Raw genomic sequence first — 57,671 nt, 5'->3', positions numbered from 1 at the left:
TAACAGTGACTCTACAAGCCATTGAGCCCATTTACCAAGGTCAATGCGTCACATATAAACTAAGGAATGAACAATGTCTAACAAACTACTACTTTCTGTTGCCGTTACCAGTGCTTTGATAAGTGGCTACGCATTCGCGCATGACACCAGTTTTCAGAACAACAGTTGCGACATGGAACTTGATGGCCATATTCAGTATTACCAGGGCGACCTCACCGTTCAGATGGACAATGGTTCAGTAATGACCATTGATGCCCAACACAATATGACTATTAACGGCGAGTCAGTTTCGCTAGACAGCGAACAGCAACGTTGGGTAGGCGAATATTACAATAACATTGATATTGCTATTCCTATGACCCTCACCATTGCCAGTGAAGGACTGCAAATTGCCAACGTAGCGGTAACTGAAGTATTTACTGAACTCCTTGGTGGCGATCAAATGGGTGATGATTTCAATGAATTGTTCAACTCACTAGAAACCAAATTAAATACCTCGTTTTATGATGACGCAGGCAATATTCGCGTAGATTCCACCAAATTTGACGAGCCTGGTTGGTTTGATGAAAGCTGGGAGCAAGAATTCGAAACGCAAATTGAATCTTTGATCAGTGAATCTATGGGCAGAATTCTTATCGCAGTTGGCACACAAATGCTGTGGGAAGGTGGAGATATGTCTGAATTTGAGCAAAAGATGGAGCGCTGGGGTGAAGATTTAGAATACCGTTTAGAAAGCCAAGCCGCCTCGCTAGAAGAGAAAGGGGATGCTTTGTGCAAAGTGCTGAAGAAAGCCGACTATGCCGAAGGTAAAATGCAGGCATCTATATCAGGGCTTGAAGATTTGAACCTACTGGACCTTGATATTCGGAATCACCAAGACCGCCATGGCCACAACGACGAAATGAAAATGTAGTCGAATAATTTAGCGAACTAAGCCCGCTACAACAAACGACTTACCTTTCTGTATCAATTACTTTGAAAACCGACTGGAAAAAACAGTCGGTTTTCGGCTTTTTATTCTTGTCGCTATCTAACTTCTTAATATTTCACCTCAATCAGGTTTCTGATTTTTCAGTTAATGGTAGGTACTAACGACAACTGCACCCTGATTAATGTACTCTTAAGCCCTAAACAAAGGGGAATTTAATCGATGACTCAGAATGTAGTAATTAGTGGCTACGGCTGGCTAGCTGGCTATGTGGGCGACGCACTGTCGGGCAAGGTCAATATTATTGGTACCACGCGAAGCCAAGAGAAACGCCTCGCGCTACAGGAACAAGGTATCACCGCAATTAAATATGCACTAGGCGATGATACATCAGTACTATGTAGCCACTTGCAAGACGCGACTTTATTATTAAATATCCCACCTGGTAGAAAAAACACCAACCTCGAGTCATTTACTGAAAATATGCTGCAACTTATTGATGCAGCACTAGGCGCAGGCGTCGCGCATATTATTTTTATTAGTACCACATCAGTTTATGGCGATGACACGAGTAACGTCATTACTGAACAAAGCGCTACAAACCCACAAACCGCGTCAGCGAAAGCTCATGTGACCATTGAAAACTACTTACTGTCCGTGCGAGACCAAGCTGATATCAGTATTGTTCGCTTAGCGGGTTTAGTAGGTCCAGATCGTCACCCAGCTCGTTCGTTAAGTGGAAGACAGTTGGATGCAGGAAATAAACGAATTAACCTTGTCCATGTGCACGACATTGTGTCTGCGTTAGCCTCGATTATTTGCGACAAGCCGCTAAACGATGTTATACACCTTTGCAGCTTATCTCACCCTAAGCGCGGTATTTATTATGTAGATGCAGCTAACGCGATGGGTATAGACGCCCCACACTTTTCTGATACAAAAGCTCAGCCTTGCGGCAAGGTTATCGACGCTACACAAAGTTGGAACAGGCTTAACATTACACCTACCTTTGGTGACCCCTATAGCATGTTTTAAGACTTATGCTGATATGTTTACTTTGCTTGCCAAAACAGTTGTCAATTTATTGCGGTGTACTCGTTTATAAGTTGCCAAGAGTCACGAACTAAGAATAAATACGCTAAAAGAAACGAAAACGGCAAGCCTCTGGCTTGCCGTTTATTATCCGAATTTACTGCTATCACACAGCAAGTAGAATAGTTTTGTGTGGTGAACCTCTTAACCGAAAAGGCTTAAACCAAAGTATTTGACAGCCACCGTGTTTACAAAAATCACAAGTAAAATTAGCGGAATAAAGGTTTTCAACGAAACATCCACATACTTTTCAAACCAGCTGCCTTTATAGCCGCTGCTGCCTTCTTCCAAAGAAGCATTAAAATTAGTACTCTTCCAGCGATAAATAACAAACAAGCAGATTAGTAGGCCGTTTAAGGGCAAAATAGTGTCGTAGAATACATCGTAAATTACGTCGAACAGCGATTTATCGGCGCCTGCGTAGTGCATAAATGACGTCAGTATATCAACTTTACCAAACGACAACGCACTTAAGATAGCCAATAAAATCATAATGCTACCCAAAGAACCAAGGGCCCATTTACGGCTAACACCTTTTTCGTCCATCAATGCCGCAACCGGTACTTCAAAAATTGAAACTAGCGATGTAATGGCCGCAAAGAAAACTAGCAAGAAGAACAAGCTAGCGACGACAGAAGCGCCCATATAACCAATGGAGTCTTGTAGCGCTAAGAAAATACTAGGCAGATAGGTGAAAATCATACCTACAGACGATTCACTTAAGTCATCAGGATTAATATCTGGGTTGAAAGAAAAGATCGCAGGAAGAATCATTAGGCCGGCCGTAAAAGCCACAGCAGTATCTGTTAGCGCTACTAGTTTTGCTGCGCTAGGTACATCTGCACGTTTATCGATATAGCTACCGTAGGTAATAAGAATACCCATACCTAACGACAGCGAGAAAAAGGCTTGGGATAGCGCACCGTTCACCACTTCCGCTGTAATTTTTGAAAACTCAGGAACAATATAAAATTCTACGCCTGCCATAGCGTTTTCGCGAGTGAGTACGAAGACAACAAGGCCTATAAGCATCACAAATAGCGCTGGCATCAGTAGCTTCGCTGCTTTTTCTATCCCCTCTTTTACACCACCTTGGAGGATAAGATAAACCACACCAACAACGACAGCCATGTAGGCAAAGATAGACTCTGAATTAATAAACACCCCGAAGGTTGCGGGGTCGGCTAATTTGTCTAAGTTCCCGCTGACGGCTTCAAACAAATAACCAAATAGCCACACGGTAATAACCATGTAGAAAACGGCAATCATAAACGGCGTGGCAATCGCGAGCCAGCCTGCAAGCTTCCATTTCTTTTCGTTGCCACTGATAGCACTGTATGCGCCCAGCGGGTCTTTTTTTGCATGACGACCCACTGACATTTCTGCCAGCATTACCGGTAAACAAATGGCAAAAACGAAGATAGCGTACATTAAAAGAAATGCCCCGCCACCGTTTTTGGCTGCACCGACTGGAAAACCTACCAAATTACCAATGCCCACTGCAGAACCTGCAGCAGCCAATATAAAACCTATGCGCGATCCGAACTGTTCTCTGGCCCCGCTCATATCCCTTCCTCTTGTTGAGTTATTGTTATAACAGTTCGCTTATCACTCATTGTGAAATACAAAAATACCTTGGTTAGAGAAAAGACTTTTTGTACTCATAATGTGTACTTGTTGTTTGCGCTTGATACTCATCGGTATCAAGCTGCGCGAACTGATATTATTTATTATCAGGATGGCGTTTGTTGTTATGACTCACGTGTGGCGTCAACGCGTTGTATTGCTGCCTCTATGGGCGTATCAATACGCTGCACCATTCCCAAAATAGCATGGTAACAGCAGTGAAATAAAAAGTCTTGATGTTGAACTTGCTGAAATGATACTAGGCCGTATCACCAAGTTACCACTTCGCCATTCCAGTCGATAAAATGACAAGCTTGGTCCCGATCAAGCGCTGAAAGGTGGTGAATAAGTTGTTTTGCAGTAAATTCCGGGGTAAATAGCTTTTTAGCGGCCACATTCTTTTGAAAAGGCTTCGACAGGCCAGTGTCAACAGTACCTGGGTGGTAACAAACAAGCATGACATCTTTTAATCTGCGCTTGTACTCTACCGAGGCGGTTTTGACAAACATATTGAGCGCGGCTTTCGATGAACGGTAGCCATACCATCCGCCAAGCCCGTTATCTGATATGCTCCCAACTCTTGCGCTTAGACAAACAAGGGTGGACCCTTCTTTACTCATAATATTGACCAAATGCTTAAGCCATATAGCGGGAATAATGCTGTTTGTCGCGAAGTAAGCGGTCAGGGCTTCCTCGCTAACATCTTCTAAGCGTTTTTCGGGGTGAATTCCTTCGCATTCGTTATGCAAAAAACCGGTTGTTATTACTACCGTATTTAACACAACGTCTTGCTCAGCGAGTTGTTTTACAAAACCACTGATATGCTTATCATCCTGTTCAGAAATTTGATGATACGAAACATTTTCTAAGTTGTTTTCTTCGTTTGTAGCTGCACGACTTACTGCAAACACCCTTGCGCCTGCACTGCGATATTGTTCTATAAGCGCAGACGCTATGCCACCAGATGCGCCCACTACAAGTACGTTATTTTCCATTCGGCTCTCCCGGTACACAGCGGTCGCACTGGCGTTTTTTTCCCGTTAAAAGGTAAGAGATGGTGTATCTATGTTTCGCGAATACATTGTAAAACGCATCGGCGGCATAACGAATGACTGGCCAGCGAAGCGGAGCATAAATCCAGCCCATACCTACTGCCTTCCACGCTTCATGGGTAACATCAAGTCCGGTAATTAGGGTACCGTCCTCGCGAAGCCCGTGAATTCTGGCATTAAGCGCATGCCAATCCATGTCAGGATAACGACTTGCAAAATCAGGGGCCTGAATGTCGACCAAGGTGAGTTTGTTATGTTGGTCTCTTTTGCGTAGATGACGCATTTCGGCTATGCACAAAGGGCAATAACCGTCGTAAAAAATAATCACTTCTACCTACCTCTGCTAAATAAGACGCTTATCGCTTAAAAGACGATTTCGCCCATGCAAACATGGAAAAACAAAAAATACATCGCGTTTGCCGTGCACTATCAGCACACTTGTAGCGGCCAGTTTAAAACCGTTTTAAGCCGTCGCACGTTATTCTTATTTAATATTCGTTTATACGATAAAAAAACACGCTTGGATGACTTGTGTTGTGACCTACTGACACCCACACTACAAGCAAAGATTAAGAGAGGTTTTATTATGGCAAATTTACAAGTGGCCACTTTAGCAGGCGGATGCTTTTGGTGTATCGAATCTGCGTTTAACACTGTTGAAGGCGTAGAAAAAGCTATTTCTGGTTATGCTGGAGGTGAAAAAGCCGATCCAACCTATGAAGAGGTATGTACGGGAAGCACTGGTCATGCAGAAGTGGTACAAGTAACGTTTGATGCAGACAACATCAGCTACCGTGAAATTCTAGAGATTTTCTTCGCGCTACACGATCCTACTCAGCTAAACAGACAAGGTAATGATGTGGGTACACAGTATCGCAGTGCAATCTTCTATCACGACGATGCTCAAAAAGCGGAAGCTGAAAAAATTATTGCACAAATCACAGAAGAAGAAATTTGGCCCGACCCGGTAGTCACTGAAATAGTAGCCGTGAATAACTACTATGACGCCGAAGACTACCATCAGGATTATTTCAAAAACAATCCGCAGAACCAGTATTGCTCTATGGTCGTTGCACCTAAGCTTGCAAAATTCAAAAAGACTTTTGCTTCTCGCCTTCGCAGCGATGCATAGGTAAAGTCACCTTTTTTAGCGGCGTTTACAGGCTGGCTAAAAACGAAAGGGTTGCTTGGTAGCAACCCTTTTTCGGTTTAAAGGACATCGCGAGTAGATAGACGCTAATCAAACCAAACGTCATTGATTTCTATCGGAAACAGTAACGGCGCTAAATCTTCATAACGCTTCTTATGCGCTTCACATACCGCATTTTTCATGTAATTCTTTTCCCACGGATCGTTGATAATCCATAGCCTACTATCAATGGTGACTAACCCTTCCATTGACGAATTATCCATTGTGTACTGTTCGCAATTTTGATCACTGGCAACATCAAAGATAATGGGAATGCGCTTTGTTGGCTTGCTACCAGTGGTATCAATTACCCACAATTCATTGTCGTTTCTTGCGGCGCCAAATAAATATGATGCGCCTGTTGAGTGCGTATATAAAGCCAAGCCATTTATGGGGTGATTACCCGAGGTAAACGAAGGGAGCTGAAGGTCTGGTTCGCTAACAGTTGCAAAATCGCTCGATGAGAAAAAGTCTTTATCGACAGACAAAGTGAAGATTCTTGGCTGCCCCGCTTTATCTTTTTCCAATGCCAAATACAAAGTGCCGTCTTTCGCCATGGTCAGGCCTTCAATACCATCGTTAGGAAAGTTACCTACTTCGAACTCTTTCGGAAACTGGAGCGGACGCACATCTGACATTTCAACAGCGCCATTGTCCTTTCGCGTTAGTTTGACCAATAGGGTTGGGTAGTCTGTAGAGCCTGTATCTTCGTATTTGGTTTCACAACGAGGGCCTAAGGCACCAGTACGGGTTGCATCTTCTGTGACGGTGTAAATGACATTAGAATTTCTAGGGTCTACCGCTAACGCTTCTAAATCTGGTTGTTCGCTTAAGTAACTATAGAAGCAGCTTCGGCGCACAGCTCTTGAGAATGAAAAGCGCTCACTAGAGGCAACGAGCGTTGCGGTTTCTGGTGAAATGCTATGTAACTTCAACTGCTGAGTAACATCCGCACTTGCATCAGCAATGGTAACTAGCTGTCCGTCTAGCACCACTAGCCCGGATGTTTGGGGGTCAAACATAACTTTTCCAGATTCATCAAGGATCCACTTCCCTACTGTTGTTTCTGTCAAATCTGTAGGTTCTGGACTGATAATGACATCTTTTGGTTCGCTGCATGCGGTGACCAGCATTACGGTTAAAACGGTGGCGGATAAGTATTTAAGCATAATATGAAGTCCTCTCTCGACTCACTAAAGCGAGAGCAAAAGCTAAAACTGAAAAAATTGTAAGGGAGTATATCGAGCATACCGTTTATGCACAAAAAAGAGTAAGGTTATATCTCATAAATCGAGTATTGAAGGAGAGAGTCATTCCTACGCAGCACTTGCCCCAAGTCATAGCAGGGCCAATAGTTAGAAAAGTGACGCCTACTGAAAGCCATATATGGGTAGTGACTAGTAGCGCAGAAAAACCATCGCTGAAACTATCGTCTTGTGACCAAACGATAGCAGGTGAGTGTCAGAGTGAAACTATACGCGTAGGTTCTTATGCTTTCATCCACCTCATCTCTTTTTATTCGGCTGACACTTTTAAAGACAGAGTGCGAATTAGCTATCAACTGTTATTTGACGATTCGTCTGCCCAAGCCAATTGGGAAAAAGAACAGCGGGCAATACTTTACGATGGTCAATCTTCGCCAAGTTTTCACTTCACAGAAACACCCGAAACTATTTTGCATGGCTCTTGCCGCAAACCCCACTATCACGATGATGATGCGCTGGCGCAGGTTGACGTTTTACATAAGAATGCGTTCGAAAGGGGTGAGGACTTTCCCGATCTTTTACTGATGACGGGGGATCAAATTTATGCGGATGATGTCGCAGGTCCCATGCTTAAAGCTATTCACAGTGTGATAGAGCGTTTAGGCCTTTACCACGAAGCGCTTGAAGGCGCAGTGGTGAGCAACACGAGTGAACTTGCAACCCATGAATTTGGGTTTTATGAACGTGAACAGCTTCTGCCGCAAATAGCGACCAATACAGTATTGTCTTCCATTTTCTTTGGCGCCAAGAAAAAGCCTGTGTTTACGTCGGTAAATGCACAAAACCATTTAATTGGCAGTGCAGAGATCATCGCTATGTATTTGCTGGTGTGGTCCGATACGCTGTGGTCTGATGTCGCTATCGATAAAGACGGTATTTCAGACAAGTACTCGAACATTTTCGATAAAGAAAATGACGCGCTTACTGGGTTCGTTGAACAATTACCACAGGTACGCCGAGCGCTAGCGCATATTCCAACCTATATGATCTTTGACGATCACGATGTGACCGACGATTGGAACTTAACTCGTGGTTGGGAACAAGAAGTTTATGGCAATCCTTTATCGAAACGCATGATCGGCAATGCACTCATTGGCTACTTGCTATGCCAAGGCTGGGGCAATGCTCCCAAAAAAGTTGCGCCCCTGATCGTGAAAGTACAAGAATCGATAAGTGTAGAAGGATTCACTGCACACGATGAGTTTATTAACGATCTTTTAGATTTTGATCAGTGGCATTATCGTTTAGATACCACGCCACCTATTGAGGTATTAGATACACGCACACAGCGCTGGCGCAGTGAATCAAATATGAACAAGCCCTCGGGTTTAATGGATTGGGAAGCGCTGTGTGATTTCCAGCATTCTATTATTGGCAAAGAATCTGTCATCGTTGTATCTGCCGCCCCTATTTATGGGGTTAAAGTTATCGAGGCCATTCAAAAAATATTCACGTTTTTTGGCAAGGCGCTCACTGTTGATGCAGAAAACTGGATGGCACATAAAGGTACTGCCAACGTTATGCTAAACATCTTTAGGCACTATAAAACCCCGCCTGAGTTCATTATTTTATCGGGCGATGTGCACTATTCCTTTGTGTACGATGTGCGTTTACGCTTCAGACGAAACAGCCCCCATATTACACAGTTCACCTGCAGCGGATTGAAAAACGCATTTCCGGATGGACTTATTAAGTGGCTAGATAGGTTAAACCGCCTGCTTTATCGCTCTAAGTCGCCTTTAAACCTCTTTACAAGACGTCGAAATATGTCAGTAAAAGCACGGGAGCCCAGCAAGGATTATGGCGAATTATTCAACGGTTGCGCTATCGGTGTATTAAAAATTTCACAGAAAAACACCGATGTTCAGTGCAAAGCTTTGTTGAGCAACGGTAAAGAGGTAGAATTCCCAGCTTCTAAAGACGATTAGTTCAAAAGAGGTATCTAATGAGTGATAGCGCACTGTCCATCGGATTATTTTATGGCTCCACAACCTGCTACACCGAAATGGCGGCAGAAAAGATCCAAGCGCAGCTCAATAGCCTTTTTGACGAAGAGATTGTTGACCTTCATAACATTAAAGATGTAAACCTGACGCGCACGGCCGAATACGACATCATCATATTTGGGATATCCACTTGGGATTTTGGCGAGCTTCAAGAAGATTGGGAGTCTCACTGGGAAGACGTGCACGGCTTAAATTTAGCAGGTAAAACCATTGCACTATTCGGCCTTGGCGATCAGCTAGGTTACGGCGAATGGTTTCAAGATGCATTAGGCATGCTTCACGATGCAATTATGCCTTCAGGTTGTAATATTGTGGGGTACTGGCCTAACGAAGGCTATGACTTTACCGCCTCTAAAGCGTTAACCGAAGATAAGACCCAGTTTGTTGGCCTTTCTCTTGACGATGAAAACCAGTACGACAAAACCGATGCCCGCATTGAGGCTTGGTGTGAACAGCTACTGGTCTCCATGGCATGAATATTTAATCCACTTGGATATCAGCGTTGGAAAATAAAGGTCGTCTTCATCAGCAGTTCTATCGTAACGGCCCAAGCCACCGAGACGGTGCGGACGTGTCATTTCAAGATATTCGTAAACTGTTTAATTTCGCTACGATCACGGTTGGCAGATGGGTAACCGCACAAGAACAACAGATCGCAGCCAATTTGTTTTTTGATGCGCTGTACGATCTGGTTGCGATCTTAAATATTAATGAGCAAGTGCTGTCTTTAAATGGGTCCTTGTCTCTTGCTTTTGGCAGTGGGGGGCAAAAACACAGTAGCGCCCACTACAACAGCGCAAAAAGGCAGCTGGCGCTAGCTAAAAACGCGGGAGCAGGGGCCCTCGCCCACGAGTGGTTTCACGCATTTGATCATTATATTGCGCCTCGTATGTTCGACGGCGTTGCTACCGGAAGTTTCGCTACGCAGGCGTGGCTTGATAATGCACCTATGAACGCTCACCCTTTGAATCAAAAATTGAGCGATTGTTTCTCTTTATTGTTTTTAAATGATCAAAAAAGGCCAAATGAGTACTTTGTGCGATCCGTAGAGGCTGATCGCGCACTAAAAATGTATTATTATGCTATGCCTCAGGAGATGGCTGCCCGTGCATTTGAAGCCTGCATTCAAGATCACGAGATCAAAAATGCGTTCTTAGTGCAAGGTACAAAAAAATCAACGGAAGCTAGACTTGGCATTTACCCTCATGGTAACTTGCGTACATCACTCAATCAGGCATTGATGTTGTATTTTTACCAATTAGGTGTCGCTATTTCACGCAAACAAACCTAGTTTGTTGTTTTATTACCGTGGAACTGAGTATTTTTTCAACAACAAGTGTTAATGAGCACACTGTTTTTATACAAAAGTCTGTATATTTTTGTAACAAGCAGTATACTAAATGGCTCGAACGTAACAGAAGAAAGAAGACGAGATGAAAAGAAAAAAGCATACCTCGGCTGAAGACGAGGCTCAGATTGATATGACCCCCATGTTGGACATCGTGTTCATCATGTTGATTTTCTTCATCGTAACGACCTCGTTCGTGAAAGAGAAAGGTTTAGACGTAAACCGTCCAGAAGACAATCAAGCGAAAAACGATAAGCCTTCTAAAGCGCTATCTATCCGTATTGATGCTGATGGCTCAATCATGATGGGCGGCCGTGAAGTTGATATTCGTCGCGTGGTTGCGAATACGCAAACATACCTGGCAGAGAACAACACTGATTCAGCTGCAATCCAGGCTCACGAAGACAGCGAGCACGGTACAGTGGTTGAAGTTATGAACCAAGTTAAAATTGCTGGTATCGAAAAAGTATCTGTTTTGGTTAAAAAGAGCAGCTAAAGCGCCTTTATAATTAAACACAAATCCTAAAAAGCCACCTTCGGGTGGCTTTTTCGTATGACCTCTTATACCAAAGTATCTCTTGTGCTATCGCACGAATTTTGTTCAGATCGTACTATTCGGTGTGTCTGGATAAACCATGTTGAAAATCGGTTCCAGACTCGGATGTCACTGGAGCCATTATGCACAAGAAACTCATCTACACCGCTATATTAGCAGCGGTGATGTCAGCACCTCAGGTGTCGGCAGCCAAAATTGAATTAAGCGAAGCGTTCGACTACAACGCGTTCATCTTCGATAGCTTTACAGGTAAATCTTCCGACGTTGAAGGAAGACTAGCTGTCGGCGGCAAAATGGACGTTACTGACTTCAATGTTGGCCTGCTGTTATCACCAGACATGTCTGAATCTGCGCTTGCTGTAGGCGGCGACCTTCATTTCACTCGCGGTGATGTTCACGGTGGCTCGACTACCGTATCAGGTATGGTATTCGGTTCTGAACTTTCTTTCGATAAGGCAGTAAATGCCGAGCAGACTGTAAATTTAATCAATTCGACCGTGAAATCTGGCGGTATTACTTCGAAAGGCGATGTCAAACTAGGTAACTCAAACGTTGTATCAGGTGATGTGCACGCAAACACCGTAAAACTTGGTGGGCCTAACAGTGTTTATGACAACCTTAGCAATACTGATGAATATGGCTCTCAGGTCGAAAATGGAAATGTGTTTGCCGAATCTAACGTTGAGCTTGATAGCAGCGAGATTAACGGCGTTGTAACCCTTAACGATAGAAACAATTACACCGCTACAAACGGGTCTTCAGCGACCACTGTTCAACAAGGCAGTGTGAGCAAGGCTGACGTAAGCAACATCGACTTTGACGCTATAGCCTCCGAGGTTACTGAGCAGTCAAAGGATTTTGCATCAATGACGGTGAATGGCACAACAACATTGTCGTGCACAGATGCAGATGACCCCAAAAAAGCTACTGCGTGTAGCGATACTGACGCAACTGTATTAAACACCATCACGTTTTCAGGTACTGATGACATCAATATTTATGATATTGATACAAGTTGGTTCAGCGCAGCTGATAAACGCATCGTTTACGATTTTTCTACCACCAGCTATAACATTATCAATGTGTATGGAGATTCGGTAGAGTTGTTTAATACCGGGTTCTTTAATACAGCCTTTACGCAGGAAAACGAGTATTTTACAGAAACCGGCCAGTACAGAGATAATGACAACAATGAAGGTCAACGTCATGACGGTCTTTATACCAACAACATCTTGTTTAACTTCGTTGATGCTAAAGATCTCACCCTGCACAGTGTAGGCGTAAAAGGTAGTGTGTTGGCGCCATATGCAGAACTAAGCTTCTACAATGGCCATGTAGACGGCAACGTTATTGCTAATCGCTTAGAAACGCCGTTCGAAGAACTGATTAATGACGATGGCGAAACCTACGCCGCGCCAACAGGCCAAATAAATAACTATCAGTTTGGCGCTATCAACGTTACTGAACCTGCTTCAATTGCCCTTTTATTTGGCGCAGGGTGCTTCATGCTGGCTAGGCGCCGACAGGTTAGCAAGGTCTAAAAAGGATAATTAGGCCTTTGAACGGAAGCGGCTTTATAAAGCAAAGCCGCTTAATCGTGGTGAAGATAGCAAGAGCTCATCACTTGTTACTCCATTACCCTGCCCCTCTCGCCATCTTATCTGAATGCCCGCTTCAAACGCTTGATACTCGACCGCAAACGCTTTTCCAATGTAGCCAGCCACAATCCAGTTGCTATCGATACGATACTGGCCTTCAGCCATAAGATTACCGCTTAATCCCGTATCTGAGTTTTCTCCGAGAGAACCCCCTTCTTCTACGCTTGAGTGCTCTCTTCCAATAGGAAAGCGCAAATCATCATCTTGTTTAACACGAGACAGCGCAAGTGAACTACGCAGCTTAACCTGCCAGTTGTGTGCCTCTAAGGTTAGCAATTCAGAGTAGCCACCAATGCTGACAAACTGACTCGGGCTAAAATAGCCCCCGTTTCCTACAGTAAAGCCGCTCAAATTTTTATCAAAACTCGTATAGCTCAAGAATGGCCCTACACGCCAATAGTCAAGGTTAGGAGATACGATATCAGCTATGTCGTAGCTTACGTCACCACGAAGCGTTAGCGCGCTATTATCAGCAACCAGCTCGCCTTCCAATCGACCTAACTGCGCAGTCCCCGCAACCGAAATATTGTCATCAATGGAATGGGCAACTAACCCACGGATACCACTTTCTATTACATAGCCCCATGTCTGCTTACGGTTGGCATAAAGTGTCCCTGTCTGACTTAATAGACTGTCTTCTTTTTCTTTTCTAAAGAGAGTAGCTGCAACTGTTGTGCGAGGTAAAAACTTAGCCGCTGATATTTGCCCGGTGACTTTTGCGCCAACGGGTTGTTCAAACATGCCGTATTCTACGTTGGCGTAAAAATTAAAGTCTGGCGCTTGATAATAGGCTTCAGCGCGAACACCCGTGTCTTCAAAACCGCTTATGCCCAAGGATGTAATTTCTAGTTGCCTATCACCGAACCAATCACCAACTTGAGGAGAACCGCTGTAGAACTGTTTATAGTCAAGTGAAACTTGCCAAAGCCAGTTTTTATAACCGCTGCCAATGCCAATGTATTGAGACGCTACGTCAAAGTTGCCAAGACCCTCGCCACCACTTCGGCTGCGGGTATTTATCCCGTAAACTGCACTTAAGCCATCTTTAGTCTGTGCGGTAACCGCTTTTTGGTCATCGTTTTGATAAGCTAACCAAAATTGTTTTCTCGGCCACGCATTTCGTCGAGTCCGCGCTTGCAAAATACTCTTCACTGCATTGTATTTTAAGGCCAAGCGATTTAATGCCGCATCGTCACTTTGATTCAATGTCACTAATTCATTAGCAATAACCGTATCTGTTGGCGTTTTCGATAGCACTTGCTCGAACGCGGCCGTTGCGGTGGACGTGTCTTGTATTTCCTTTGCAGCCCAACCAATTAACGCGCGTTCCTCTACGCTTAAAAGCCGCAAACGTTCAAGGGCTTCCCCAGCTTGAATACTCTCTTTGTAACGCCTTGTATCGTATAGCCGGGCCTGTCGACTCGCCAAGCCATCAGCGCAGCGTCTAATGAAAACCTCAGTATCAATACTGCATGCCAAGTCGAAAGCGTTTTGCTTGGCAATATCACTGCTTTGTGCGCTAAGTGCCAAGTACCGGCCTTCATTGTCTTCTACCAAACTAAACAGCGCTTCAGCAAAGTTGTAATTCTTTAAATCGTATTGTTGCCACGCTGCGCCTTGTAGCACTTCTCTCGTGTAACCATTAGTGGCAGATTTAAGTAACTGTGCCAAGGTTGTTGTATCACGCAGTGATAATGCTTGCTGGAGCTTAATTCCCCTCACACTATTTAAACCTTGCTGCGCTGATTGTTTATCAATATCTCGAACAGCCAACTGCAAGGCTGCGGTAAACTGTTGGCTAGCAATATCTAACATGCCTTTGTCGATAGCAGTCCACCCCATGAGCAAGTAAAAGTCCGTACGCTTTAACTGATTGCTTAACGCAATAAGCCTTTCTACTTTTTGCTTTGGCGTTATCGCTCTAGCTTTAGGCGTTAATTGCGCAAACTTTTCTAGCGGAAGCGCTTTTGAAGCAGGCTTAGCGAACTGCTGTTGAGACAATTCGCGCGAGTCGTTAGGCGTGGTCTCAGCCACAGGTTTGTCTGACTTATCTACTCTCGGTACTGAAACAACGGGCTTAATAGTGCTTTTTAGTCGACCATTTATTCTGTTTAGCTCAGTTTCGACTTCTTTCGGTACCTTCCAGCCGGGGTAACGGGCCTTTAAGCGCGTAAATTCCACGTTGGCTTCCTGTATCTGCCGCTCGTTAATATGATACCAAAGGCCAGTTAAATCGGGTTGTTCTTGCTGTGCCGGCAGTATGCCCAGGTCTTTTTCTTTGTAAGTTGTTTTAGTTTGTCCGTACGCATACATCGACCCAAAGGACGTAAGTAATGCGCTAAGAGCTAAGCATAGAGAGGTGCTTGTAAACCTTTCTTTCACGATGCGTTATCCAAAACCGCTAGCATAGAGAGCAATGTCAGGCTTGCAGAGTAATAGTCCGTATTGCGGTCAATTAAAGGCCACTCAGCCTTTTCTGGCGCTTCTGTTTTCATAAGGCTGTTTACTGCAATGTGAACAGACTTCATTCCTTCAGACATCTCGTACTCAGCGGTCTCCTCGTTTAACAAGTTGACGGTAGCTGGTGTAGGTGTAATCGCCCACCATGCATAATATGGAGCAAGCAACTTTTCGTTTAACTGAATGTTTTCTCGAAATTGCGGTGACCACGTAAGCTGCAGTGGAATGCGGATCGCATTAAAGCCAAATTCAGGCGATATCACCTCGTCTAGGCTTACTGTACCAATATCCTTATTGCCTGAGTCAGTATTGGTGGGCGTAAAACGCACCCAATCACTTGGCAACTGATAAGAAGAGAATTGCATCTTGGACAGTAAAGCTAAGCCCGACTTATAGAGTTTGTCCCAGCGTGCGGGCGCAGATGATATTTTTGCCAAATCAGTGATAGCGGGAAAAACCCAGTAAGACAAATTTAACTGCAAACTGCTCTTCCCTACTTGTTTAGACGTAAACCCGTACTCACCTGGTAACAACACAACGCTGTTTTTGTTGGTTATCAACAACTTCTGTTCGACAGCACTTACAATTGTTTTAGCCTCATCCAAATACGAACTTACACCCCACTGTTCATGCGCACGCAGTAGCGCCCATGCGATAAGAATTTCGCCATCAGAGGCGTTATTGGGGTCATCAATACACGAAGCGGAATTATCAACACAAGGTCGATAGCGCCAGCTAAACAAGCCGTCGTCACGCATTAATGTGCGTTTAGTCCAATGCCATAGTGCGTCGAAGGTATCTTTATCATTTGCGGCAACAGCGAAGAGCATGCCGTACCCCTGCCCCTCGCTATGTGATACCTCGTCATTTCCGGTATCGATCACTCGTCCACCGTCAATAAACAAGGCCTTATACGCGATATACTGAGACTTAAATTCGCTCTCTTCTTCAGTAGCGCACGACATTAACAAAAACGTGATACCAAATAGAAATGTTGCCCTGATAACGCTTTGTATATTTACCATGATTCCTGCACTTGTTTATTTCTGCGTATAAGCAGTAAGTAAACTAGCAGGCTTACAATAAGTACCATAAACACAAAGCCAACTAGCCAATACCACGGGTTATTAGATAGCCATAACCTTAAGTGCAGCCAGGTATCATCAGCTTCACCAACCTCATATTTATCGCTAACCTGCATAATGAGTGATGGAGAAAGCCCATCTTTCCACGCAAAGAAGTCTCCCCCCATTTGTCCCCACATTGCCAAACTAACTAAATCTTCGAGTCTCGCATTTAGTAACTCAGGCGTTTGCGCTGCCAAGATAAACAAGGTATCTGTTTGACTAGATACAGGATGTGCCTGGGCCGTAAGAATAGCTTGCTCCCCCAAATCACTTTTTTGTACGGTGTGCCCGTCAACTCGCATTTCTTTATAAGACAAGTCGCCAGTCATTGTTCGAATACGGTTGTATAAGTTGTTTTGTAATCTGTACGACCAACGTTTTGTTGCTTCAATTGCCGTATTGAATTCGCTCTGCTCTATCTCATCTAAGGTATCTGGCGTACCAAGCACAATGACAGAACCCTCGGTGGAAAGATCATTACCCGATGCTACTTGCACATTTAACAAAGGTGCTTGCGCAACCTGAGCTAATTTTGCCAATAATGTTAACGCAGAATCTAAATAGTCGACTGATGGGATGGCAATCGTCGAAGGGGGAGCCGACTTGAAACGTGCGAATGGGTATGCGGTTTCAGAAAACAACGCCAAATCAGGCTGCACGGCCACACTTCCCGCCTCCGGAAGTTTTATAGCGGAAGAGTCATCGAGTTGGAAAACCAAATGAGAGCCAGGAATATCATCACACGGCACACCCGCTAGAGGCGCTCGCATAGTTACAGCGAAATCTAGATTATTTATGCCGCCCTTGAAAAAGCGCGCGGGTATTCGTAATTGATAGTCTCTGAAAGACTGACCGTTAATGTTGTTCAGTGATAAGCCATGAACAAGCTCGTCATTCACGTTCACATTCAATACAGAGCCCGGTCCAAAACCGGCGCCGTAACCAAAGTCTAAGAGTAACTCCACACTTGCGTTTTCGGGCACATAAAAGTCAGCAGGTAACCTAAATGAAACCCGTTTATTAAAACTCCCCTCGTTCCGGAATTGCGCCGTAGAAACACCAAAATCTTCAAAGGTATAATTATTACCGGGGTTTAGCACAAGATTACGCTGCAGCGTTTCTGGGTTCATTTGAGACTGCGAGAGAACTGTGACTTGTGAAATAGGATTAATAACATCATCCATCACTGCTAATGCTTTTGCTGCCTCTAATACTTCGTTTTGAGTAGTACCGCTGACAATAAGACGATAACTCGCAGGCACGATGACTTGATTATCCTTAATGAATGCTGGGGTGCGTTGAGTCTTAAGGAACGCGCCGTCAATGTCATTTATAACTTCGTCAGACAACACGGGAGACAGCGCTTCAACGGTACCAACAAGTACGTGAATAGGCTGCTTAGGGGTTGCATTTAAATACCAAGCTGCGCGCTCATATCTAGTAACATTGCGCTCATTCCAAAAGCTATTCTCTGAATCTTCTACCTGTGGTAAAACATAGCCGTCATCGAAGCTAGCTGTCTCGATAACAAGAGGTTGGTATTGGTTTCTCAATGCAAGTGCTTGGGCAACTAAAGGCAAAGTTTGATACTTAGTTCGCTCATCTGCTTGTCGCGCCGTATATAGCTGGACCTTTCTCTGCCCACCAATACCAGGGTGAAAAAAACCGCTAAGTTCTTCAAGAGTGAAGCGCTTCTCATTAAGCGAGGTAGACATCTTAAGTGTTGAATTATATGCATTAATTTCACTCCACAATTCAGGTGCACTCCCATCAACACATTGCTCTGCATAATGCTGACTTACAGCCAGTGACAATGAATTAAATCCCTTACGCCATAGTTTTTTTGGAACTACAACTTCAGAGACCAAAGAAGGCCTGTCAGGGTCAAACGCAATTTGGCCAATGGTGGCATTATTAAACCTGACAACAAGCTGTGAGCGTTTTTTAATGAGCGCTTGTGAACTAACCACTTCTAAGGTTAATAGTGCACTATCTACGTCAGTCGTTGGGCTCAAAGGTATAGGAATGTCTATGGAAGCAGCCTTTCCCTCGAGGCGAACCGTGCTATCGCCACCGAAAAAATCGGTGAGACGGTAGGTATCAGTTTGTGCCGCAAGGGTAAAAGGCATACACAAACAAAAGATGAACATAAGGTATTTTTTTATCATTTTTATTCCTTTGCCGACTTAGCAATCAGCCCCAATTTACTGGCGAATTTACCCATTAATACAAGCATATGCAATAAAGCGGGTTTGAGCCCGACTTTAAGTACATGTTTAGCCCCAAACCAATACGATATAGGCCGTGTTCTTCTTCGCTGAAACGATAGCCAGCGCAAACTATCACAAAGTGAAAGGGCAATTACTTCGTACTCTTGTTCTGAAGTTTTTGGCACGAAGCGCACACGAAGCATTTTTGTCTTACTATCATAGTGCAGCACATTTATTGGAACATGCACATTTTTATTAAGCGCATGGCTCCATGAAGTTAACATCGCGCCTTCGGGGACATAAGCGCCTTCCCCCTTTAAACGCAGCCTTGCCCCACCAAGCGACATATCTACTAAATCACCTACCCACGCCTGGCCGTCTTCAGTTTTGATAACCACGCTATTAGTGGCAGGCAAACGTGCCTGACTGCGAACCTGTTTTCGCTCTAGTAAGACACTCAGTACAGACAACAATAATATTAAGTTGAATATGTTCCAAAGCATTACCACTACGGTTAACTCTCTGGTGATCGGCTCAGTAATAAATTTATAAATACCAGAGCCTAGTGCGAAAGTGATGATCAAAATCAGCCAGTAAAAAATATTCGAAAGTGGTGATACAAAGGTTTTTTCCAGACTTTCTCCTTTTGGCGTTACCACAAAAGAGGGAGCGCGAGGTTTCAAGAAAACTTGAACTAAGGCTTTCAGCGTAAAAGCACATTGCAATATTTCATATAACTCTGAGACAAGTGGCCATCGCGTTCGACCAAAGAGCATGGTCGATATCATATATGTCGCTGCTACATGGGGCAGAGTGAACGCAAAAATTTCAAGTAAGGAGGCGTGATACACCTGAAGGCCAAAAACTAAGTACGCCAGCGGCATTAGCAAGAAAATAATACGGGCAAAAGGAAACAGCCAAAACATGATTGAACTCATGTAGCCCACCCGCTGGTACCACTTCAGACCTTCCGCTTTAAATGGCTTTTTAAGTAGTAAAATTTGTGTCATCCCCTGCGCCCAACGCATACGCTGTTGAATAAACGCATCGAAGGTTTCAGGAGCAAGTCCGCTTACCATAGGTCTATCAACATACACAGACTCATAGCCCATCTTGTGCAGGTCTAGCGCGGTTTCTGCATCTTCGGTAATGGAGTCACCAGAGATTCCGCCCACCAAATCAAGGTGCTCTCTTCGCATTAATGCGGCAGAACCACAAAAAAACGAACTCCCCCAATAATCTAACCCTTTTTGGATAGTACCGTAGAACATGTCGTTCTCTGACGGCATGCGTGTAAACGCAGAGAAGTAGTTTCTTTCGACTGGGTCAGGGTTAGCCATGAAATGAGGCGTTTGAACCAAGAACACTTTTTCATTTTTAAGCATCCAGGGTACGGTTCTATCGAGAAAATCAGAAGTAGGAACATGGTCAGCGTCAAGAATAACGATTAGGTCGCTGCTAGTGTTTTGTATAGCACTGTTAACGTTACCTGCCTTTGCAAATTCATTTTTAGCGCGCGTGTGATACGTTACACCTAAGCGGGAACAAAGTGTCTGAAGATCCTGTCTTCGCTGCTTTGCTGATGCCGCTGCGATAGGGTTATCTGCATTGATTTTCTGATCTGTTCCGCCGTCGTCGAGCAAGTGAATATGAAGCTTATCTTTTGGATAATCTAACATTTGTGCGGCACGAATTGTGACCTCGAGAATCTCTTCATCTTCGTTATAACTCGGGATCATAACGTCTACGGTCGGCAGCAAAGATTTGTCCATTCCTTCCAAAGTCAAAAGAGGACGATTGAGCGGAAAGGCATTCACAATAGCCCCAAGAACAGATGTAAATCCGGCATAAATTTCTGCGGCAAACAAAAGCCAAACCGCGATCATCGAGAGTACATCCGAATAGGTCAGAGTATAGATGCCACGCCAAAGTAGATATCTAACACTGAGGGCAATAGCAAGCACGAGCGCAAGCACTCGGAATAAGTTTTGATATTTTTGAGAATGCCTAGCTTCTTTACTACAAAGCGATATAAAGATGAGGATAGTGACGGATGCGAGGAGTTGTCCGAGCGCATCTATTGGTGCTAGCAGTAGCGCCCCAAGGACAAACGACGCTACCAACAATACAGTAATTAGGTGTGACGTGTAGTGATGCTTATTAGTTTGCCATTGAACCAAAGTTGCGATCCATTATGTGTATTTGCGTTACACTTGCATAGTTCGCCCTGTTGATTAACGTCACTTTTCCGTCTGCTATCTCTACCTCGTGATTGCTTTTGTAAAACAAACTAGAGATGTGATCTCTGCGCTTTCTATTGCTTTTTGATACCAAAAACCACGCAGGGTAAGTTGCAATGCCGAAAGCAGCGATGGCGCTCAATGCGTAAAAAACGACTGGCGACATAGACGGCGCTAAGTACAGGGAAAATAAAAACATAGCCGTGCTCAATACAGTAAATATACCAGTAATTTTGCGCAAACGTATAACTTTTATAAGTTTATTCTCTGCATCTAGCAACATATTGAGGCGCTTTTTCCACAGGTTTTCTGTTTCTAAGCTTGTTCGTGTCTCGACTAGACGGGGCTGTTCGCTTGCCGAGGCTACATCACGAAAGTGTCTTGCTCGCTCAAATACATTAACAGCAGCACCATCGTTTATGGCGCTCTGAAACGTTTGTTCAAGCAGATCAGATTGACTAAATTGTTCTTTATTATCGACTAATTTCACTGCGCATACTCCCCTCACTACTACATGATGAGTTTACTTCCACACACTTAGAGGAAAAATTGCTGAAACCATACTTACTGATTAATAATGATACGCTTATATTAGAATTAAGATATTGAACTTTAGCCCATTGGACTTTGGTCTAACCCTTTAAAAATAAGGTATGTAGAGATCTGAGGTGATGTTTACTAACTGTTTAGTTAAGCATTTTGAAGAATTTCAACCACCGAAAGCATGTCTTTTTTTGAGCAAAATGAGAGACAAATTAGACTAATTAATTGGATAAAGGTATTGGAGGTTTTAATTAGGGTGTGCGCAGCTTACTTAAAATACTGATCAAGTTGCTTACGTTGAATACTGTGCCGAAAATACTTCCTACAGAAATGGCGTACAGAAGCCCCAAAGTTTCAGCTAAGAGAAAGACTTTTCTAATAGTATGTGTGTTGCGAATAACCAGTGACCCCACTGTAAATATCAGTGACGACGCATAGGCAATGAAAATGATCCAGCTGTGCTCCAGTACAAACCATTCATAAGCCAGAAAGCCTAAATTCACCGCAACAAAGAAGAATAAAATGATATTACTTCTATGTTTAATGGCAACGAAATTACGAACGCTGGCAAGTAGAGTCCCGATGCCTGCGGCCATAGCCTCCAACATAAAAAAGTGCACACTAAGTGCGCTTAAGGCAAAGGCTGAAATAAGCAAATATTTATCGACATTGGTTTGGCGATACCCAATAAAATTTAAAACAACGGCTATCGCGCCAAAACCTTCTGCAACTATGTTCATTTATATAAGCTCGTTAAAATTTAAGGTAAAAAGGCTGACAAAGGGCTTTGTATTCATTAGTGTAATTACCCTCGCGATCTCTAATTATCAGCGCATTTTCATTCGCAACTTTTGCAGTGAAAAGCTGATGGTCTGCATACGCAGTGCAATCTGCATGTCCGCCGTCAGCATTCTTCATTACTTTGTTAAAGCGAAATGCACAAAGGTAAGGGTCTTTATCCGATGTATGCTTTACATAAAGCATCGCTTCCAACAATAAGCCATGACCAGCGGCGGTTTTGATAATGTCAGTTTCCATCGACGCAGGGTAAACGCAGTACATTTGCCCACTTTCTATCAATAATGCGCTGCTAGCGTTAAAAAGCTCGTCATGGCTTAATGTAGATGTTTGCCTTGCTACTGAACGATTGTGGCTTTGCTTATTGTATGCATTAGAAACCTTCGCTGGCGTGTCGAAATAAGGCGGATTAGAAATGATGGTGTCATACAAATAAGCCGGCTTAAAATCAGCCAGATCGCAATTGTGAATATGCAGGCGCTCTGCCCACTTTGACTTTTTGAAGTTAACTGCTGCCTGCGCCGCCGCATCTTTTTCAATTTCGATGGCATCAATTCGAAATCCAATATCGACCAACTGACTTTCGGCTTTTTGCGCCATCATTAGTGCTAAAATACCACTGCCGGTACCAACATCTAAAATACGTGGGGCGTGTTTAACGTCTGCACGAAGCTTAGCCCAACTTCCTAAAATTAGGCTGTCGGTGTTCACTTTCATGGCGCATTTATCTTGCGCTACGGTGAATTGTTTACAGCGGAACATGGGGAAGTCAACTTACCTGATACGTTAAAAGGCGCGCATTCTATACCAAGTCGGGTTGTGCTTCACGTTAAGCTGGTGACATATACTGTTAGCGAATATTGCACATACTTATTGCCAGCGCTGCAGCGACATCATGTTTCTAGCCACATCGATGGCATGAACGGGACGATATTTCTTTAACGGCCCTTTCATTATGCTTTGCCAGATAGGCGCAGTCTTCTGCGCAATATCTTCTAACGTTCGTGATTCATCACGCTCACCCAGTAGCAATGAAGGGCGCACTGCCGAGGCATGGGGTAGTTGCGGCATGCGCATAATGGCGTTCTCTAATTCTCCTTTCACCCGCAAATAAAAGTTGCTGCTTTTAGCATCAGCGCCAACCGAAGATATCCACACAAAGCTGTCAGCTCGTTGAGCACGAGTAAGCTGGGCAGCGACGTGCACAAACTCAAAATCCACACGGCGAAAGGCTTGTTTAGACCCCGCTTTTTTAAGCGTGGTCCCTAGGCAGCAGTAAACATGGTTTACGCTAAAGTAACCTTGGTAGTCTTGCAGGTTGTCAAAGTCGATAACCACAGGCTTGAGCCTATTGTGTGGGTCGTTAAACATGCTAGAGGAAAGCGGTTTTCTGACTAAGCAGGTTACTTCATTGTACCGTCTGTCCTGTAACAGCATATTTACAAGCGTTCGTCCTACTAAACCTGTCGCTCCTAGCACCATTGCGGATTTCATACGTCGCACCTTGTATCATAAATTGATATAACTACAATCAAACCTTCGACAGTCAAATATGCAGATAAAAATGAAAAAAGCCCTTTTAATTGGAGCCGCTATGCTCTCTACTGCTTTAAACGCTGAAACGCTCACTATTGAGCGCATTTTCTCCTCTCCTTCACTTGATGGCAATGCGCCACGTTCACTGAAAGTATCCCCCGACGGTCAACGTGTTACCTTCTTAAAAGGTAAGCAAACTGACTACGAACGCCTAGATTTATGGGAATACCATATTGAAAGCGGTCAAACTCGCATGCTGTTCGACTCAAACGACCTTCAAAGCGGCGAAGAAGTCCTCTCTGATGAAGAAAAAGCGCGACGGGAACGTATGCGCTTATCAGGCAGCGGTATTGTTAGCTACCAATGGTCTGACGATGGCAAAGCTTTATTGTTCCCGCTAGGCGGCGACGTCTTTTACCACAAGCTGGGCGAAAAAGGGGCGAAGCAACTTTTAGATACCGACGCTTTTGAAACTGATATTAAATTATCGCCGAAAGGTAACTACATTTCGTTTATTCGCGACCAGAACCTTTATGTAAAACATATCGAGTCAGGTAAAGAAACGGCAATTACCAAAGAAGGCGGCGGCAACATAAAATTTGGTATGGCTGAGTTTGTAGCCCAAGAAGAAATGGGCCGCATGACAGGATACTGGTGGTCTCCAGATGAAAGTAAAATTGCCTTTACCAAGGTTGATGAAAGCCCGGTAGACGTGATCACGCGCTCTGAAATCTATGCTGACGATATCAAGCTTATCGAACAGAAATACCCGAAAGCGGGTACGCCAAACGTATTGGTTGAACTTGCTATTCAAGACATCACCTCTGGCGAACGCACCTGGGTTGATTTAGGTAAAGACAAAGACATTTATTTTGCCCGCGGTAAGTGGATGCCAAATAGCACTACCTTTACCTACCAGTGGCAGACACGTGATCAGCAAACCTTAGAGCTGCGCGCGTTTGACCTTAACAGCAAAAAAGAAAACGTACTGCTTACAGAATCAAGCAACACGTGGGTAAACCTGCACAACGACCTTTACTTCCTAAAAGACAAAGGCCAATTTATTTGGGCGTCAGAGCGCGACGGTTTTAAACACCTTTACCTTTTCGACAATAAAGGCAAGCTGGTTAAGCAGTTAACCAAAGGAGACTGGGTTGTTGACAGTGTTGAAGCTATTGATACAGCGAACAACCGTTTGTACTTCTCTGGCCGCAAAGACACCCCACTAGAAAGCCATGTTTACAGCGTGCCTTTAAATGGCGGCGAGATTTCGCGTATCACTGAACTTGGGGCTTATCACAGCGCGGCATTCAGTAAAGATGCCTCTATCTTTATCGACCGTTTCTCAACGATTAACTCTCCTGCACAAGTTAGCCTAAATAGTGCCACCGGCGAGCGAATTACCTGGCTTGAAGAAAATAAAGTTGAAGAAGGCCACCCTTTGCACGCTTACATGGATAGCTGGACGGCACCTGAGTTTGGTGACATCACCACAAAAGATGGCGCGACACTTAAGTACCGCATCTACACGCCTGACAGTGCCAAGCAAAACCCTAAACAGAAGCACCCTGTTATTGTTTACCTTTATGGCGGCCCGCACGCACAAGTGGTAACAAACAGCTGGGCGGGTAACCGTGGTTTGCTATTCCAGCATTGGGTTGATCAAGGCTATGTGGTATTTACGCTAGATAACCGAGGTTCTAATTATCGCGGTAAAGGCTTTGAAGATCCTATTTATAAAAAAATGGGCTTCATCGAAGTGGACGACCAGGTTGCTGGTGTAGAGTTCTTACGCACACTTCCTTTCGTTGATGCTGAGCGTATTGGTGTTCATGGCCACAGCTATGGCGGCTACATGACGCTGATGACCATGTTCAAAGCGGGCGATTACTTTGCAGCGGGTGTGTCAGGTGCGCCGGTAACTGACTGGCGCTTATACGATACCCACTACACTGAACGCTATATGGGCAACCCAAATACAGATGATGATGCATACACGGCGTCTTCAGTATTCCCTTACGCAAAAGATCTTAAAGGCGACCTTTTGATTTACCACGGCATGGCAGATGACAACGTGTTGTTTACTCACTCGACTATGCTATACAAGCATCTTCAAGACTTGGCAATTCCATTTGAAACTATGGATTACCCGGGCAAGAAGCACAGTATCCGTGGTAAGCAAACGGGCATTCATTTATACAAAACGATTACTAATTTCTTTAACCGTAACTTGAAAGACTAATACGGTTAGAGCTTGGGACTGTTGATCTCTACTGTACATCCAAGCTCAACAAGCCCTGGAAAGTAGCAAAAAGCAAAAAGCGATGCTTATGAAGGCATCGCTTTTTTGTTTCGTCGATTTAATTAACGCTTATTTTGTACATGTTTGCTTTGCAGTGTTTTGCTGCACTTGTAGGGTGATTAGACTTTCTTCACTTGCTACTTCAAAACATCAATCAAATTTTACAAATATAGAAACTAGCTAAACATCTGAGTTGCTAAGTTTTGCTGTACCGCCTGGGCAGAGGACGCACTTAATTCAATTTCAATAGGATCGGCTTTGCCCGACAGCCAAATTTTAAGCTCGGCATCAGTATCAAAATGCCCTGCTGTCTCAACGATGAACTGCGTAATCGATTTGTAAGGAATAGAGTGATAGTTCACTTTGCGCCCGGTAAGGCCTTGCTTATCGATAAGGATTAAGCGTTTGTTTGTAAATACGCTTAAATCGCGCACTAATTTAAACGCAGAGGTAACGGTCTCGTTAGCTGCGAGTATTGGCGTAAGCTCTTCTTGTACGTCCGAAGCGCTTGTCTCGCTTGCATTACCCATGATGGTATCAAATAAACCCATAATCATTTCCTTTAGGCAGAGGCAAGTTTAACTCGCCATTGAACTCTATGCGCCAGTGGCTTGGGTTTATCTAAAGCAAAGCCCTGACCGTAGTCGACTTTAAGCTCTCGTAAGACCTCTGCGGTCGCGTTATCGACCACAAACTCAGCTACCGTTTGTTTACCCATACTGTGCGCAATATTATTAATTGCAGTAACTGTAGCATGATCAATTGGATCGTGAACAATGTTTCGCACAAAGGAGCCGTCAATCTTCACGTAATCTACGTCAAGGTGCTTAAGGTAAGTAAACGACGACATACCTGCACCAAAATCATCTAAGGCAAAGCTACAACCTAAATCGCGCAGCGTGGATATAAAGTGTTTAGCGGCACTTAAATTAGTTACTGCCGTTGTTTCTGTAATCTCAAAACAAATTTTCTCTGCAGGTACAGAGGTACTTTGCATGCGCTTGGTAATGTTGTGAAGCGCCATTTCATCGCCCAATGTAATACCCGATAAGTTAATAGCCACTTTGCCAACGTTATCAATATGCGCTGGGTTACTTTCAAGGGTTTTAAGGGTGTTATCTACCACCCACATATCCACTTTGTTCATTAATCCGTGGCGCTCAGCTAACGGGATAAATAATCCCGGGCTGATAAGGCCGCTGTCTTTGGCGTTTAGACGCAGCAGAATTTCGTAATGCTGTAATTGGGCGGCCTGTTCTTGGCTAGGCACGTTAAGTGGCATAATAGCTTGGCTATACAATTCAAAGCCATCGTTTTGCAGCGCGTGGTGTAACGCATGCAGTACCTGATTCTCGCTGTCGTCAATGGCCATTTGCGAGTCGTTATCATGGAATACAAAGTAACGGTTTCGGCCTAAATGCTTGGCTTTGTAACACGCATTGTCAGCAGCTTTAATTAACGCTTCCGCGCTTTGTGTGCTCTCGTTTATTTCGATAACGCCAATGCTTGCCCCCACAAAAAACAACTTGTCGTCATATACAAAACGGTAATTGGAAATCGCTACCAATAGCTTGTCTAGGCGGTTTGTTACCTCATCCAAACTTTGATTGCGAAATATAATGCAGAACTCGTCGCCACCTATTCGGGCGAGCAGGTCGTGTCCATTGACGTACTGTCTAAATATGGTCGAAATCTCCTTAAGCAGCTTGTCGCCGGCTGGGTGACCACAGCTGTCATTTACTAATTTAAATCGATCCATATCGATAAAGCACATCACGCTTTGTTTGTGGTAAGCGCGGGGCAAATGAATGTCAGCCACGTTTTCAAAACCAACTTGGTTTAACGCCTCTCGACTACTGTGCTGAACAGCTTCTTTGTGCGTTTCATCAAGTATCTCTCGCAATTTTTCATCAAATGCGTAGCGATTAAACAACCCGGTTAACTGGTCATGGTTGGCTTGAAAATACACTTCTTCCTGTAGCGCTAGCTCTTTCGTCACATCGCGTGCTATGCCTTCAACCGCAACCAACAACCCTTGTTCGTCAACGATGGGGGTATCTGAAAATTCAATCGCTATCGGCTCCCCTACTTTGCCTTGATAATGCACAACATAAGGCTCGGGCTTTTCGCCACGGGCAATGGTTTGGCGTATTTCAAAGGTCTCGTCAGGTACTTGGCGTACGTATTTCGACTCGTTCGCACAGAAGTCTTCGGCGCTAAACCCTAAAATTTTTTCAATACCCGCACTCACATACATAAAGTTATGCTCGACAGTTTTGGTGTAAACAAAGTGACGGTGCATGCCATCAACTAAGCGACGATACTTTTCTTCGCTACGCTTTAAATCGTGCTGGGCGCGAAAACGTTCGGTCACATCTCTTACGGTGACCGCTATATTATCACCTGCTTTTACCACCTGAACTTTTATCCATTGTGGCGCAATCTTGTCGCTGTGAATGGCAAGGTGGGCTTCATAAGGTACACCGTGTTCAGACACGTTTTTGGCATTCTTAAATTCATCACTTAAGCCTAAATAGCGCGTTTGCTCGGCTAAGCTCATGGACCGTAATACATCACAAGCACCGCGAAATAGATAGCGGCTATATGAGTTTGCTTCAACTAAAGAAAAGTCATCATCTATTGGTTGATAGATAAGTAGCGCGTCAAGAGATGCTTCGCTAGCGGTAAGATAACGTTGATGGCTAGCGGATAGATTAACCGCTCCTTTAAGCTGCTTGTGCAGTACATAGCTAACCAGCGCTGACATTAATAAGCCCGTTAGCATAATCAAAAGCCCTGCGTTGTAAGGGCTAAGCTGGGACTGCATGGTAAGAAGGAAGTCCCGCTCTAGAAATGTAAACGGTGCAAGCGGCACAATAGTGCCATCTTGTACTAATTCTCCGCTTTGAAATAAGGTTTGATTGTCGGCTTTGAGCTGAAAATTAAACTGCGGCCCCACTAACTCGCCTAACATCACGCCTAGAATAGTTTGTATATCAAAACTCGCCACTAGAAAGCCATGCTCAGGCTCCTGAGGGCTTATCGATCTACCCATAATGATAAAGTGGTGTTTAGCGGTATCTGAATACAAAAGCGTGCTTTCCAAGTCCTCAGAAAAACGCGATATGTTCAAGCCTAACGCTTCCATAGGCTTACCAACTAAGCTGTTGTCTATGCGGGTTTTAATGCCGGAAGATGGCGTTGCCACCCACGCTATCTTCCCATCAGCATCAACAAACACCAGCGATGAAAAACCACGCTGCATGCCCATCAATGACAAAGCCTGCGCGTTAAACCAGTCTACTTGGTTTGGCTCAAAGGTGGGCCAGTTTTGCATAAGGTTATGCAGCGCTTGAATGCGTTCACTCGAGAACACCTCTAAACTTATCTTTACCTGCTCTGCTACTGACTGGGCCTTAGAAATACGAGCTGCACGCTCATCGTTTTGAATAAAAGCGCCCGCAGAAACAAAAAGTAAAGTGAGAAAAAGAAACAAAACCGTTGGTAAGGCGTAAATACGATGGTTGAGTTTGCTTAACATATGCCTATCTCCGGTAACTAGCGCCGGCATACTAAAGTAGAATTATGAAATAAATATGAATTGTCTTATGTGGTATAGGCTCTGGCGTTATCTAATAGTATCTGGCACTGTAAGGCTTCCGATTTCCTTTTAGTGAGTAAAGGCCATTGTCGGCGCTACCCCATAAAAAAACCAAAATGAAAAGAGCGTTACTTAATGAGTATTTCCCCAAATTTCGAAGACATCAAACAAGCCTATAAACGTATAAAAGGCGACGTAAAGAAAACGCCAATTGTTGAATCTTCTTTGCTCAACAAATGGATGGGCAACCGCATTCTGTTTAAAGCGGAGTGCTTACAGACCATTGGGGCATTCAAAATTCGCGGCGCTATGAATTTTTTAGCCCGGTTGAAAGAGGAAGGTCGTTTACCGAAGCATGTGGTCGCCAATAGTTCTGGAAATCATGCTCAGGCAGTAGCCTATGCAGCGTCTCACTTTGGTATTAAGGCCACTATTTTTGCAAGTGAAACCATTTCGCCAATTAAAGCTGCCGCTACGCAAAGCTATGGTGCTGAATTAAAACTATTCCCTACCCGTCCAGAAGCAGATGCGGCTGTCGAGCAAGCGTCAAAAGCACCAGACACGGTCTGGATACCGCCGTTTAACCACAAAGATATTGTGGCAGGACAAGGCACGGCAACGTTAGAAGCGCTTAACGAGATAGGTGAAGTGGATGCTGTCTTTGCGCCGTGTGGTGGCGGAGGGTTATTGTCGGGCGCATTACTGGCAACTCGTGTACTACAGCCAAATGCATTGGTCATTGGCGCTGAGCCCGCCGAAGCGAATGATGCGTCTATGTCTCTACAGGCGGGTGAGATAGTGTCGTTGCAACATACTCCTAACACCTTAGCAGACGGCGCAGCCACGCCTTCTGTTGGTGATGTAACGTTTCCTATACTGCAAGAAATAGATGATTTCTACGAAGTGGATGAGCTGCAAATTGCTTATTGGACCCAATGGCTACATCATTTATTGAAGCTTCATATAGAGCCCACGTGCGCGATGACCATGGCGGCAGTAGCTGCTTGGGCTGCCAACACTCCACCTGGGCAAACCGCTCTTGTTATATTGAGTGGTGGCAACATTAGTCAGTCGAGTATGGCTAAGATTTGGGAGAGAGATTTTTTGCTGCAGCCTCCCATTCTTGACCTTGATGACGCAGACGAATTTGAAGACAACGAGCGTGTTGAGGCTTAGCATTGCATTAGTGCGCAGCTATTGAAACTCTGGCAGCTCGGTATAAAAACTAAAAAAACAAAGAATAAAATAGAAATTAAAAAGGCAAAAACTCACTATGAACTCTACATTGTCGGCACTGACATTTAAAAAGCACTCGCTTTCAAAATTGCTAACCACAACGTTTGCAACAGCGGCAACGTTAGGCGCTATGACCACCACGCTTACAGTGGATGCTGCAACGCTTGTTGAGAACGTAAAAGGCTACACCTTAAATGAAAAGGGTGAACTCAAAACTTTTAAAAATCTTCTTTTGGACGAAGGTAAGGTCGTTGCATTAGACGTAGATAAAGGTAAAACCTCTGTTGATGACACCATAGACGGCAAAGGCAAAGTTATGCTGCCTGGTCTTATCGACGCTCATGGCCACCTTCTCGGCTTAGGAGCAAACTTACTTGAAGTAGACTTGCGAGAAAGTAAAAGTGCCCAAGACGCAGCTAAAATGGTTGCCGAATACGCCTTTGCAAACGGACAACAATCTTGGATCACCGGGCGGGGATGGAACCAAGAGTTATGGTCTGACCGAGCCTTTCCAACCGCTGCGGATTTGGACAAAGTTGTTTCTGATAAACCTGTAATGCTTACTCGCGTAGACGGTCATGCGGCATGGGTTAACACAAAAGCCATGGAGTTAGCTGGCATCACAAAGGACACCCAGGCGCCTGTCGGCGGTGAAATTATCAAAGACGCCAACGGCAATCCTACAGGCGTATTTATTGATAACGCATCGCTGTTAATCGAAGAACACTTACCAACAGCCAGTAACGCGATATACGAGCAGCAATTGAATGCCGCAGGTGAGCACTTACTAGCAAATGGCATTACGTCAATGCACGATGCTGGTGTGGGCAGAGACGTTTACGACTTCTATTTAAAAGAAGCGGTAGAAGGCGATTTACCTGTACGTATTTATGCAATGGTGAGCGCGACTGACCCTGAACTTTCAACAATGTTGAGCAACGGTGCAATTCGTGATGAAGACGACTTTTTGTATATTCGTTCAGTGAAAGCCTATGGCGATGGTGCCCTAGGTAGTCGGGGTGCAGCATTACTCGAACCTTACTCAGATGCGCCCCATCAACATGGATTACTGTTAACTCAGCCAGAAGATATGACACAGCTTTTCACCACGGTTATTGGTGCGGGCTTCCAGCTTAACTATCACGCTATTGGCGATAAAGCTAATCATGTTGCGCTAAACGAGTTTGAAACTACGTTTAAAAATATTGGCGGCAGCGAGTTGCGCAACCGCATAGAGCACGCGCAAGTTATTGCTCCTGACGACCTAGCCCGTTTTGCGTCGCTGAAAGTTCTTCCTTCCATGCAGCCAACGCATGCTACCAGCGATAAAAACATGGCGGAAGATCGTATTGGCAAAGACCGAATGAAAGGCGCTTACGCATGGAAAACGCTACTTGATTCAGGAATTGCCCTACCCTTAGGTTCAGATTTTCCTGTAGAGCTTGCTAACCCGTTTTACGGTCTTCACGCTGCGGTAACGCGTCAAGACAGAAATAATCAACCAGTAAAAGGCTGGTATGCTCACGAGGCACTAACCATTGAACAAGCCTTCAAAGGCTTTACGCTAGATGCTGCCTATGCAGGGCATATGGAAGATACTTTAGGTACGTTAACCCCAGGCAAGTGGGCTGATTTCATTTTGGTAGACCAAGATATTTTCAGCATAGACGCCAAAGACATTTGGAAAACCGAAGTTCACGCCACCTATGTGGCTGGAGAAGAAGTTTTCTCTAAATGAATAGCGAAAACAAAAGCCTTTTAACCAAAGGGATTGGCGGCATTGGCGCCGCCCTTTTAGTATTAAACGGTCTTATTGGGGCAGGCATTTTTGCACTGCCCGCTAAAATGGCCGCTGAGCTTGGTGCTTTCAGCCCCTACATCTTTCTGATCTTTGGCGCACTTATGCTGGCCATCGTCTGGTGTTTTGGGCAGTTAGCTGTGCGCTATCAAGAAACTGGCGGACCAGTAATTTACGCTCAAAAAGGATTTGGCAATGCAGCCGCGTTTCAAACGGGGTTTGTGTATTACTTGGCTCGAGCCGCGGCAATTGCCGCAAATATGCACGTTCTGTTGCTATACGCCGGCTATATTTGGCCCGAACTCAATGCAAACGCAGGCAAGTCATTTGCGATTATAGGGCTGACAACAGCATTAATTGTAGTAAATATTGTTGGTCTTAAGGCCGCTATGCGTTCGCTAGATACTATTTCCGTGCTAAAACTCGTGCCTTTTGTGGCGCTTATTGCTGTGGGTTATTGGCAGATGGATTTTTCTACTGCGCTGACAAGCTCTTCGGCTACCGTTGTCCCTGCATTCGACACTATATCTGCAGGTGCTTTACTTACACTTTACGCCTTTATTGGTTTTGAAACGGTAGTGGTGACCAGCGGCGAGACCAGTTCGCCGAAAAAGACCATACCTCGGGCGTTAATGCTTACGGTTTCAGGTATTGCCATATTTTACTTTTGCGTGCAGTGGCTTTATTGGCACACAGTAGGGCCTGCAGAGCCGGATAGCGCACCGCTTATTGCTCTTGCTAATGTGATATTTGGCGAAACTGGGGCGCTTATAATGACGCTAACTGCCGTGGTGTCGGTTGCCGGTAATTTGTTGGCGAATATGATATCTACCTCTCGACTTACGTTTTCTATGGCGCGGCAGTCGCTTATTCCAGGTAGACTAGGTGATAAGCTAGGAGAGATTTACTCGACCTTTGCAACTCCAGCCGTTTCCATAACGATATTGGGGATTTTTGCCGGTACCATGGCGCTTACCGGCAGTTTTGTATGGCTGGCAATTTCAAGTGTGCTGGCGCGGCTAGTAGTATATGCAATGTGTGTAGTGGTGTTAATAAAAGCGCAGAGGGCTTATTTAAAAAGGGGTTCTTCACAGGGGGAGAGTTCACAAGGGTGCTCTTTGCAAAACGGGTCGCTACAAGATGAACATGGGCGAAACTCTGACCTTACTACAGACTCACAGGCTAATGCTATAAACCCTTTGAAACGTTTGATACCCTTTGCTGCATTAACGGTTTGTGCATGGTCTATTGCACAATCGTCAACGAACGCATGGCTATTTTTATTAGGTGAATTAGCGGTTGGCGCACTGCTTTATTTTGCGCTTTTTCATCTCGCTCTAAGCAACAAAAAATCAAAAGGTTAAACAGTGGAAATTCAAGTTATACCCGTCACGCCCTTTGCCCAAAACTGCTCGTTAATTTGGGACCCAGCTACTAACAAAGGTGCGTTTGTGGACCCTGGCGGTGATATTGAAAAGCTCATTGCTGCGGCGTCAAGTAAGAGCGTGAGTATAGAAAAAATCATACTGACTCACGGTCACCTCGATCACGTTGGCGGCACAGTCGCCGTTGCCGAGCACTACGGTGTGCCTATTATTGGACCTCACATAGGCGATAAATTCTGGTTAGATGCACTTATGCAGCAAAGCCAGATGTTTGGCTTTCCACCGGCCCAGCCTTTTGCCCCCAATGAGTGGTTAAATGACAACGACACCATTTCGGTAGGCAATTTAACGTTAGAAGTGCTGCATTGCCCCGGTCATACACCCGGACATGTGGTGTTGGTAGAGCGTTCGAGCAATCGAGTTATTGTGGGGGATGTCATATTTGCAGGCTCTATTGGCAGAACTGATTTTCCGCAGGGCAATCATCAGCAGCTTATCGACTCTATAAAGCAAAAGATTATGCCACTACCCGATGATATGACGATTTATCCTGGACATGGCCCCACTACAACGGTAGCCACAGAAAAGGCATCCAACCCTTATGTATCAGGTCAGTTCGGATAAAATCTCACGTTTCAACAGTAGTTAAAAAACAAAAAAGGCGAGGTGCGTTGAACAAGCTTTTGCTTGTTTCGCCCTCGCCTTTCGCTTATTTAAAGCTAGCTATGCATTTGCTTAACGCACTGCCTATAAAGCATTATTAATTGACGCTTACTCGTAAGCGCCGCTTGCATAGTGCAATTCATAGCTGTGGCTATAAATTTCAAGGATGTTACCAAACGGGTCTTCCATGTAAATCATGCGGTAAGGCTTTTCACCAGGATAGTAATAACGCGGCGCCTTCATTCGCTTCTTACCACCAGCGGCAACAATCTTTTCCGCTAAGCCTTCAACGTCTGGATCTTGAACACAGAAGTGGAAGATACCGGTTTTCCAATATTCAAAGTTGTTTTCTGGGTTTTCTTGGTTGTTGAATTCGAAAATTTCAACGCCTACGCGGTCACCTGTTGAAAGGTGCGCAATGCGGAATTTTCCCCACCCTGCACCGAATACGTCGGTACACATTTCACCAATGGCCGAGTCATCTTCAACAATTTCGGTTGGCTTCATGATGAGATACCAGCCAAGTACTTCGGTATAAAACTTCACAGCAGCTTCTAAGTCAGGTACTGAAATACCTATATGAGAAAACGTACGTGGATACGGTGGTTTTACTGCTTCAGACATCACTTACTCCTTTGTAGTGCAAGTTATCAAAATGGCTTAAGCGTCTACAACATTGCCTATTTCAGGGTTTAGTTAGATAGCGTTTCTTACAATAGCTACCCGAAGCCTCGAAAAATTAGCTAATCGAAAATAGCGCTTAAGTGAATATGGATACATAGTAGCTAGACAAAGGAAAAACATGAAATTATGATATCTTCTCAATGTTATAAATTAAGATTATACCAAAATGATTAACCCTATTTGGCTAGACACCTTCATTACTCTAGTGGAAACAGGCAACTTCACTCGCACCGCTGAGCAACGCTTTATGACGCAGCCAGGAGTAAGCCAGCACCTGAAAAAACTAGAAGAAGTATGTCAGTGCGAATTGGTGGTTCGTTTAGGCAAAGGTATTCAGCTTACAGAGCAAGGTCAGCGGGTTTATCATTACGCCAAAGAGCAACAGATAAAAGAACAAGATTTTATTGCCAGCTTAAAGTTTGACGCTCCATATGAAGGAAAGTGTGTAGTGGCCTGTTCAGGCGCTATCGCACAGCGTATTTACCCTGCCTTGTTGGCACTACAAAAGCAGCACAACGCGCTTAACATTCACGTCGAAGTTGCACCTCGACGCACAATTTTGTCAGGCATAGCGAACAATACGCTTGAGCTTGGCATTGTGACTAACCAGCCAGAGAGTGAAGATATACACAGCGAGTACTTAGGCGAGGAAGCGTTGGGGCTTATTCTACCGCGTAGTCTGCCTGAAACAGTTGATGCTTCTACATTAAAAGGCGTCATCAACCATTTAGGACTTATAAATCACCCTGACGCCATGCACTACTTACAGCGCTACTTTAACGATTGCGGAGAGCCTGAATTAGTCAAGATTAATCCAAATAAGCTGCCACACGCCGGCTATATCAATCAACTTTCGCAAATTCTACTGCCGGTAAGCGAAGGATTAGGTTACACCGTGCTGCCCACCAGCACGCTAGAGTTTGTATCATTTGCCGACAAACTTACTGTTTACGAAGCAAAAAACGAGGTAACCGAGCCCTTATACAGTGTTCAAACACCCCACAGCGCACTCCCCGCCCGCTATCAAGCAGTAAAACAAACCATCTCCCAAGTATTGGGATAAATATTGGGGTAACCCGAGTTTTGGGGTCAGAGTACATTATTGAGCGGCTTACCAACCAAGCGCCGGCTTTTAAAGTGCGGGGCCGGTAAAGTTACTCTGACCCCACAATTCGTGATTAGTCGTGAAGTGACGGGTCGGGCGCTACCATCTCGGCTTCTTTTTTGTGTTCAGGTACATCCACCTTACCCGAGGCAATGACTTCCCCCTCTTGCCAAAGCTTCCATTCGCCTCGCTCGTATATATCCCACTGTTCATCATTGGTTAGCGGTTCGGTAGCAATAATACTTACCACATCCTTTGGCGTAGTTTCAGCTGCAAAATCAATCTCTACTTCAACATCACTTAAGCAAGCTGGACCAAAAGGTGCTCTACGGGTAATGCTAGCTAACTTTGTACTACAAAACGTAAACAGCCAGTCGCCGTTACTCAGTAAACAGTTGAATACACCTTGCTGTGCATACTCTTGTGCCAATTCGACAAGCGTTTCAGCTAGCTGCTCTGGCATAGCGTCTCGGGGGAGGTTTTGCCTAACATTATTCATAATGTCGCAGAAAAGCTCTTCGCTATCTGTATCCCCTACCGCTTCATAAATACCTGCTCGACGTGAAAAGTTGGGTAATTGCCCATTATGTGCAAACACCCAATAGCGCCCCCAAAGCTCGCGGGTAAAGGGATGCGTGTTCGCCAAGTTGATGTTACCAACGTTAGCTTGCCGAATATGACAAATGGCGTTTTTACTTTTTATAGGAAGTTTGGAAACAAAATCGGCGATAGGTGACGTGGCGCAAGGCTCAGGATCGTGAAACATACGCACGCCCTTACCTTCGTAAAAGGCAACGCCCCAGCCGTCCTTATGCGGCCCGGTTTCACCACCACGACGTGTTAACCCGGTAAAGCTAAAACATAGGTCAGTAGGAGTGTTCGCACTCATGCCTAAAAGTTCACACACAGCGTTTATTACCTTTAGCAGTTGTTTCATTAAGTACGTCGAGAATACGCAACCTCTCGAATTGAATCAATTCGACATTGGTGTTGAAAAAGGCGTTTAGCTTCGAGTCGGAAGTATTTGTAGATAAGTACGTTAAGCTTGCGCATGGACGCTCTGTCTTTGAAATCATAGAAAAAAGCGAGCGATTCGGGAATATAACGTGGCGCCACAATTTAAGCTGCTTTTGCTTGTTAAAACATGGTGTTGCTATGTGCTAATTGCTCTGGCACATCTTGAATTACGTCCCAATGTTCGACGATTTTTCCGTTTTCTAGACGAAAAATATCCATGACCGCATGTCCTCTCTCTCCTGGAGTGAATACCCAGTGTGCATGAACACTCACTAAATCCCCCTCGCTCAGCATTCGTTTAATCTCGAAATGGGACTCTGGATATGTGGAAAAGGTTTCCTTAAAATTCTCTATAAAAGCGTGTAATCCGTCTTTAACATTTGGATTATGCTGTATATAGTAATCTCCGAGACATCTTTCGGCCCCTTCATCCACTCGATGTTGATTAAATACTAGCTCTATAAAATCTTTCACTACCTTCTTGTTTTGCTGAAGATCAGTCATTTATTACCTTCTCTAGTTCAAAATAAACTCCATGTAAGGAGAACAGTGCAAATTCAACAGCTTTTTCTACCCTAGTGAAACATCTATTTGGTAATTCTCAGAGCATCAAAAAGATCACATATGATTTCAAATCAATGATGACCTACAAAACGTAACTGACCTGGGTAGTAAGAGTTTGAAGCCTCAATAGGTTTCACTCAAATGTGTTGGGAATGGATAAGAACTAATAGATTGATGATGAATTTAAAGAAACACGGAAAGGTCAACAACGCTGGGCTAACGCATGTCTTATGACTTAGTTAAAGCCGCGCGCAAAAGGAAGTGCGCTTTATGGTCGTCTAAATCTGACCAGTCGATTGAGATAACAGGGCGTGATGTGCTGCTGCAAAATAGTTGGCAAATAGATGCATAAATAAACGGTGTTTCACTTAATAAATGCGGGTTTGAGAGCAAGCTTCCAGCACGTTTAATTCGATGTTTTTCATAGGCTTTAGTGCTAATTCCTCGACTTATGCTGGTTACGGTTGCAGCGCTTCCATTAAGTAGACTTTTGATGCACGCCGTGACCGCATTTAGACGCGTTTTATGCATATTGTAGCTGACAAGTGATACGACACTGTTCACAATAGATAGGGCATTCATGACTGTTTGGCCTCGGTGAAGTTTGGCGATTGATCTGATCACCAAACGTCATGAATGTTCCTATCTTTTTTATCTCACTGATATCGTTATTTTATTTGTGGGGATATCTCAGGGTCAGAGTTGTGACTCTGACCCCATTGTTCGTGATAAACTAGCAGTTCGAATTAAGACAGAGCAGCGCTATACTATGAACCAACAACCCAATAACCCGCTTCACGGCTTAACGCTAGAGAAAATCGTGACACGACTTCATGAACAATACGGTTGGGATGGACTGTATTACCGCATAAGGGTGAACTGCTTTAATAATGATCCATCCATTAAATCCTCACTCAAGTTCCTCAGAAAAACGCCATGGGCTCGAGACAAAGTCGAAAAACTGTATATTCAGACCTTTATCAATTAAGCGCTATCTCGAACTGATAGTGATAGTCTCTCCATGGCAGCGTGTATTTGAACAGTGGCGGAGTCATCCATGAGTCTGTACCCGCAACACCACGCTGCTTAAAGTCGATATTAATAAAAGCATTCTGCTTAACTGGGATTTCATGAGGATGAAGTCCGGTTTTTTCCGTTGTGTCGTAATCCAGCCAATCTGTGTATTGCGCATTAAAGCCTATCAATGGCTTGCCTTTGAATGTAATAGACGGTGTCTCTGCATTACTTCTCTCAAAGAAACTTACTTCGTAAACATCCGCTCTGTGTCCATTTTCTTGAGGCCTCACATAGTCATGACTTAAATCAGCAATAGACATTGAGTATTTTCCAAAAAAGGCAGAGCTTTTGCGATCCCAGTAATTTTCGTGTGGACCACGGCCAAACCATGACGCACTTTCATAACTATCGGCTAGCTGAAGGCGATAACCAATTCTAGGGAGCGCAGAGTAATATTGGTTTGGCGCGGCAAGAAACCAAACATCAATCAAAATATTACCCTTATCCGTCAAGGTGTATGTTGTGTGATATTCACTTTGTACGGTAGGAAAACGGTGTTTTGTTACAACACTTATTGCTCCGTTTTCTTCTTTTTCAGTTATAGAAATTAATTCAGCATGTTTAGCAACATCTATCCAGATCTTGCTTTTTTGCGGAAAGCCCTCTCCGAAGTCATTGTCGGTTGGCGCTCGCCAGAACCAGGGGATCATTGGCGTCTTTAATACTTCTTTTTCTTTCTTTTGTACTGAAGTAAGCCACCCCGTATTTTTGCTCACCGTGTACTCGCTATCTTCAAAGCGAAGTATCAGTGCATCACCTCTCTCGTCAATACTGCCTTGTGACTTAACAATCTCTTTTTCGTTATTTTTAAATGGTTGCAAGAGCTGTATTTTTGCAATCACATCCCCTTTTTTATGGCTAAGTGAATCTGATTTCTTAACAAAGTACAGGTTAGTATGATAAAGATTCTCGTTTTTCATCTTTGAGATATTAGGGATGGTTATTGTCACGCTTTCGCCTGGTGGTATTGAGAGCGATTCAACTATTCCACTTTGAAGCACCTGTCCTTGCTCAAGCCTTTCCCATCTTAGAGCGACATCGTCGAGACCGGTAAAGTAACGACCATTTCTGATAAGAACTCTGTCAGCACGGGGAGAATCCCACTCTGCAAATATATTTTGATAAACGTGTTGCACCTCATAGGCATGAGGATGCAATTCTCGATTAGCGGTAAGAAGACCATTTGCAGAAAAGTTACCATCGTGATATTGACCTGCTTGCTCAAAGTCACCTCCATAACCTTGATACTCGATCCCTTCATTTGTTGTGGTGGTTATCGTTTGGTCTACCCAGTCCCAAATGAACCCGCCTTGTAACGCTTCATGTTTATAAATGAGATCCCAGTACTCTTTTAAATTCCCAACCGAATTTCCCATAGCGTGCTGATATTCACACAGTATCATAGGCCGGTCACTGCCTAACTCAACAAAGCTTTGCATGAGATCTAGCGAAGCATACATTTGGGCGTAAATATCGGTATGAGGACGAAGCTGCGCTTGCTCAAACATAATAGGCAGCGATGTTCGTTCTTTGAGCCAGTGATATAGATATTCAGTATTGTCGCCATCTCCACTTTCGTTGCCAGGAGACAACATCACGACAGAAGCATGGTTCTTACTCGCCTCATACATATTGCGGATACGATCTACATATGCGTTTCGCCACTGAGGCATGTTGACCATGTGATTTTCAGCATTATAGCTGTGGCCTTGATTCGCGGCCCCTACACCGTGTGACTCAATGTTCGCTTCGTCAACAAGATACACTCCATACTCATCAGCTAACGCATACCATAGGGGATGGTTCGGATAATGTGAGTTGCGCACCGCATTTATATTGAGCGACTTCATTAGTGTAAGGTCTTTTCGCATCGACGCTTCTGAAATAACGTGGCCAGTAAGCGGATCATGTTCATGACGATTTACACCTTTAAACAACACAGGTTTGCCATTAATCAGGACGTTACCTTCCTTCAACTCACTCGTCCTAAAGCCTGCTCGAAGCCAGACGACCTGTGTTACCTCTTCCTCTCTGTTTAGCAGCCTTAACCTGACCGAGTAAAGTGTGGGAGATTCATGGCTCCAAAACTGTACCCCTTTTACAACCGTCGACTGAACGATGGCTACGGACGTATTTTCTTGGATGCGAGTTGACTGGCTATCACTTAAAACCACATCTCCGTTTTCATCATAAACGGTGAAATCAACCACGCTATTACTGGCTTGATTTCCTACAATAGAAACCTCTGCTCCAAATAACCCATTTTGATAATCTGCAGTGGTCGTGGTGTTTAACTTGATATCTTGGATGCGTGTGCGAGGGGTCGCATAGAGATAAACATCTCGTTCAATACCATTTAGCCGCCACATATCCTGTAACTCTAAATAACTTCCATCCGACCATCGATACACTTCAATAGCCAGAGAGTTCTGCTTGCCGGGCACTATAAATTCTGAAATATCAAACTCAGCTGCAGTTTTACTGTCTTGAGAGTATCCAACGTAGTGCCCATTCACCCACAGTTTAAACGCTGACTTTACAGCGCCTAAATAGGCAATAACTGTTTTTCCATTCCATTCTTTAGACACATTAAAAACACGTTTATATCGCCCTGTTGTATTGGTGTCACGAGGGATCTTATTAACCGTCAGCGGATTTTCATCAGGTGCAAAATCAGCGCGCATATTAACGTAATTGGGCTCGCCGTAACCGTTTAAAGACCAATTTCCAGGTACCTGTATCGTACCCCAGTCTTCTGTTGAGGCGTCGTTTTCGTAAAAACGCGTGGAACCGGTAAACGGCGACGAAGACAATTGAAATTGCCAGTCTCCATTTAAGTTCAAGTAATTTTGGCTGTCCCATGGGGTGTAGACGAATTTATTCGGATCTTGAAAAAAAGAAAAAAAGTGTGACCGTGCTGGAAGACGATTCTCATGGACAATCGTTGGGTCTTCCCAAGGCGCTTGAATTTCGTCGCAGTGAAGGTGATGAGAGAATACGCCTAGAAACGCAACAAAAAGCAGGATTACTTTCCAAGGTAACGTACTAATTTTTTTATTTTTCAACACACGTCCTCTCCTTCACAATTTGACAACCCATTATAGGTAAACGTTTACCCTTGTAAAGTTAAGTGTGAAATAAATGTAAAAAAAGCGGCCTGCGCCACTTTTTTCATGCTTTTTGACGTTAGTAAGCGTCGTCAGGTTATGGGGTCAGAGTAATGACTCTGACCCCATAACCTATTACGTTCGTGATAATCTTACTGTTTGAATAGAAACAGAGCAGCGACACGCTATGAACCAACAACCTAATAATCCGCTTCACGGTTTAACGCTAGAGAAAATCGTCACGCAACTTCACGAACGATATGGCTGGGACGGGTTGTATTACCGTATCAAAGTGAACTGCTTTAATAACGACCCTTCTATTAAGTCATCCCTTAAATTTTTAAGAAAAACACAGTGGGCAAGAGATAAAGTAGAGCAGCTTTACATACAAACGTTTAAACAGCCTAAATAGCCCTGTTAGTCAAAGGGTCTCATCTAACTATAAAAATAGCCTTGCTTTTTTTTAACTAGCGACTCCCCTTTCATGTACTACAATTTGACAATAACTAACAAATAATTTTTGAATGTTTTGATCTACAAGGGATGTTGATATGTGGGACAAAAGTAAGCCGGAGTGGCTTAAGTTTTTCTTTCTACCGTCCATTTTTTATTTCTACTTTACCTTCCCTGCTTCTGCTGTGGATTGTGAAGAAGCGAAGGGCATATTGAATGTGTCATTGCTTGTTTTTAGTGTCGAACAACGAAATGCCTTTGAAGAAATGGCAGCGAACTTTTCAGCACAATGCCCCGGTATAGATATTGTTTACTCATCGTCAGATGATACCGGCTACAAGCAAATGACCGAGCTGTGGTTAAGCGACAACCCTAATCTAGATCTCATGGTATGGTTATGGCCTGTCGAGCTAAAAAAGGTCAATGAGAGAGGGTTGATAGAACCTTTAACGTCTCTTTGGACAGAAACAGAGCTTCGAAAATATCCAAACGAAATGAAAGAGTTGATTACGTATAAAGGAGAGCAGTTCGGCGTTCCTTTATCAGTGGGTTTTTGGGGATTTTTTGCCAACCAAAACGTCCTACAAGAATTTAATATCAATCGCCTTGAAAGTATTAGCGATTTGCTTAGCGCGTGCAGAACACTGTCTCGAAATCAAATTGTTCCTATTGGTTTAGGATTACAAGAGAAGTGGCCTGTTTTGTCACTGCTTGACTATTTAAATCTCAAAGTAAACGGGCTTTATTTTCACAATCAGTTAATGGAAGGAAATGTAAAATTTACTGATAAGAAGGTACTAGCGGTACTTCAATTGTGGAAAAAAATGATTGATAGCCAATGTTTTCTAAAAAATGCTGATGAGTACACACAAAAGCAAGTTCTCCCATTCCTTTATCGCGATAGAGTGGGAATGGTTCTTTCCGGCAATTTCATAATAAGCCAAATTCCTGAGGCCGTTTCTGAAAAGCTCAAATTTATCCCTTTTCCTTTTGTGGACAAAAACGTCAGTCAATCTGAAATTGCCCCAACGGATTTTCTCATTCTTCGCGCAAGCAGCAGAAAAAAATCACTTGCTAAAGTATTTTTGCGATACCTAATTCAAGATGATGTACAAGCCCAACTAAATAAAAGGCTTAATTTTCTGCCCGCACACCCGAATGCCAAAATAAGTGATGTAAGCTTTGTTCAACACGGAAGCTCAAATTTAAAGAAGGCCGAAGGAGTAGTACAGTTTTTCGACCGCTCTACGAGTAGGGATTATTATCAGCCGCTCAGTAACATTCTTGTAGATTTCATGGAGACAGGAAAGGTAGATAAAGCAGCATTAGAAATGGAAGCAGTTAGACAGCGGCTCTTCGATTCATAGGAAGTTTCGAGCCGCGTAGTTGTGTAGTTAAATAAATTCAGCTTCTACGCATCTTTATAGAGTGTAGCTATCCACTTCTCTTCATTGATGAAGTTCCAACTCCAGTCGGCCCATTTTTCATCTAAGCCCTTCGCCTTTACTTCATCAAGGGTTTTGCCGTCTTGCTTAAGTGCTTTCACGTAGTTGAAAGTTTCGCTGATCATAGCTAAAAACGCGGTGTATTCTTGCTTATTGCTGATATCGCCATGACCGGGAATGATTATGGTCTCGTCATCTATTTTTGCTAGCAACTGCTCTACCGATTCCATGTAGCCTTCTACATTGCCACCAGCACCCTGGTCAATATAGGGAAAACGACCGTTAAAGAATAAGTCGCCCGTGTGCATGACGTTAGGTTGCTCAAACCACACTACGCTATCGCCATCGGTGTGGCCGACGGCTAAATGCATTACATGAAGGGTTTCACCATTAAAGTAAATTTTAATCCCGTCTTCATAAGTGATGGTTGGCAAGGCTTCAGGTTTTACCTTTTCATCATCTGCAAGTCGAACGCGCACATTCTCATGGGCGAGAATGGTGGCACCTTTGTGACTATGGAAAAACGTATTAGAACCCGTGTGGTCACCGTGATAATGGGTGTTTATTACATATTTGGGTTTATCGCTGCCTAGCTCACCTAGCTGAGCTGCTATTTTTTCAGCAAGTGGCGCAAATTGATCGTCAATGATCAAAACGCCGTCTGCCCCAGCTGATACACCAATATTTCCACCTGCACCTGTAAGCATATGAACAGAGCCTTTTATCGCTGTTGCTTTAACTTCGACATCGGCAAATCTATCTTGTGCATTTGCGGTGTTGACCGTCGAATAAAATAAAGGACTAGCAGCAATGAATGCGGCCATAATATGTGTGCTAAAACGAGGGGCAGTTTTCATTATTATTTCCTTGTAAGAAGTCTGTTTAGATAAGACCTCTTACACTATGACCTAATTTCACAATTAGATCATTTTTTCATCATCAGGAATATCACCCACATAAGCAAAACGAGGGAGTGTTTCCCCATCTCTTTCTACCGATTCTACAAACATCTCAAGGGGACGAACCCATAAAGCCTTTTCGCCATAACACGGACGATATACCACTAACTTGCTTTCATCTTCTGAGTGGGTGGCTACTTCGTAAACATCGTATAAATTGCCTTTATAATGCTTGTAACGACCGGGGGTTTTAAGTTGCATTGAATCCATAGTGACCTTCAAGATATATGTTGCGTCAGAGAATAAGGCGCTAGTGTTAATTAAATCTGCTCAAAAGGCAAAACCAGCTGCTGTGTCGATTGGTCGGCGGCAAGGCCTATATGCACGCCTACAAGACGGATGCCACGCCCTGTTGCTCGCTCAAAAGCTTCCTGCATTAATGTACGAAAATAAGCTTTATCTAGCGTGGCACAGCGATGCTCAACCGTGGTTAGCTGAAAGTCGTTAAACTTAAGCTTTACGCCCTGCGTGCGAATACGTACAGGCTTGCCCGTCCGCTTCTTATGGTTCTCCATTCTTTCCTGAAGCTTTTCAAACAAATGGGGCAGAAAGTCGATACATTGATCGATAGTATGAATGTCCTCGCTTAGCGTGCGCTCTACGCCTATAGACTTGCGCTCTCGTGATACCGACAACTCTCGCTCATCAATACCGTGAGCCCGTTCCCACAGCACACTACCGAATTTACCCAGCTCTTTCTGAATACGTTCGAAAGGATACTGACGAACGTCATTGCAGGTATTAAGCCCCATGCGCTGCAGCTTTTGCATAGTAACTTTGCCCACGCCAGGAATTTTCTTTAGCGGCATTTCTCGTACAAACTCATCAAGTTTATCGGGAGTGATCACGCAAATGCCGTCAGGCTTGTTTTCGTCGCTAGCTACTTTTGCTACGAATTTGCAGGGCGCGACCCCTGCTGAGGCGGTAAGACCTAGTTCGCTTTCAATACGAGCACGAATTTCTTCAGCTATTAACGTAGCGCTGCCACCACAAAACTCACTGTTAGTAACGTCCAGATAGGCTTCATCTAACGATAGGGGTTCAATAAGATCGGTATAGTCTGCAAAAATTTTACGTATTTTTTGCGACTCAGCGGCATATACCTCCATACGGCCTTTCACTAAAGTAAGGTTGGGACATAGTTTTAACGCATACGCGGTAGCCATAGCAGAGCGTACACCAAATTTACGGGCGGGATAATTACAGGTAGAGATAACACCGCGACGGTCGGCACTGCCGCCAATAGCGATGGGAATATTGCGCAAAGCTGGGTTGTCGCGCATTTCAACTGCGGCGTAAAAACAATCCATGTCGACGTGGATAATTTTTCGCATCACCTGCCTTCATTCTTTAGCTTTAAAGTAAAACTGTACAAAAAGACAGTATATTATTAATAGTGCTGAATTACACTATCTAATCATGGCTTCTAAATCGAAGTAATGGCTCGCACTTAAATTTGAAGGCAGTGCTAAAAAACAAAAAAGCGCTGTCGATTTACTCAAACAGCGCTTTTAAATACTAAGTCAACGATGTGATAAGCATTACAAAATTTGGTTTTGCTTCCACTCGTTTAATTTTTTCTGACGGGCTTCTTCTTTTTCCATACGTGACTTTTTACGGTCGCAAGGTTCTGGACAGTCACAGGCCTTTTCAATACCTAGTGCGCCTAATCCGCCGCAGCTTCCAGAAATTGATTTTTTCTGAAATAGGTAGCCAACGGCCATAGCTAGTACCATTGTTAGAAAGAAACCAAAAGCAAGAATGAATGTAGACATAGCTACCCCCTAATTATGAACTGTGACCAGTTTATCAAATTCTGGCGACGCATACTCTTCAAATCCGTCTTCTGTGCGACGAATGAGGAATACAGCAAGTTGCTCTTGCTCAGCAACCGCTATTGCTTGTTCCCATCCCATCACATTAAATGCCGTAGCCAAACCGTCTGACGTCATAGATGAAGGGTGAACAACGGTGACCGACACCAAGTTATGTGAGATAGGTTTACCGGTAGTCGGGTCTATTAGGTGCGAATAACGAACACCGTCTTCTTCGTAATAATTACGATAGTCACCCGATGTAGCGACCGCGTTTTCACCTATTGAGACAACTTTTTGAACTGCGCGTTCAGTAGTAACCGGCTTTTCAATAGCAATAAGCCATTCACTGCCGTCTCCTCGCTCGCCTTTTACGCGCATTTCCCCACCTATTTCCACAAGGTAGTTTTCTATACGGTGCTTTTCAAGGATCTCTGCCACTTCGTCAACGCCAAAACCTTTAGCAATAGTCGACAGGTCGACGTACAGCATAGGATGGCTTTTCTTTAAGCCTGTAGGCGTCGTTGAAAAGCTTCTTGTACCCTACATATTGACGAATATCGTCGATGTCTGTCTGACTTGGTACTTTTTCAGGGCGCTTAGTCGGGCCAAACCCCCACAAATTAACCAATGGACCAACGGTAACATCAAGCACACCACCACTAAGATTTGCCAAGCGCAGGGCTTCATTAACCACGGTTAACGTATCTGGCGACACCGCGAAGTTATCGGTATAACGATATTGATTAAAGCGTGAGAGCTCTGATGTAGGGTCGTAAGTAGACATCATCTTGTTAACCTCAACAAGACGGGCATCTATTTCAGCCTGTAAGCCTTCTACCGGCGTTTCAGCTAGAAGGTATTTTACATTGTAGGTTGTGCCCATTGTTTGCCCTTGAAGGTGCACTACAGGCGTTTTTTCGTCGCTACAGCTTGCAAGTACAAGAATACCAATAGCAACAAAAGCGAGAAAAATTCGAATACCGAATCGGATCACGATGTTGTCCTTAGCTAATTTGCACATTTTTCACTAACAATGTGCATTATGCGTTTTGCTTCAACAAAAAAGGGGCTTGCGCCCCTTTTAATATGCTCATTAACTTTTAAACGAGTAGCTTAGCCACCGAAGTCATCTAGCATGATGTTTTCGTCCTCAACACCTAAATCTTTAAGCATGTTGATTACGGCCGCGTTCATCATAGGTGGTCCACACATGTAGAACTCACAGTCTTCTGGTGCAGGGTGATCTTTCAAGTAATTCTCTAGAAGTACTTGGTGGATAAACCCTGTGTAACCTTCCCAGTTGTCCTCTGGCTGAGGATCTGAAAGTGCTACATGCCACTCAAAGTTATCGTTTTCTGCTGCTAGCTCGTCGAAGTCTTCTGTATAGAACATTTCACGAAGTGAACGTGCACCGTACCAGAAGCTCATCTTACGCTTAGACTTAAGGCGACGAAGCTGATCGAAGATGTGAGAACGCATTGGGGCCATACCTGCACCACCACCTACGAATACCATTTCGTTTTCAGTTTCTTTCGCGAAGAATTCACCGAATGGACCAGAGATAGTCGCTTTGTCACCTTCTTTCAGGCTCCAAATGTACGATGACATTTTACCCGCAGGTAGGCTTAAGTTATTAGGTGGCGGCGTAGCGATACGCACGTTCAACATAATAATGCCTTCTTCTTCTGGGTAGTTCGCCATTGAGTAAGCACGAATAGTCTCTTCGTCTACTTTAGACTCGATGTCGAAGAAGCCAAAACGCTCCCAGTCACCGCGGTATTCTTCAGGAATATCGAACTCTTTGTACTTAACGTGGTGCGCTGGCGCTTCAATCTGAATATAACCACCTGCACGGAAAGGTACACTTTCACCGTTAGGAATTTTAAGCTTAAGTTCTTTGATAAAGGTTGCTTTGTTATCGTTAGAGATAACTTCACAATCCCACTTCTTAACGCCAAATACCGACTCTTCCAACTCAATTTCCATGTCTTGCTTGATAGCAACCTGACATGAAAGACGACAGCCTTCGCGCGCTTCACCTTTAGTGATGTGGTCTAGTTCAGTTGGAAGGATTTCACCACCACCTGAGTGTACATCTACACGACACTGACCACATGAGCCACCGCCACCACACGCAGATGATACGAAGTAACCTGCGTCAGCTAGTGCACCAAGAAGTTTGCCACCCGGTGCAGTTTTGATTGCCTTGTCTGGGTCACCATTGATAGTGATAGTTACATCACCACTTGGTACCAATTTAGACTTGGCAAACATGATAATAAATACCAGCGCTAGAACGATGGCAATGAACATGCCTACGCCTAGATATATTTCTACATTATTCATTTATATGCTCCCGAGCTTTCTTACAGCTGAATACCAGTGAATGACTGGAAGCCTAGTGCCATTAGACCCGCGATCATAAATACAGAACCTAGACCACGAACACCATCAGGCATATCAGCATATTTAAGCTTTTCACGTACTGCTGCAAGCAACACAATTGCTATTGCCCAGCCAATACCACTTCCTACGCCGTAAACAACGCTTTCGGTCAAGTTATATTCACGCTGCACTGCGAACGCTACACCACCGAAGATTGCGCAGTTAACAGTAATAAGCGGAAGGAAGATACCTAGCGCGTTATAAAGCGCTGGGAAGAACTTGTCTAAGCTCATCTCTAGGATCTGTACCAACGCTGCGATAACACCGATAAACGTTAGGAAGTTAAGGAAGCTTAGGTCAGCTTCTGGGAAACCTGCCCATGCTAATGCGCCTGGAGCAAGAATGTTTACATAAATAATTTGGTTAACGGGTACAGAGATACCTAGTACCACGATAACTGCGACACCAAGACCCATAGCAGTTTTAACTTTCTTAGATACCGCTAGGAATGTACACATACCTAAGAAAAGTGATAACGCCATGTTCTCAACGAAGATTGAGCGAACAAATAACGACAAATAATGTTCCATGACTTACTCCTTAGGCTCTACTTGCTCAGGACGGATAGTACGGATAACCCAAATCATACCGCCGATTAAGAAGAATGAGCTGAATGGTAGGATTAACAAACCGTTACCCTGATACCAGCCACCGTTTTGAACCAGTGGAAGGATTTCGAAACCTAAAATAGTACCGAAACCAAATAGCTCTTTAATTGTACCAATTACAACTAGAATGAAAGAGTAACCCAAGCCGTTACCGATACCATCAAGGAAGCTCATTAGAGGTGGGCTCTTCATGGCGTAGGCTTCAGCACGACCCATTACGATACAGTTAGTAATGATAAGACCAACGAATACCGACAGCTGCTTCGATATTTCATACGAATACGCTTTCAGGATTTGGTCAACAACGATTACCAACGACGCAATGATAGTCATCTGGATAATAATTCGAACGCTAGATGGGATCTGGTTACGAATTAGTGAAATAAACAAGTTTGAGAACGCTACAACGCTTGTAAGCGCAAGCGACATTACCAATGCTGTTTCCAGCTTAGTGGTAATTGCCAGTGCTGAACAGATACCCAATACCTGTAGGGCGATCGGGTTGTTGTCCAGGATTGGCCCAAAGAGGGCCTTTTTCATTTCTTTAGTATCTGCCATGAGACTTCCCTTATGAACGCCATGCTTGGTTCTTCAGGAACTGGCCGAAGCCTTGCTCGCCTACCCAGTAACGAATAGTGTTTTCAACACCGTTGCTGGTTAGGGTTGCACCTGAAAGCGCATCGATAGTGTGAGGATTGCTTGGGTTAGCATTTTTCACTACGCGAATAGCAACTTCGCCATTTTCGTAAAGCTCTTTGCCGTCCCATTTGTCCTGCCAAGCAGGATTTTGCACTTCACCACCTAGTCCTGGCGTTTCTTTTTGCTGATAGTAAATAAGCTCGCGAACCGTTTGGCCGTCTGCGTCTACCGCTAAGAAACCGTACATAAGATCCCAAAGGCCGCTGCCGTGTACAGGAAGGATGATACGAGAAACATCACCTGCGTCGTCGCGAACTAAGTAAACACTTGCCACGTTAGGGCGGCGTTGGAAACCAACATTGCTGTTAGTTACCTTAGTGCTGTACTCAGTTTCTTTGGCTGCTTTATACATATCGTAATCTGGCTTAGGCGCTTCTACGAAAGTACCTTCGTCAAGATTAACAAAACGCTGCTCTACTCGCTCGCTGTACGTGCTTTCAATTGCGCTATTGCTCATGCCCATTTCATAAAGGCCTGCAGCGTTAAGAATGTTGCTCTTTTTATCTAGAGCTGCGTTTGTTTGTTGTAAAGAGCGAAGGCCAACAGCCGCGCCAGAAACAACAATTGAACAAACTAAACATACGGCAACAACAATACCTACCGTTTTGCCTAAAGATTCTTTCTTAGCCGACACGTGCTACCCTCCGCTTGATATTGCTTTGTGCGACGAAATAGTCGAACAGTGGCGCCCACAAGTTAGCAAATAGAATTGCTAGCATTACACCTTCAGGGAAGGCTGGGTTTAGGACGCGGATTAGTACCGTCATGAAACCAATGAAGATACCGTAAGCCCACTTACCTTGGTTTGTGAACGACGCAGAAACTGGGTCTGTCGCCATAAAGAACATACCAAAAGCAAGACCACCAACAACAAAGTGCCAATGAGCAGGCATTGCAAACATAGGGTTCGTATCGCTGCCGATTAGGTTTAGCAAGGTTGCGAAGAACGCCACACCAATTGCTACACCAGCAACAATGCGCCAGCTTGCTATACGCATGTACATGATGAACAAGCCACCAAGAATAATAGCAAGGGTAGACACCTCACCCGCTGAACCTGAGATAGTACCGATGAAGCTGTTCATCCACTGATCCATGTTCGCGTAATCAAGGTTGCCAGAAGCCGCTTGGCTTAGAGACGTTGCACCAGAATAACCATCTGCCGCTACCCATACTTGGTCACCTGAAATTTGCGCAGGATACGCAAAGTAAAGGAATGCACGACCAGACAATGCTGGGTTAAGGAAGTTACGACCTGTACCACCGAATACTTCTTTAGCAATTACAACACCGAAGGTAATACCTAGTGCAACTTGCCATAGAGGAATAGTAGCTGGAAGTGTTAGTGCGAACAGTACCGATGTAACGAAGAAACCTTCGTTAACTTCGTGCTTGCGCACAGACGCGAACAATACTTCCCAGAAACCACCTACCGCGAACGTTACCGCGTAGATTGGCAGCCAGAAGCATGCGCCATAGAAAAATAGACCTAGTGTTCCCGCATTTGCCAAGTCACCGCCAAGGGCAGCGAATAGACCTGCTTGCCACGTATCAGGTAGTGTTCCTGCACCAGCAGCAATAGCTTCTTGCGCTTGGAAACCAATGTTATACATACCGAAGAACATAGCTGGGAATGTTGCCATCCATACCATGATCATGATGCGCTTAAGGTCAATGCTGTCACGCACGTGCGTGTTAGCTTTATTTACTTTACCTGGGGTGTAGAAAATGGTCGCCGCAGCTTCGTAAAGCGCATACCACTTTTCATGTTTACCACCTGGTTCGAAGTTTGGTTCGATCTTTTCTAAATACGCTTTTAAACCCATGACTTAACCCTCTTTCTCTATCGTGGTCAAACAGTCGCGTAAGATAGGAGCGTAGTTGTATTTGCCAGGGCATACATAAGTACACAATGCCAAATCTTCTTCGTCCAACTCTAAGCAACCCAACGTCTGAGCACCGTCAGTATCACCAGAAATCAGGTCCCTAAGCAGAAGCGTAGGAATGATATCTAGGGGCATAACGCGTTCGTAATTACCAATTGGAACCATAGAACGTTCAGAACCATTGGTAGTTGTTGTCATATCAAATTTCTTGCTGCCACTTAGGTGACCTAAGTAAGCACGAGTCACTGAGTGTTGGTTTGAACCTGGTAGGATCCAACCAAACAATTTCTTCTCGCGACCTTCTTTTAATAATGAAACTTGGGTGTGGAAACGGCCAAGGAAGCCGTGAACGCCCATCGCTGTCGTACCGCTAAGTACAGAACCAGAGATAACACGTACTTCACCGTCTACTTGCTCGTTCGCAGTTAGCTCGGTCACGTCTGCGCCAATTAGAGTGCGCACTAGACGTGGGTTGGTTGCAGCAGGACCTGCAAGTGAGATAACTCGACGGTTATCTAGTTCACCAGTAGTAAGCAGTGCACCAATCGCCATTACGTCTTGATAGTTGATGTGCCAAACCGTTTTGTTCATACCGGCTGAATCAAGGAAGTGGATGTGAGTACCCGGTAGGCCCGCAGGGTGAGGACCGCCAAATTCTTCAACATCAACTGCCGCATCGCCAGTAGCAACAGAAGAACCTGCCGCTTTACAAACGTAAGTCTTGCCACCGCTCAATTGCGTTAACGCTTTAAGACCATTTACGAAATCGTCTTGGCGCTCAGCAATAATCACAGCAGGATCTGCTGCCAGTGGATTGGTATCCATTGCTGTAACGAAAATTGAACTTGGAACAGAGTCTAGCTTAGGAGATTTGCTAAATGGACGTGTACGGAACGCTGTCCACATGCCTGACTCTACAAGGATTGACTGAAGCTGCTCGCGTGTTGCGCTCGCGATCTGGTCAGCTGCAATTTTATCAAATGTCACAGCATCGCTGCCGTTCATTTTGATAACTACAGACTGAAGAACACGTTTTGCACCACGGTTAACCTCTACCACTTCACCCGCTGCTGGCGCAGTGAATTTAACGCCAGGATTCTTTTTATCTTCAAAAAGAACCTGACCTTTCTTCACTACATCGCCAACTTGGACGTGCATGGTAGGGCGCATACCCACATATTCTTCTCCCAGAATGGCAACGCGCGTTGCAGCAGATGCATCAGCAATCTCCTGCTTTGGCGCTCCCTCAATTGGGAGGTCGAGACCTTTCTTGATTTTTATCATATGTAATCGCACTACTCTAATAGAAATACCCTTTTGCATGACCGCAGAAAACCTGCCTGTCAGCATGCAAAAGCGCACTATTAACAGGTGTAGAACACCTTTTCGTTGTTGATTGATGGAACTTGCTGCAATTGCTACGGTCAGCCTGTTATGAAGCCGTAACGCATAATTCCTTTTGCGGACGCTTTGTTCGCCCTTTCTTTATAGACCACCAGCAGAAATTTACACTTATTATTGTTGTTGTGTTGCTGCAATCGCCACTGCTGTTTTGGTAGAGGCAGAAAAGGCCCCTACTTAATTTCGGGATTTTAGCATTAACCCATACGTTTGTGCCACGCAATTTCAAGATAAAGGCAAATTTTTCTACAATTTAATGTAAACCTTTGGTCTTATTCATTTACATTTTGCGAATCCATACGCCGTATCAACTTGTAATCAGGTACAAAAAAGCCGTCAAATCAGACGGCTTTTGCGCATATAAGCATTAGGTTAATTAATAGTAAGTTTAGGTTTTACCAATTAACCATTGGGTCAACTTCACTGTCGTAATCAACACTTGAAATGTCAAAACCGAACAGTTTTAAGAACTCATGGTTGTAACCTTTGTAGTCACTTAAGTCATGAAAGTTCTCTTGTGTCACTTGATCCCATAACGCCTTAATTTTTGCCTGTGTTGCATCGTTAGTTTCTTTGCCATCCATGCGATAGCGATTTGCTTCATCTAACGTTGGTGTATTGCCGAACAGGCACTGTGTGAACAAGCCATGAATCTGCTCAATACACCCTTCGTGGGTGCCTTCCTCTTTCATCACTTTATAAATAAGTGAAATATACAAAGGCATTACAGGAATGGCTGAGCTTGCCTGCGTTACCAGTGCTTTCAACGAGCTCACATTGGCTTGTACAAGCAAGTCACTGTTTTTACCAATAATAGCAGCAGCAGCGCGATCTAGGTCTTCTTTTGCCTTACCGATAGTTGCTTGACCGTAGATAGGCCACGTAAGCTCTTTCCCGATATAGGTATATGCGGTAGTTTTACAGCCTTCTGCAAGCACATCGGCTTCACGCAAAAAGTCCATCCAACGCTCCCAATCTTCGCCGCCCATCACTTTGATGGTGTTGAGGATCTCGTCGTCGTTGGCTGGCTCAAGCGCCACTTCATGCACTTTATCTTTATCTGTGTCGTAAGTTTTTGTGGTGTATGCCTCGCCTACTGGCTTAAGCGTCGACTTGTAGGTCACACCGGTTTCTGGATCGGTTCTGCGCGGAGACGCAAGGCTATAAATAACCAAGTCAACCTTACCCATTTCAGCTTTGATTTTTTCGATAGCTTCGTTTTTGATCTCATCAGAAAAGGCATCGCCGTTTATTGTATCAGCATACAAACCTTTCGCTTTGGCTTTTTCGTGGAACGCTGCAGTGTTATACCAACCTGCTGTACCCGTTTTGCGTTCCGTCGGTGCTTTTTCGAAACAAACACCTAATGTTTTTGCGCCATAACCAAACGCAGATGTGATGCGTGACGCTAACCCGTAGCCTGTTGAGCTACCAATAACCAGTACATTTTTAGGGCCTTCGCCTAAGTCACCTTTTGCTTCTACATAAGCAATTTGTTCGTCAACCGCCGTTGCACAGCCAACAGGGTGCGCGTTTGTACAAATGAAGCCTCTCACTTTAGGCTTGATAATCATAATAATTTTCCTTATTTGAGCGTGGAGCTATTGTAATGCCGAAGCCACTGATAACAACTCGGAGCAGATGGAAGCCTGCTAACCATAAAACGCTTTTGCCAGCATATCGCATACATGCATTCTCACCAACAAAACATAGTAGCATCACATATTTAGATTTAAATAAGCGACAGTAAGCGCGTTCTGATTACTAGTGTGCTGTTCGTTTACTAACTAAGCGTTAGAAGAGTAAAAGAAATAGACTAGAAGATAGAAAGGAATAAAAAATGAAGCAAAGAAGAATACAGGTATTCACAGGAGCACCATTGGGCACTCCTGTGAAGCAATCATTAACCTAGAACGTCAAGAAGTTCTACGTCAAAGATTAGGGTGCTGTAAGGTGCAATAGCTGCGCCAGCACCTTGCTCACCGTAAGCTAGGTCGTGTGGTACGTATAGACGATATTTTGAACCTGCTTTCATAAGTTGAAGTGCTTCAGTCCAACCTTTGATTACGCCGCCTACTGGGAATTCAGCTGGCTGACCGCGCTCGTAAGAACTATCAAACGTAGTACCGTTTATTAGCGTACCGTGGTAGTGAACACGTACTGTGCTAGAAGCATCTGGTGTCTCGCCGTCACCTTCAGTAACAACTTCGTATTGAAGGCCAGACTCAGTTACCGTTACTTCGTCACGCTTCGCGTTTTCTTCAAGGTACTTTGTGCCTTCTTCAATAACTGCTTTGCTCGCTTCTTCTTTAGCCGCTTGCATACGCTTATGAATTTCGCCGAACGCATCGCGCAGCGTATCGTTGTCAACTTGAGGGGCTTGACCCGCAAAAGCGTCTTTTAGGCCAGCAACAACAGCGTCGATCGCTAGTCCGTCAAACGGATTTGATTGTAGTTGTTGACCCATTTGAAAACCAATGCCGTAACTTGCTTGGGTTTCTACTGTATTGAATGTATCAGTCACAAGAACTCCTGAAATTAAATTACAAATGCAGTACAAATTTCAAACAAAACGCTTAGCGCGAGAATGTTTCTGCATTTTCCGGTGCAAGAGTGTACCACACCACAAAATATCTTGCTTTGAGCAATGTTAACTGTGGTGCAAAAGTATCGAAATGTTGTAAATTATAACCGAAAGTGGTTAGACAAGTCGCGAAGGACACAGTATGGTTAGCCCATATATTTAGGAGGATAGCATGCAAACACACTACGATGCTGAACTGAAAGATACCGTTCGATACCTTGGCAAAACCCTTGGTGAAACAATCAAAAATCAATTAGGTCAGGAATGGCTAGACCGTATTGAAAAGATTCGTAAAGGCGGCCGAGCTTCTTATCAGGGAGACGCTACCTGTAGCGAAGAACTGAAAGAAACTTTCAAAACAATGTCTGACAGCGATTTGCTTACTGTTGGCCGTGCCTTCGCACAATTCTTGAACCTAGGCAATATTGCCGAGCAAGAATACAATGCAGCAATGAATGTCGATGCATCGATTGATGCTCTGTTTAAACACCTAGATAAAGCAGAACTAACTGCTGACAAAGTACAAGACGCTGTTGCAAAACTAAACATCGACCTTGTATTAACTGCGCACCCAACTGAGGTTACGCGCCGTACTCTTATTCACAAACATAAAGAGCTAGCGGACTGCCTACAGGCTGTGCATCAAGCTTCACTAAGCGATGTTGAGCGTAAAAAAATCGAAACGCGCATTGCTGATCTTATAGCGCAAGCGTGGCACACTGAAGAAATTCGTTCTGTTCGCCCGACTCCTGTCGATGAAGCGCGTTGGGGCTTTTCCGTTATTGAAAACTCATTGTGGGAAGCGGTACCTGATTTCATGCGCGAGCTTGATGGTCGCTTAAATGAAGACTACGACGTATCGCTACCGCTAGACTCGTCACCAGTACAATTTAGCTCTTGGATGGGTGGCGACAGAGACGGTAACCCATTTGTTACTTCAAAAGTGACCGAGCAAGTATTACTACTGGCAAGAAAGCGCGCAGCTAAGCTTTTCGCTATCGACCTTGATCGTTTGCAAGTAGAACTTTCAATGTACGATTGCAACGAAGAACTACGTGAAAAAGTAGGCGATGCCAACGAGCCGTATCGCGCCCTACTTCGCCCCTTAGTGAACAAGTTCATTGCTACCCGCGATGGCATTAGCGACTACCTAGCAGGAAAAAATCCAGACACGTCAAACTGGATAGAAAGCGACGACGAG

49 protein-coding genes and 1 pseudogene (1 of these 50 cut by a window edge) are annotated in these 57,671 nt (G+C 44.2%); 18 read left to right on the top strand and 32 right to left on the bottom strand.

What is annotated here, in order from left to right; translation table 11 throughout:
* Positions 1–73 precede the first annotated feature (73 nt).
* Together ACYX4M_RS10330 and ACYX4M_RS10325 are read left to right on the top strand one after the other, a co-directional pair.
* Positions 74–913 carry a DUF2884 family protein gene (locus tag ACYX4M_RS10330; RefSeq protein WP_476080030.1) on the top strand — a complete coding sequence of 280 codons (840 nt, stop codon included), beginning with the start codon at positions 74–76 and terminating at the stop codon, positions 911–913.
* A gap of 237 nt (positions 914–1,150) precedes the next feature.
* A complete protein-coding gene (locus ACYX4M_RS10325) occupies positions 1,151–1,963 on the top strand; it encodes an NAD-dependent epimerase/dehydratase family protein (RefSeq protein ID WP_476080029.1) in 813 nt (270 codons plus the stop codon).
* A 201-nt stretch (positions 1,964–2,164) separates the two neighbouring features.
* Here ACYX4M_RS10325 and ACYX4M_RS10320 read toward each other — a convergent pair whose 3' ends face one another.
* The 3 genes from ACYX4M_RS10320 to ACYX4M_RS10310 form a co-directional block, all read right to left on the bottom strand.
* The gene (locus ACYX4M_RS10320) at positions 2,165–3,586 is read right to left on the bottom strand and encodes a sodium-dependent transporter (protein WP_476080028.1); all 1,422 of its coding nucleotides are present in this window, start codon (positions 3,584–3,586) and stop codon (positions 2,165–2,167) included.
* A gap of 329 nt (positions 3,587–3,915) precedes the next feature.
* On the bottom strand, positions 3,916–4,641 hold the full coding sequence (locus ACYX4M_RS10315) for an SDR family NAD(P)-dependent oxidoreductase (RefSeq protein ID WP_476080027.1): 726 nt from the start codon (positions 4,639–4,641) through the stop codon (positions 3,916–3,918).
* Entirely contained in the window at positions 4,631–5,026 is a 396-nt protein-coding gene (locus ACYX4M_RS10310) for a thiol-disulfide oxidoreductase DCC family protein (RefSeq protein ID WP_476080026.1), read from the bottom strand. Before ACYX4M_RS10310 ends, ACYX4M_RS10315 begins: the two co-directional genes overlap by 11 nt.
* 258 nt (positions 5,027–5,284) lie before the next feature.
* Between ACYX4M_RS10310 and msrA the strand changes: the two genes are divergently transcribed.
* Positions 5,285–5,830: a peptide-methionine (S)-S-oxide reductase MsrA gene (msrA, locus tag ACYX4M_RS10305; RefSeq protein WP_269918363.1), complete on the top strand. Its 546-nt coding sequence runs from the start codon at positions 5,285–5,287 to the stop codon at positions 5,828–5,830.
* Between the two features lie 104 nt (positions 5,831–5,934).
* On the opposite strand, the gene ACYX4M_RS10300 is transcribed toward msrA, so the two are convergent.
* A complete protein-coding gene (locus ACYX4M_RS10300) occupies positions 5,935–7,056 on the bottom strand; it encodes a hypothetical protein (protein WP_476080025.1) in 1,122 nt (373 codons plus the stop codon).
* Positions 7,057–7,214: 158 nt separating this feature from the next.
* On the opposite strand from ACYX4M_RS10300, the gene ACYX4M_RS10295 reads away from it, so the two are divergent.
* The 5 genes from ACYX4M_RS10295 (at position 7,215) to ACYX4M_RS10275 (ending at position 12,603) form a co-directional block, all read left to right on the top strand.
* Complete coding sequence (locus ACYX4M_RS10295) at positions 7,215–9,080, top strand: metallophosphoesterase family protein (RefSeq protein ID WP_476080024.1); 1,866 nt, start codon at positions 7,215–7,217, stop codon at positions 9,078–9,080.
* A gap of 17 nt (positions 9,081–9,097) precedes the next feature.
* A complete protein-coding gene (gene fldB / locus ACYX4M_RS10290) occupies positions 9,098–9,634 on the top strand; it encodes a flavodoxin FldB (RefSeq protein WP_476080023.1) in 537 nt (178 codons plus the stop codon).
* A gap of 26 nt (positions 9,635–9,660) precedes the next feature.
* Entirely contained in the window at positions 9,661–10,449 is a 789-nt protein-coding gene (locus ACYX4M_RS10285) for a CLCA_X family protein (RefSeq protein WP_476080022.1), read from the top strand.
* A gap of 142 nt (positions 10,450–10,591) precedes the next feature.
* Positions 10,592–11,002 carry an ExbD/TolR family protein gene (locus ACYX4M_RS10280; RefSeq protein ID WP_015068094.1) on the top strand — a complete coding sequence of 137 codons (411 nt, stop codon included), beginning with the start codon at positions 10,592–10,594 and terminating at the stop codon, positions 11,000–11,002.
* A 182-nt stretch (positions 11,003–11,184) separates the two neighbouring features.
* Positions 11,185–12,603, top strand: coding sequence for a collagen-binding domain-containing protein (locus ACYX4M_RS10275; protein WP_476080021.1), 1,419 nt, complete (start codon positions 11,185–11,187; stop codon positions 12,601–12,603).
* Between the two features lie 33 nt (positions 12,604–12,636).
* Here ACYX4M_RS10275 and ACYX4M_RS10270 read toward each other — a convergent pair whose 3' ends face one another.
* From ACYX4M_RS10270 to ACYX4M_RS10235, 8 genes are all read right to left on the bottom strand, one after another.
* Positions 12,637–15,102 carry a cellulose synthase subunit BcsC-related outer membrane protein gene (locus ACYX4M_RS10270; RefSeq protein WP_476080020.1) on the bottom strand — a complete coding sequence of 822 codons (2,466 nt, stop codon included), beginning with the start codon at positions 15,100–15,102 and terminating at the stop codon, positions 12,637–12,639.
* On the bottom strand, positions 15,099–16,205 hold the full coding sequence (locus ACYX4M_RS10265) for a family 8 glycosyl hydrolase (RefSeq protein WP_476080019.1): 1,107 nt from the start codon (positions 16,203–16,205) through the stop codon (positions 15,099–15,101). Before ACYX4M_RS10265 ends, ACYX4M_RS10270 begins: the two co-directional genes overlap by 4 nt.
* Positions 16,199–18,475: a cellulose biosynthesis cyclic di-GMP-binding regulatory protein BcsB gene (locus tag ACYX4M_RS10260; protein WP_476080018.1), complete on the bottom strand. Its 2,277-nt coding sequence runs from the start codon at positions 18,473–18,475 to the stop codon at positions 16,199–16,201. Before ACYX4M_RS10260 ends, ACYX4M_RS10265 begins: the two co-directional genes overlap by 7 nt.
* Before the next feature lie 2 nt (positions 18,476–18,477).
* The gene (bcsA, locus tag ACYX4M_RS10255; protein WP_476080017.1) at positions 18,478–20,697 is read right to left on the bottom strand and encodes a UDP-forming cellulose synthase catalytic subunit; all 2,220 of its coding nucleotides are present in this window, start codon (positions 20,695–20,697) and stop codon (positions 18,478–18,480) included.
* Positions 20,678–21,247: a hypothetical protein gene (locus ACYX4M_RS10250; RefSeq protein ID WP_476080016.1), complete on the bottom strand. Its 570-nt coding sequence runs from the start codon at positions 21,245–21,247 to the stop codon at positions 20,678–20,680. Before ACYX4M_RS10250 ends, bcsA begins: the two co-directional genes overlap by 20 nt.
* 304 nt (positions 21,248–21,551) lie before the next feature.
* The gene (locus tag ACYX4M_RS10245; protein ID WP_476080015.1) at positions 21,552–22,040 is read right to left on the bottom strand and encodes a YgjV family protein; all 489 of its coding nucleotides are present in this window, start codon (positions 22,038–22,040) and stop codon (positions 21,552–21,554) included.
* Positions 22,041–22,053: 13 nt separating this feature from the next.
* Positions 22,054–22,860, bottom strand: a complete 807-nt coding sequence (locus tag ACYX4M_RS10240) for a tRNA1(Val) (adenine(37)-N6)-methyltransferase (protein WP_476080014.1) — start codon at positions 22,858–22,860, stop codon at positions 22,054–22,056.
* Positions 22,861–22,968: 108 nt separating this feature from the next.
* Positions 22,969–23,592, bottom strand: a complete 624-nt coding sequence (locus ACYX4M_RS10235) for an NAD(P)H-binding protein (RefSeq protein ID WP_476080013.1) — start codon at positions 23,590–23,592, stop codon at positions 22,969–22,971.
* 70 nt (positions 23,593–23,662) lie between these two features.
* On the opposite strand from ACYX4M_RS10235, the gene ACYX4M_RS10230 reads away from it, so the two are divergent.
* The gene (locus ACYX4M_RS10230; RefSeq protein WP_476080012.1) at positions 23,663–25,876 is read left to right on the top strand and encodes a S9 family peptidase; all 2,214 of its coding nucleotides are present in this window, start codon (positions 23,663–23,665) and stop codon (positions 25,874–25,876) included.
* Between the two features lie 236 nt (positions 25,877–26,112).
* Here the strand turns inward: ACYX4M_RS10230 and ACYX4M_RS10225 are convergent, their stop codons facing one another.
* Together ACYX4M_RS10225 and ACYX4M_RS10220 are read right to left on the bottom strand one after the other, a co-directional pair.
* Positions 26,113–26,487, bottom strand: coding sequence for a PH domain-containing protein (locus ACYX4M_RS10225; protein ID WP_014950757.1), 375 nt, complete (start codon positions 26,485–26,487; stop codon positions 26,113–26,115).
* A gap of 11 nt (positions 26,488–26,498) precedes the next feature.
* Positions 26,499–29,477: a putative bifunctional diguanylate cyclase/phosphodiesterase gene (locus tag ACYX4M_RS10220; protein ID WP_476080011.1), complete on the bottom strand. Its 2,979-nt coding sequence runs from the start codon at positions 29,475–29,477 to the stop codon at positions 26,499–26,501.
* Between the two features lie 195 nt (positions 29,478–29,672).
* Between ACYX4M_RS10220 and ACYX4M_RS10215 the strand changes: the two genes are divergently transcribed.
* The 4 genes from ACYX4M_RS10215 to ACYX4M_RS10200 all read left to right on the top strand — a co-directional run bounded on the left by ACYX4M_RS10215 (position 29,673) and on the right by ACYX4M_RS10200 (position 34,580).
* On the top strand, positions 29,673–30,713 hold the full coding sequence (locus ACYX4M_RS10215; protein WP_476080010.1) for a serine/threonine dehydratase: 1,041 nt from the start codon (positions 29,673–29,675) through the stop codon (positions 30,711–30,713).
* 97 nt (positions 30,714–30,810) lie between these two features.
* Positions 30,811–32,511: an amidohydrolase gene (locus ACYX4M_RS10210; protein WP_476080009.1), complete on the top strand. Its 1,701-nt coding sequence runs from the start codon at positions 30,811–30,813 to the stop codon at positions 32,509–32,511.
* Positions 32,508–33,935: an APC family permease gene (locus ACYX4M_RS10205; protein ID WP_476080008.1), complete on the top strand. Its 1,428-nt coding sequence runs from the start codon at positions 32,508–32,510 to the stop codon at positions 33,933–33,935. Before ACYX4M_RS10210 ends, ACYX4M_RS10205 begins: the two co-directional genes overlap by 4 nt.
* Before the next feature lie 3 nt (positions 33,936–33,938).
* Complete coding sequence (locus tag ACYX4M_RS10200; RefSeq protein ID WP_476080007.1) at positions 33,939–34,580, top strand: MBL fold metallo-hydrolase; 642 nt, start codon at positions 33,939–33,941, stop codon at positions 34,578–34,580.
* A gap of 147 nt (positions 34,581–34,727) precedes the next feature.
* On the opposite strand, the gene ACYX4M_RS10195 is transcribed toward ACYX4M_RS10200, so the two are convergent.
* Complete coding sequence (locus tag ACYX4M_RS10195) at positions 34,728–35,243, bottom strand: lactoylglutathione lyase family protein (RefSeq protein WP_476080006.1); 516 nt, start codon at positions 35,241–35,243, stop codon at positions 34,728–34,730.
* Positions 35,244–35,469: 226 nt separating this feature from the next.
* Between ACYX4M_RS10195 and ACYX4M_RS10190 the strand changes: the two genes are divergently transcribed.
* Positions 35,470–36,366, top strand: a complete 897-nt coding sequence (locus ACYX4M_RS10190) for a LysR family transcriptional regulator (protein ID WP_476080005.1) — start codon at positions 35,470–35,472, stop codon at positions 36,364–36,366.
* 115 nt (positions 36,367–36,481) lie between these two features.
* Here the strand turns inward: ACYX4M_RS10190 and ACYX4M_RS10185 are convergent, their stop codons facing one another.
* From ACYX4M_RS10185 to ACYX4M_RS10175, 3 genes are all read right to left on the bottom strand, one after another.
* The gene (locus ACYX4M_RS10185; RefSeq protein WP_476055759.1) at positions 36,482–37,315 is read right to left on the bottom strand and encodes a class II glutamine amidotransferase; all 834 of its coding nucleotides are present in this window, start codon (positions 37,313–37,315) and stop codon (positions 36,482–36,484) included.
* 230 nt (positions 37,316–37,545) lie between these two features.
* Positions 37,546–37,929 (bottom strand): nuclear transport factor 2 family protein, encoded by a 384-nt coding sequence (locus ACYX4M_RS10180; RefSeq protein WP_474809605.1) that lies wholly within the window; start codon positions 37,927–37,929, stop codon positions 37,546–37,548.
* Between the two features lie 288 nt (positions 37,930–38,217).
* On the bottom strand, positions 38,218–38,571 hold the full coding sequence (locus ACYX4M_RS10175; RefSeq protein WP_476080004.1) for a hypothetical protein: 354 nt from the start codon (positions 38,569–38,571) through the stop codon (positions 38,218–38,220).
* 187 nt (positions 38,572–38,758) lie between these two features.
* Between ACYX4M_RS10175 and ACYX4M_RS10170 the strand changes: the two genes are divergently transcribed.
* A complete protein-coding gene (locus tag ACYX4M_RS10170; RefSeq protein WP_474874421.1) occupies positions 38,759–38,977 on the top strand; it encodes a VF530 family protein in 219 nt (72 codons plus the stop codon).
* Here ACYX4M_RS10170 and ACYX4M_RS10165 read toward each other — a convergent pair.
* Positions 38,970–42,134 (bottom strand): glycoside hydrolase family 2 TIM barrel-domain containing protein, encoded by a 3,165-nt coding sequence (locus ACYX4M_RS10165; protein WP_476080003.1) that lies wholly within the window; start codon positions 42,132–42,134, stop codon positions 38,970–38,972. The genes ACYX4M_RS10170 and ACYX4M_RS10165 overlap by 8 nt on opposite strands.
* A gap of 226 nt (positions 42,135–42,360) precedes the next feature.
* On the opposite strand from ACYX4M_RS10165, the gene ACYX4M_RS10160 reads away from it, so the two are divergent.
* Positions 42,361–42,585, top strand: coding sequence for a VF530 family protein (locus tag ACYX4M_RS10160; protein ID WP_476080002.1), 225 nt, complete (start codon positions 42,361–42,363; stop codon positions 42,583–42,585).
* A 139-nt stretch (positions 42,586–42,724) separates the two neighbouring features.
* Complete coding sequence (locus ACYX4M_RS10155) at positions 42,725–43,993, top strand: ABC transporter substrate-binding protein (RefSeq protein ID WP_476080001.1); 1,269 nt, start codon at positions 42,725–42,727, stop codon at positions 43,991–43,993.
* A 44-nt stretch (positions 43,994–44,037) separates the two neighbouring features.
* On the opposite strand, the gene ACYX4M_RS10150 is transcribed toward ACYX4M_RS10155, so the two are convergent.
* The 13 genes and pseudogenes from ACYX4M_RS10150 to ACYX4M_RS10090 all read right to left on the bottom strand — a co-directional run bounded on the left by ACYX4M_RS10150 (position 44,038) and on the right by ACYX4M_RS10090 (position 56,410).
* Positions 44,038–44,928: an MBL fold metallo-hydrolase gene (locus ACYX4M_RS10150; protein WP_476080000.1), complete on the bottom strand. Its 891-nt coding sequence runs from the start codon at positions 44,926–44,928 to the stop codon at positions 44,038–44,040.
* Between the two features lie 63 nt (positions 44,929–44,991).
* Positions 44,992–45,240: a DUF1653 domain-containing protein gene (locus ACYX4M_RS10145; protein ID WP_476079999.1), complete on the bottom strand. Its 249-nt coding sequence runs from the start codon at positions 45,238–45,240 to the stop codon at positions 44,992–44,994.
* 50 nt (positions 45,241–45,290) lie between these two features.
* Positions 45,291–46,364: a DNA polymerase IV gene (gene dinB / locus ACYX4M_RS10140; RefSeq protein ID WP_476079998.1), complete on the bottom strand. Its 1,074-nt coding sequence runs from the start codon at positions 46,362–46,364 to the stop codon at positions 45,291–45,293.
* Positions 46,365–46,571: 207 nt separating this feature from the next.
* Complete coding sequence (nqrM, locus tag ACYX4M_RS10135; protein WP_014950791.1) at positions 46,572–46,805, bottom strand: (Na+)-NQR maturation NqrM; 234 nt, start codon at positions 46,803–46,805, stop codon at positions 46,572–46,574.
* A gap of 9 nt (positions 46,806–46,814) precedes the next feature.
* A pseudogene (locus tag ACYX4M_RS10130) lies at positions 46,815–47,841 on the bottom strand (FAD:protein FMN transferase).
* Positions 47,842–47,960: 119 nt separating this feature from the next.
* Positions 47,961–49,193, bottom strand: coding sequence for an NADH:ubiquinone reductase (Na(+)-transporting) subunit F (nqrF, locus tag ACYX4M_RS10125; RefSeq protein ID WP_071815998.1), 1,233 nt, complete (start codon positions 49,191–49,193; stop codon positions 47,961–47,963).
* 20 nt (positions 49,194–49,213) lie between these two features.
* Entirely contained in the window at positions 49,214–49,822 is a 609-nt protein-coding gene (gene nqrE, locus ACYX4M_RS10120) for an NADH:ubiquinone reductase (Na(+)-transporting) subunit E (protein ID WP_015068138.1), read from the bottom strand.
* Positions 49,823–49,825: 3 nt separating this feature from the next.
* A complete protein-coding gene (locus tag ACYX4M_RS10115) occupies positions 49,826–50,458 on the bottom strand; it encodes an NADH:ubiquinone reductase (Na(+)-transporting) subunit D (RefSeq protein ID WP_118492037.1) in 633 nt (210 codons plus the stop codon).
* Between the two features lie 10 nt (positions 50,459–50,468).
* A complete protein-coding gene (locus tag ACYX4M_RS10110) occupies positions 50,469–51,233 on the bottom strand; it encodes a Na(+)-translocating NADH-quinone reductase subunit C (RefSeq protein WP_014950796.1) in 765 nt (254 codons plus the stop codon).
* On the bottom strand, positions 51,223–52,425 hold the full coding sequence (locus ACYX4M_RS10105; RefSeq protein ID WP_014950797.1) for an NADH:ubiquinone reductase (Na(+)-transporting) subunit B: 1,203 nt from the start codon (positions 52,423–52,425) through the stop codon (positions 51,223–51,225). Before ACYX4M_RS10105 ends, ACYX4M_RS10110 begins: the two co-directional genes overlap by 11 nt.
* Positions 52,426–52,428: 3 nt before the next feature.
* Entirely contained in the window at positions 52,429–53,769 is a 1,341-nt protein-coding gene (locus ACYX4M_RS10100) for a Na(+)-translocating NADH-quinone reductase subunit A (RefSeq protein ID WP_476079997.1), read from the bottom strand.
* 512 nt (positions 53,770–54,281) lie between these two features.
* Positions 54,282–55,460: an enoyl-ACP reductase FabV gene (fabV, locus tag ACYX4M_RS10095; protein ID WP_476079996.1), complete on the bottom strand. Its 1,179-nt coding sequence runs from the start codon at positions 55,458–55,460 to the stop codon at positions 54,282–54,284.
* Between the two features lie 329 nt (positions 55,461–55,789).
* Positions 55,790–56,410, bottom strand: coding sequence for an FKBP-type peptidyl-prolyl cis-trans isomerase (locus ACYX4M_RS10090; RefSeq protein ID WP_015068144.1), 621 nt, complete (start codon positions 56,408–56,410; stop codon positions 55,790–55,792).
* A 232-nt stretch (positions 56,411–56,642) separates the two neighbouring features.
* Between ACYX4M_RS10090 and ppc the strand changes: the two genes are divergently transcribed.
* A protein-coding gene (gene ppc, locus ACYX4M_RS10085) for a phosphoenolpyruvate carboxylase (protein WP_476079995.1) crosses the window boundary here: on the top strand, positions 56,643–57,671 show its 5' portion. 1,593 nt of this gene lie beyond the right edge of the window; the window shows 1,029 of its 2,622 coding nt (coding positions 1–1,029); it begins with the start codon at positions 56,643–56,645; its stop codon lies off the right edge, out of view.

Source organism: Alteromonas sp. ABV4_150 (assembly GCF_056311745.1).
This window is presented reverse-complemented; position numbering and strand designations above follow the sequence as displayed.

Bases quoted from the DNA above. Each gene is read 5' to 3' on its own strand.
- ACYX4M_RS10330 (WP_476080030.1), top strand. From the start codon at position 74: ATGTCTAACAAACTACTACTTTCTGTTGCCGTTACCAGTGCTTTGATA.
- ACYX4M_RS10325 (WP_476080029.1), top strand. From the start codon at position 1,151: ATGACTCAGAATGTAGTAATTAGTGGCTACGGCTGGCTAGCTGGCTAT.
- ACYX4M_RS10320 (WP_476080028.1), bottom strand. From the start codon at position 3,586: ATGAGCGGGGCCAGAGAACAGTTCGGATCGCGCATAGGTTTTATATTG.
- ACYX4M_RS10315 (WP_476080027.1), bottom strand. From the start codon at position 4,641: ATGGAAAATAACGTACTTGTAGTGGGCGCATCTGGTGGCATAGCGTCT.
- msrA (WP_269918363.1), top strand. From the start codon at position 5,285: ATGGCAAATTTACAAGTGGCCACTTTAGCAGGCGGATGCTTTTGGTGT.
- ACYX4M_RS10300 (WP_476080025.1), bottom strand. From the start codon at position 7,056: ATGCTTAAATACTTATCCGCCACCGTTTTAACCGTAATGCTGGTCACC.
- fldB (WP_476080023.1), top strand. From the start codon at position 9,098: ATGAGTGATAGCGCACTGTCCATCGGATTATTTTATGGCTCCACAACC.
- ACYX4M_RS10280 (WP_015068094.1), top strand. From the start codon at position 10,592: ATGAAAAGAAAAAAGCATACCTCGGCTGAAGACGAGGCTCAGATTGAT.
- ACYX4M_RS10275 (WP_476080021.1), top strand. From the start codon at position 11,185: ATGCACAAGAAACTCATCTACACCGCTATATTAGCAGCGGTGATGTCA.
- ACYX4M_RS10265 (WP_476080019.1), bottom strand. From the start codon at position 16,205: ATGGTAAATATACAAAGCGTTATCAGGGCAACATTTCTATTTGGTATC.
- ACYX4M_RS10260 (WP_476080018.1), bottom strand. From the start codon at position 18,475: ATGATAAAAAAATACCTTATGTTCATCTTTTGTTTGTGTATGCCTTTT.
- ACYX4M_RS10245 (WP_476080015.1), bottom strand. From the start codon at position 22,040: ATGAACATAGTTGCAGAAGGTTTTGGCGCGATAGCCGTTGTTTTAAAT.
- ACYX4M_RS10240 (WP_476080014.1), bottom strand. From the start codon at position 22,860: ATGTTCCGCTGTAAACAATTCACCGTAGCGCAAGATAAATGCGCCATG.
- ACYX4M_RS10235 (WP_476080013.1), bottom strand. From the start codon at position 23,592: ATGAAATCCGCAATGGTGCTAGGAGCGACAGGTTTAGTAGGACGAACG.
- ACYX4M_RS10230 (WP_476080012.1), top strand. From the start codon at position 23,663: ATGAAAAAAGCCCTTTTAATTGGAGCCGCTATGCTCTCTACTGCTTTA.
- ACYX4M_RS10225 (WP_014950757.1), bottom strand. From the start codon at position 26,487: ATGGGTTTATTTGATACCATCATGGGTAATGCAAGCGAGACAAGCGCT.
- ACYX4M_RS10220 (WP_476080011.1), bottom strand. From the start codon at position 29,477: ATGTTAAGCAAACTCAACCATCGTATTTACGCCTTACCAACGGTTTTG.
- ACYX4M_RS10215 (WP_476080010.1), top strand. From the start codon at position 29,673: ATGAGTATTTCCCCAAATTTCGAAGACATCAAACAAGCCTATAAACGT.
- ACYX4M_RS10210 (WP_476080009.1), top strand. From the start codon at position 30,811: ATGAACTCTACATTGTCGGCACTGACATTTAAAAAGCACTCGCTTTCA.
- ACYX4M_RS10205 (WP_476080008.1), top strand. From the start codon at position 32,508: ATGAATAGCGAAAACAAAAGCCTTTTAACCAAAGGGATTGGCGGCATT.
- ACYX4M_RS10195 (WP_476080006.1), bottom strand. From the start codon at position 35,243: ATGTCTGAAGCAGTAAAACCACCGTATCCACGTACGTTTTCTCATATA.
- ACYX4M_RS10190 (WP_476080005.1), top strand. From the start codon at position 35,470: ATGATTAACCCTATTTGGCTAGACACCTTCATTACTCTAGTGGAAACA.
- ACYX4M_RS10180 (WP_474809605.1), bottom strand. From the start codon at position 37,929: ATGACTGATCTTCAGCAAAACAAGAAGGTAGTGAAAGATTTTATAGAG.
- ACYX4M_RS10175 (WP_476080004.1), bottom strand. From the start codon at position 38,571: ATGAATGCCCTATCTATTGTGAACAGTGTCGTATCACTTGTCAGCTAC.
- ACYX4M_RS10170 (WP_474874421.1), top strand. From the start codon at position 38,759: ATGAACCAACAACCCAATAACCCGCTTCACGGCTTAACGCTAGAGAAA.
- ACYX4M_RS10160 (WP_476080002.1), top strand. From the start codon at position 42,361: ATGAACCAACAACCTAATAATCCGCTTCACGGTTTAACGCTAGAGAAA.
- ACYX4M_RS10155 (WP_476080001.1), top strand. From the start codon at position 42,725: ATGTGGGACAAAAGTAAGCCGGAGTGGCTTAAGTTTTTCTTTCTACCG.
- ACYX4M_RS10150 (WP_476080000.1), bottom strand. From the start codon at position 44,928: ATGAAAACTGCCCCTCGTTTTAGCACACATATTATGGCCGCATTCATT.
- ACYX4M_RS10145 (WP_476079999.1), bottom strand. From the start codon at position 45,240: ATGGATTCAATGCAACTTAAAACCCCCGGTCGTTACAAGCATTATAAA.
- dinB (WP_476079998.1), bottom strand. From the start codon at position 46,364: ATGCGAAAAATTATCCACGTCGACATGGATTGTTTTTACGCCGCAGTT.
- nqrM (WP_014950791.1), bottom strand. From the start codon at position 46,805: ATGTCTACATTCATTCTTGCTTTTGGTTTCTTTCTAACAATGGTACTA.
- nqrF (WP_071815998.1), bottom strand. From the start codon at position 49,193: ATGAATAATGTAGAAATATATCTAGGCGTAGGCATGTTCATTGCCATC.
- nqrE (WP_015068138.1), bottom strand. From the start codon at position 49,822: ATGGAACATTATTTGTCGTTATTTGTTCGCTCAATCTTCGTTGAGAAC.
- ACYX4M_RS10115 (WP_118492037.1), bottom strand. From the start codon at position 50,458: ATGGCAGATACTAAAGAAATGAAAAAGGCCCTCTTTGGGCCAATCCTG.
- ACYX4M_RS10105 (WP_014950797.1), bottom strand. From the start codon at position 52,425: ATGGGTTTAAAAGCGTATTTAGAAAAGATCGAACCAAACTTCGAACCA.
- ACYX4M_RS10100 (WP_476079997.1), bottom strand. From the start codon at position 53,769: ATGATAAAAATCAAGAAAGGTCTCGACCTCCCAATTGAGGGAGCGCCA.
- fabV (WP_476079996.1), bottom strand. From the start codon at position 55,460: ATGATTATCAAGCCTAAAGTGAGAGGCTTCATTTGTACAAACGCGCAC.